53 protein-coding genes (2 of these 53 only partly in view) are annotated in these 57,671 nt (G+C 43.6%); 31 read left to right on the top strand and 22 right to left on the bottom strand.

From position 1 onward, the window contains the following. Positions 1 to 737 carry the 5' portion of a glucose-6-phosphate isomerase gene (gene pgi / locus D6V41_RS04975; RefSeq protein WP_136250377.1) on the bottom strand. Its footprint begins 904 nt before the window's first position, so 737 of the gene's 1,641 nt are visible here — the first part of the coding sequence; its start codon is at positions 735 to 737; its stop codon lies off the left edge, out of view. A gap of 48 nt (positions 738 to 785) precedes the next feature. Continuing rightward, positions 786 to 1,739, bottom strand: a complete 954-nt coding sequence (gene tal, locus D6V41_RS04970) for a transaldolase (RefSeq protein ID WP_136250376.1) — start codon at positions 1,737 to 1,739, stop codon at positions 786 to 788. A gap of 367 nt (positions 1,740 to 2,106) precedes the next feature. Between tal and yaaA the strand changes: the two genes are divergently transcribed. Further along, complete coding sequence (yaaA, locus tag D6V41_RS04965; protein WP_136250375.1) at positions 2,107 to 2,880, top strand: peroxide stress protein YaaA; 774 nt, start codon at positions 2,107 to 2,109, stop codon at positions 2,878 to 2,880. Between the two features lie 255 nt (positions 2,881 to 3,135). Then, positions 3,136 to 3,771 (top strand): glutathione S-transferase family protein, encoded by a 636-nt coding sequence (locus D6V41_RS04960; protein WP_136250374.1) that lies wholly within the window; start codon positions 3,136 to 3,138, stop codon positions 3,769 to 3,771. A 389-nt stretch (positions 3,772 to 4,160) separates the two neighbouring features. Here D6V41_RS04960 and D6V41_RS04955 read toward each other — a convergent pair whose 3' ends face one another. The 4 genes from D6V41_RS04955 to D6V41_RS04940 all read right to left on the bottom strand — a co-directional run bounded on the left by D6V41_RS04955 (position 4,161) and on the right by D6V41_RS04940 (position 6,865). Continuing rightward, complete coding sequence (locus tag D6V41_RS04955; RefSeq protein ID WP_136250373.1) at positions 4,161 to 4,601, bottom strand: DUF4426 domain-containing protein; 441 nt, start codon at positions 4,599 to 4,601, stop codon at positions 4,161 to 4,163. A gap of 111 nt (positions 4,602 to 4,712) precedes the next feature. Continuing rightward, positions 4,713 to 5,258 (bottom strand): YggT family protein, encoded by a 546-nt coding sequence (locus D6V41_RS04950; RefSeq protein ID WP_136250372.1) that lies wholly within the window; start codon positions 5,256 to 5,258, stop codon positions 4,713 to 4,715. Between the two features lie 14 nt (positions 5,259 to 5,272). Next, positions 5,273 to 6,094: a pyrroline-5-carboxylate reductase gene (gene proC, locus D6V41_RS04945; protein WP_136250371.1), complete on the bottom strand. Its 822-nt coding sequence runs from the start codon at positions 6,092 to 6,094 to the stop codon at positions 5,273 to 5,275. 60 nt (positions 6,095 to 6,154) lie between these two features. Further along, positions 6,155 to 6,865: a YggS family pyridoxal phosphate-dependent enzyme gene (locus tag D6V41_RS04940; protein WP_136250370.1), complete on the bottom strand. Its 711-nt coding sequence runs from the start codon at positions 6,863 to 6,865 to the stop codon at positions 6,155 to 6,157. Between the two features lie 39 nt (positions 6,866 to 6,904). Here D6V41_RS04940 and D6V41_RS04935 point away from each other — a divergent pair, with 39 nt between their 5' ends. From D6V41_RS04935 to D6V41_RS04925, 3 genes are all read left to right on the top strand, one after another. Continuing rightward, the gene (locus D6V41_RS04935) at positions 6,905 to 7,936 is read left to right on the top strand and encodes a type IV pilus twitching motility protein PilT (protein ID WP_136250369.1); all 1,032 of its coding nucleotides are present in this window, start codon (positions 6,905 to 6,907) and stop codon (positions 7,934 to 7,936) included. Positions 7,937 to 7,983: 47 nt separating this feature from the next. After that, positions 7,984 to 9,102, top strand: coding sequence for a PilT/PilU family type 4a pilus ATPase (locus tag D6V41_RS04930; RefSeq protein ID WP_136250368.1), 1,119 nt, complete (start codon positions 7,984 to 7,986; stop codon positions 9,100 to 9,102). A gap of 85 nt (positions 9,103 to 9,187) precedes the next feature. Then, entirely contained in the window at positions 9,188 to 9,511 is a 324-nt protein-coding gene (locus tag D6V41_RS04925; protein ID WP_136250367.1) for a putative signal transducing protein, read from the top strand. Positions 9,512 to 9,520: 9 nt separating this feature from the next. On the opposite strand, the gene ruvX is transcribed toward D6V41_RS04925, so the two are convergent. From ruvX to D6V41_RS04900, 5 genes are all read right to left on the bottom strand, one after another. Next, positions 9,521 to 9,931: a Holliday junction resolvase RuvX gene (ruvX, locus tag D6V41_RS04920; RefSeq protein WP_136250366.1), complete on the bottom strand. Its 411-nt coding sequence runs from the start codon at positions 9,929 to 9,931 to the stop codon at positions 9,521 to 9,523. Next, a complete protein-coding gene (locus tag D6V41_RS04915; RefSeq protein ID WP_136250640.1) occupies positions 9,924 to 10,490 on the bottom strand; it encodes a YqgE/AlgH family protein in 567 nt (188 codons plus the stop codon). The genes ruvX and D6V41_RS04915 overlap by 8 nt, the downstream gene beginning before the upstream one ends. Before the next feature lie 24 nt (positions 10,491 to 10,514). Further along, the gene (gene gshB / locus D6V41_RS04910; protein ID WP_136250365.1) at positions 10,515 to 11,462 is read right to left on the bottom strand and encodes a glutathione synthase; all 948 of its coding nucleotides are present in this window, start codon (positions 11,460 to 11,462) and stop codon (positions 10,515 to 10,517) included. A gap of 117 nt (positions 11,463 to 11,579) precedes the next feature. Next, entirely contained in the window at positions 11,580 to 12,308 is a 729-nt protein-coding gene (locus D6V41_RS04905; RefSeq protein ID WP_136250364.1) for a 16S rRNA (uracil(1498)-N(3))-methyltransferase, read from the bottom strand. Between the two features lie 99 nt (positions 12,309 to 12,407). Continuing rightward, positions 12,408 to 12,632 carry a hypothetical protein gene (locus D6V41_RS04900; protein ID WP_136250363.1) on the bottom strand — a complete coding sequence of 75 codons (225 nt, stop codon included), beginning with the start codon at positions 12,630 to 12,632 and terminating at the stop codon, positions 12,408 to 12,410. Positions 12,633 to 12,876: 244 nt separating this feature from the next. Between D6V41_RS04900 and D6V41_RS04895 the strand changes: the two genes are divergently transcribed. Next, positions 12,877 to 13,704 (top strand): mechanosensitive ion channel family protein, encoded by an 828-nt coding sequence (locus tag D6V41_RS04895; protein ID WP_136250362.1) that lies wholly within the window; start codon positions 12,877 to 12,879, stop codon positions 13,702 to 13,704. Positions 13,705 to 13,796: 92 nt separating this feature from the next. Here the strand turns inward: D6V41_RS04895 and D6V41_RS04890 are convergent, their stop codons facing one another. Further along, positions 13,797 to 14,597: a M48 family metallopeptidase gene (locus D6V41_RS04890; protein ID WP_136250361.1), complete on the bottom strand. Its 801-nt coding sequence runs from the start codon at positions 14,595 to 14,597 to the stop codon at positions 13,797 to 13,799. Between the two features lie 76 nt (positions 14,598 to 14,673). Continuing rightward, the gene (gene metK, locus D6V41_RS04885; protein ID WP_136250360.1) at positions 14,674 to 15,825 is read right to left on the bottom strand and encodes a methionine adenosyltransferase; all 1,152 of its coding nucleotides are present in this window, start codon (positions 15,823 to 15,825) and stop codon (positions 14,674 to 14,676) included. A 397-nt stretch (positions 15,826 to 16,222) separates the two neighbouring features. Between metK and tkt the strand changes: the two genes are divergently transcribed. From tkt to D6V41_RS04865, 4 genes are all read left to right on the top strand, one after another. Then, on the top strand, positions 16,223 to 18,214 hold the full coding sequence (gene tkt, locus D6V41_RS04880) for a transketolase (protein ID WP_136250359.1): 1,992 nt from the start codon (positions 16,223 to 16,225) through the stop codon (positions 18,212 to 18,214). Positions 18,215 to 18,282: 68 nt separating this feature from the next. Beyond that, positions 18,283 to 19,365, top strand: a complete 1,083-nt coding sequence (gene epd / locus D6V41_RS04875) for an erythrose-4-phosphate dehydrogenase (protein WP_136250358.1) — start codon at positions 18,283 to 18,285, stop codon at positions 19,363 to 19,365. Next, a complete protein-coding gene (locus D6V41_RS04870; protein WP_136250357.1) occupies positions 19,366 to 20,544 on the top strand; it encodes a phosphoglycerate kinase in 1,179 nt (392 codons plus the stop codon). It begins immediately after the preceding gene. Between the two features lie 81 nt (positions 20,545 to 20,625). After that, a complete protein-coding gene (locus D6V41_RS04865) occupies positions 20,626 to 21,525 on the top strand; it encodes a fructose bisphosphate aldolase (protein ID WP_136250356.1) in 900 nt (299 codons plus the stop codon). A gap of 77 nt (positions 21,526 to 21,602) precedes the next feature. Here the strand turns inward: D6V41_RS04865 and D6V41_RS04860 are convergent, their stop codons facing one another. Genes D6V41_RS04860 through D6V41_RS04850 form a run of 3 tightly spaced genes read right to left on the bottom strand, consistent with a single transcriptional unit; the run spans position 21,603 to position 25,715 of the window. Further along, positions 21,603 to 23,135 (bottom strand): Ppx/GppA phosphatase family protein, encoded by a 1,533-nt coding sequence (locus D6V41_RS04860; protein WP_241664426.1) that lies wholly within the window; start codon positions 23,133 to 23,135, stop codon positions 21,603 to 21,605. After that, positions 23,136 to 25,190, bottom strand: a complete 2,055-nt coding sequence (ppk1, locus tag D6V41_RS04855; RefSeq protein ID WP_179952541.1) for a polyphosphate kinase 1 — start codon at positions 25,188 to 25,190, stop codon at positions 23,136 to 23,138. A 15-nt stretch (positions 25,191 to 25,205) separates the two neighbouring features. Continuing rightward, entirely contained in the window at positions 25,206 to 25,715 is a 510-nt protein-coding gene (locus D6V41_RS04850; RefSeq protein ID WP_136250354.1) for a glycine cleavage system transcriptional repressor, read from the bottom strand. Positions 25,716 to 25,798: 83 nt separating this feature from the next. On the opposite strand from D6V41_RS04850, the gene D6V41_RS04845 reads away from it, so the two are divergent. From D6V41_RS04845 to prsR, 9 genes are all read left to right on the top strand, one after another. Next, positions 25,799 to 28,093, top strand: coding sequence for an ABC transporter permease subunit (locus D6V41_RS04845; RefSeq protein WP_136250353.1), 2,295 nt, complete (start codon positions 25,799 to 25,801; stop codon positions 28,091 to 28,093). Next, positions 28,086 to 29,630, top strand: coding sequence for a phosphate ABC transporter permease PstA (pstA, locus tag D6V41_RS04840; protein WP_136250352.1), 1,545 nt, complete (start codon positions 28,086 to 28,088; stop codon positions 29,628 to 29,630). The genes D6V41_RS04845 and pstA overlap by 8 nt, the downstream gene beginning before the upstream one ends. 42 nt (positions 29,631 to 29,672) lie before the next feature. Next, on the top strand, positions 29,673 to 30,479 hold the full coding sequence (gene pstB / locus D6V41_RS04835; protein ID WP_136250351.1) for a phosphate ABC transporter ATP-binding protein PstB: 807 nt from the start codon (positions 29,673 to 29,675) through the stop codon (positions 30,477 to 30,479). 1 nt (position 30,480) lies between these two features. Continuing rightward, positions 30,481 to 31,194, top strand: a complete 714-nt coding sequence (gene phoU, locus D6V41_RS04830) for a phosphate signaling complex protein PhoU (protein ID WP_136250350.1) — start codon at positions 30,481 to 30,483, stop codon at positions 31,192 to 31,194. Positions 31,195 to 31,335: 141 nt separating this feature from the next. Beyond that, positions 31,336 to 32,628 carry an inorganic phosphate transporter gene (locus D6V41_RS04825; protein WP_136250349.1) on the top strand — a complete coding sequence of 431 codons (1,293 nt, stop codon included), beginning with the start codon at positions 31,336 to 31,338 and terminating at the stop codon, positions 32,626 to 32,628. Between the two features lie 84 nt (positions 32,629 to 32,712). Beyond that, a complete protein-coding gene (locus D6V41_RS04820; RefSeq protein WP_136250348.1) occupies positions 32,713 to 33,624 on the top strand; it encodes a hydrogen peroxide-inducible genes activator in 912 nt (303 codons plus the stop codon). 350 nt (positions 33,625 to 33,974) lie between these two features. Further along, entirely contained in the window at positions 33,975 to 35,099 is a 1,125-nt protein-coding gene (locus D6V41_RS04815) for a beta-ketoacyl-ACP synthase III (protein WP_136250347.1), read from the top strand. Positions 35,100 to 35,105: 6 nt separating this feature from the next. Continuing rightward, the gene (prsK, locus tag D6V41_RS04810) at positions 35,106 to 37,160 is read left to right on the top strand and encodes an XrtA/PEP-CTERM system histidine kinase PrsK (RefSeq protein WP_136250346.1); all 2,055 of its coding nucleotides are present in this window, start codon (positions 35,106 to 35,108) and stop codon (positions 37,158 to 37,160) included. A 6-nt stretch (positions 37,161 to 37,166) separates the two neighbouring features. Further along, positions 37,167 to 38,570 (top strand): PEP-CTERM-box response regulator transcription factor, encoded by a 1,404-nt coding sequence (prsR, locus tag D6V41_RS04805; protein ID WP_136250345.1) that lies wholly within the window; start codon positions 37,167 to 37,169, stop codon positions 38,568 to 38,570. On the opposite strand, the gene D6V41_RS04800 is transcribed toward prsR, so the two are convergent. Both D6V41_RS04800 and D6V41_RS04795 read right to left on the bottom strand, forming a co-directional pair. Continuing rightward, positions 38,511 to 38,771, bottom strand: a complete 261-nt coding sequence (locus tag D6V41_RS04800) for a hypothetical protein (RefSeq protein WP_136250344.1) — start codon at positions 38,769 to 38,771, stop codon at positions 38,511 to 38,513. The genes prsR and D6V41_RS04800 overlap by 60 nt on opposite strands. A gap of 1 nt (position 38,772) precedes the next feature. Then, positions 38,773 to 39,468 carry an AAA family ATPase gene (locus D6V41_RS04795; RefSeq protein ID WP_136250343.1) on the bottom strand — a complete coding sequence of 232 codons (696 nt, stop codon included), beginning with the start codon at positions 39,466 to 39,468 and terminating at the stop codon, positions 38,773 to 38,775. 198 nt (positions 39,469 to 39,666) lie between these two features. Between D6V41_RS04795 and D6V41_RS04790 the strand changes: the two genes are divergently transcribed. From D6V41_RS04790 to D6V41_RS04780, 3 genes are all read left to right on the top strand, one after another. Then, complete coding sequence (locus D6V41_RS04790) at positions 39,667 to 40,419, top strand: glutathione peroxidase (RefSeq protein WP_136250342.1); 753 nt, start codon at positions 39,667 to 39,669, stop codon at positions 40,417 to 40,419. Between the two features lie 204 nt (positions 40,420 to 40,623). Next, complete coding sequence (locus tag D6V41_RS04785; RefSeq protein WP_136250341.1) at positions 40,624 to 41,850, top strand: alpha/beta hydrolase; 1,227 nt, start codon at positions 40,624 to 40,626, stop codon at positions 41,848 to 41,850. A gap of 83 nt (positions 41,851 to 41,933) precedes the next feature. Continuing rightward, entirely contained in the window at positions 41,934 to 43,841 is a 1,908-nt protein-coding gene (locus D6V41_RS04780; RefSeq protein ID WP_136250340.1) for an MFS transporter, read from the top strand. A 97-nt stretch (positions 43,842 to 43,938) separates the two neighbouring features. On the opposite strand, the gene D6V41_RS04775 is transcribed toward D6V41_RS04780, so the two are convergent. Continuing rightward, on the bottom strand, positions 43,939 to 45,300 hold the full coding sequence (locus D6V41_RS04775) for an alpha-L-fucosidase (protein ID WP_136250339.1): 1,362 nt from the start codon (positions 45,298 to 45,300) through the stop codon (positions 43,939 to 43,941). Positions 45,301 to 45,533: 233 nt separating this feature from the next. Here D6V41_RS04775 and D6V41_RS18510 point away from each other — a divergent pair, with 233 nt between their 5' ends. Continuing rightward, complete coding sequence (locus D6V41_RS18510) at positions 45,534 to 46,007, top strand: GIY-YIG nuclease family protein (RefSeq protein WP_421907553.1); 474 nt, start codon at positions 45,534 to 45,536, stop codon at positions 46,005 to 46,007. Positions 46,008 to 46,519: 512 nt separating this feature from the next. On the opposite strand, the gene D6V41_RS04765 is transcribed toward D6V41_RS18510, so the two are convergent. The 3 genes from D6V41_RS04765 to D6V41_RS04755 all read right to left on the bottom strand — a co-directional run bounded on the left by D6V41_RS04765 (position 46,520) and on the right by D6V41_RS04755 (position 48,565). After that, positions 46,520 to 46,729 (bottom strand): hypothetical protein, encoded by a 210-nt coding sequence (locus D6V41_RS04765; RefSeq protein WP_136250338.1) that lies wholly within the window; start codon positions 46,727 to 46,729, stop codon positions 46,520 to 46,522. Beyond that, entirely contained in the window at positions 46,719 to 46,901 is a 183-nt protein-coding gene (locus D6V41_RS04760) for a hypothetical protein (protein WP_136250337.1), read from the bottom strand. The genes D6V41_RS04765 and D6V41_RS04760 overlap by 11 nt, the downstream gene beginning before the upstream one ends. A gap of 443 nt (positions 46,902 to 47,344) precedes the next feature. After that, positions 47,345 to 48,565, bottom strand: coding sequence for a dipeptidase (locus D6V41_RS04755; protein ID WP_136250336.1), 1,221 nt, complete (start codon positions 48,563 to 48,565; stop codon positions 47,345 to 47,347). Positions 48,566 to 48,954: 389 nt separating this feature from the next. Between D6V41_RS04755 and D6V41_RS04750 the strand changes: the two genes are divergently transcribed. From D6V41_RS04750 to mraY, 8 genes are all read left to right on the top strand, one after another. After that, positions 48,955 to 49,734: a SapC family protein gene (locus tag D6V41_RS04750; RefSeq protein WP_136250335.1), complete on the top strand. Its 780-nt coding sequence runs from the start codon at positions 48,955 to 48,957 to the stop codon at positions 49,732 to 49,734. Positions 49,735 to 50,001: 267 nt separating this feature from the next. Next, on the top strand, positions 50,002 to 50,460 hold the full coding sequence (gene mraZ / locus D6V41_RS04745; protein ID WP_136250334.1) for a division/cell wall cluster transcriptional repressor MraZ: 459 nt from the start codon (positions 50,002 to 50,004) through the stop codon (positions 50,458 to 50,460). Continuing rightward, entirely contained in the window at positions 50,457 to 51,395 is a 939-nt protein-coding gene (gene rsmH / locus D6V41_RS04740) for a 16S rRNA (cytosine(1402)-N(4))-methyltransferase RsmH (protein WP_136250333.1), read from the top strand. Before mraZ ends, rsmH begins: the two co-directional genes overlap by 4 nt. Positions 51,396 to 51,416: 21 nt before the next feature. Then, positions 51,417 to 51,755: a cell division protein FtsL gene (ftsL, locus tag D6V41_RS04735; RefSeq protein WP_136250332.1), complete on the top strand. Its 339-nt coding sequence runs from the start codon at positions 51,417 to 51,419 to the stop codon at positions 51,753 to 51,755. After that, on the top strand, positions 51,752 to 53,578 hold the full coding sequence (locus D6V41_RS04730; RefSeq protein ID WP_136250331.1) for a penicillin-binding transpeptidase domain-containing protein: 1,827 nt from the start codon (positions 51,752 to 51,754) through the stop codon (positions 53,576 to 53,578). Before ftsL ends, D6V41_RS04730 begins: the two co-directional genes overlap by 4 nt. Continuing rightward, entirely contained in the window at positions 53,565 to 55,433 is a 1,869-nt protein-coding gene (locus D6V41_RS04725; RefSeq protein ID WP_168710967.1) for a Mur ligase family protein, read from the top strand. The genes D6V41_RS04730 and D6V41_RS04725 overlap by 14 nt, the downstream gene beginning before the upstream one ends. Further along, positions 55,426 to 56,865: a UDP-N-acetylmuramoyl-tripeptide--D-alanyl-D-alanine ligase gene (locus tag D6V41_RS04720; RefSeq protein ID WP_136250329.1), complete on the top strand. Its 1,440-nt coding sequence runs from the start codon at positions 55,426 to 55,428 to the stop codon at positions 56,863 to 56,865. Before D6V41_RS04725 ends, D6V41_RS04720 begins: the two co-directional genes overlap by 8 nt. Beyond that, positions 56,859 to 57,671 carry the 5' portion of a phospho-N-acetylmuramoyl-pentapeptide-transferase gene (gene mraY / locus D6V41_RS04715; protein ID WP_136250328.1) on the top strand. The gene runs 270 nt beyond the window's last position, so only the first 813 of its 1,083 coding nucleotides appear in the window; it begins with the start codon at positions 56,859 to 56,861; its stop codon lies off the right edge, out of view. Before D6V41_RS04720 ends, mraY begins: the two co-directional genes overlap by 7 nt.

Below are 57,671 nucleotides of genomic sequence, written 5' to 3'. Positions count from 1 at the left end.
TTTACATTAGATGAAACCGCGACGAAGTGTTTTGCAATATCTTTTTGAGTAGGGCCTTGGTCTAAAAACCAGGCTTTGGCGGTAAGCGTATTTTGCAGCGTTTCTTGTGTACTGAATGACTTGGAAGACATAACAAAGAGGGTTGTTTCAGCGTCGACCTGATTCAGCACATCCTGAATATGACAGCCATCCACGTTTGCTACAAAATAAATCTTTAACCCTTTAACCCAATACGGTTTAAGTGTTTCAGTTACAATCTTAGGACCCAGGAACGAACCCCCAATACCGATACTAACAACCGTATCAATGGCTTTCCCAGTGTAGCCTTTATGTTCGCCACTATGCACCTTTTCAGTGAATACCTGCACACTTTTGAGCGTGTTGATAACGTCTGGCATGACATTTTCGCCATCAACATACACAGGTTTGTCTGAAAAGTTTCGCAATGCAATATGCAAAACCGCGCGTTTTTCAGTGCTATTGATAGGCTGTCCAGAAAACATATCAATGATCTTCTGCTTTACTTCGCGCTGCCTGGCAAGTTCAAAAAGTTTATCAAGCACTTCCTGAGTGACGCGGTTTTTCGAATAATCGAGCATAATTCCCGCAGCATTGAGGGTATACTTTTCCGCCCGCTCTTTGTCCTTTTCGAATAAATCGCGCATATGGTGGCGTTTTATCAATGGTGCGAGCGCATCGAGTTCACCCCAAGCGGGTGCATTACGAAGCTTTTGCATGAGTGCTCCTTGAGTCTGTTTAAATGTGATCAGTCATTGAAATAACTATTAAAAACGCGCTTGGATTAGCGTTTCCAGCTTCACTTGGTCTGCTGCAAAGTTGCGAATACCCTCAGCCAGTTTTTCAGTAGCCATTGGATCTTGATTCATATCCCATCTAAATTGCGCTTCTGTAAGTTTGGCATCTACGGATTTTGACTGACCTGTGTCCTTAAGGACGGTTTCCAGTTCACCTTCGGTGTTGCCAAGTTCTTCAAGCAAGGCTGGGCTGATGGTAAGTCGGTCACAACCGGCAAGCGCCACAATTTCGCCGGTGTTTCTAAAGCTTGCGCCCATTACTACTGTTTTGTAGCCATGCTCTTTGTAGTAGTTATAAATTTTTGTTACTGACTGCACACCAGGGTCATTTTTACCTTCAAAATTCTCGCCGGTTGAATTTGCTTTATACCAGTCTAAAATACGGCCTACAAAAGGTGATATTAAAAATACACCAGCTTCGGCACATGCGCGGGCTTGCGCAAATGAGAACAGTAAGGTCAGATTACAGTTGATCCCTTCTTTTTCAAGCTGCTCGGCGGCTTTTATTCCTTCCCACGTAGATGCAATTTTTATCAAAATGCGCGACTTATCAACGCCTGCCTTATCGTATAAGGCGATAAGCTCGTGCGCTTTATCAATTGTTGCCTGCGTGTCAAAGGACAGCCTTGCGTCTACTTCAGTGGAAATTCGACCTGGAATCACGCCTACAATTTCTTTACCAATGGCTACAGCGAGATGGTCGCAAGCAGCGGCAACCTGTGCATCTTCAGAATCGCCATTTTTCTTACCGTAGGCAATGGCGTCATTGATTAAACTGTCATATTGAGGTAAGTCGGCCGCTTTAAGCAAGAGAGATGGATTGGTTGTCGCATCTACTGGCTCATACTTTTTGATCGCATCGATATCGCCTGTATCGGCAACTACCGTTGTCATTGAACGTAAATAAGCTAATTGATTGGCCATGATGTTCCTTTTAGTTATTAAGATGTAGTAATTTTACTAGGGCGTGACCTAGCATAACAAGTTAGTTGGGGTAATGACTAGAGACTAGCACCGATAAAGCGATTTTTCATAATTCGTTCATGAATTTTGTATAGCTCAACGCGACATTAACAAAGATAAACACGCTATGGTTATCTGAAATTTACTCTGCTCGTTACCCAATTCAAGATGATGTTTTAGGTATCTATTAAACGACTCGTGACCTCTCAAGTGAGCGCGCTTAAAGAGCGAAAATATGATAAACTTTTGTACATGTTTGAGCGCATTTGTTTGCCCGTTCGTAAGCAAAAGCTAAATATAGAACAAAAATTACAGAGAATGAGCCCACATGTTAATAGTTGTATCTCCCGCTAAAAATTTAGACTATCAATCCGACATTCCCAGCGTTGACGCGACACAACCGCGATTAATGACGCAAACCCAAGCCTTGGTTAAAAAATGCAAGCAGCTATCACCGGCTGAGCTGTCTTCGCTAATGAAAATAAGCGACAAGTTAGCCACGTTAAACGCTGAGCGTTTTGACAGCTTTACCACACCTTTTACCGACGAGAATGCACGCCCTGCCGTGTTTGCGTTTAATGGTGATGTGTATTCTGGCTTGCAAGCGTCAAGCCTGGATGCGGAATCACTTGAATTTGCACAGTCTCACTTGCGTATATTGTCTGGCCTTTACGGCATTTTAAGACCATTGGATTTGATGCAGCCCTATCGACTCGAAATGGGAACGAAGCTTAAAAACGATAAAGGCAATTCGCTTTATGACTTTTGGGACATGCAGATCACCGAATTGTTAAACAAAGATATCAAGGCTCAGGGCGATAACGTTTTAGTGAATTTGGCATCGAATGAATATTTTTCATCTGTAAAAACCAAGCAATTAGACGCGATGGTGATAACACCGCATTTTAAAGATGAAAAAAATGGCAAATTGAAAATCATCAGCTTTTATGCAAAAAAAGCCCGCGGCCTGATGGCCCGTTACATTATTGAAAATAAGTTAAGCAAGGCTTCGCAATTAAAAGAATTCGACACCGCGGGCTATTATTTTGACGATGCAGAAAGCACTGAAACAGATTACGTATTTAAGCGCAATGAACAATAGCGTTCACACAATCCACCGTTAAATTTTGATGAAATTACGTCTGGTATGGAGCTAGCAAAATCGCATAAGCAAAAAAGGACAGAGCAGGGGCCTGTGGTCAGGTTTCAATGGGCAGGACGCCCATTGTAAAGCGACCATGGATGGGCCAGCGTCCTGAACACAGGCCCCTGCTATCTCCCTAGCGGCATGCAACTTTGTCAGCTTCGTATCAGGCGTTGTTCAAGATTTAAATGGCTATATTTTAAAGGATTTACAATGATTAAAATTTTTAGTTATCCTGCCACCAGAGGCGTGAGAGTAACCTGGGCATGTGAAGAGCTCGGTATAGATTACGACTATAAGATTGTGAACTTATATGCAGGTGAACATCGCGGTCCTGACTACTTAGCCGTCGCACCTACCGGCAAAGTACCCGCCATTCAGGATGGCGAGATTACACTGGTTGAATCTGGTGCCATTTTGACCTATTTAGCTGATAAATTCGGCAAGCTCATTCCCAAAGTTGGCAGTGCTGAGCGAGCATATTATGAGCAAGCCATGTACTTTGTACTTACTGAATTAGAGCAGCCGCTTTGGACAATGGCTAAACACAAATTTGCCTTCCCTGAAGATAAACGAATCCCTCAGGCTATAGAAGTCGGTCAATGGGAATTTAGCAAAGCACTGGAGGTATTCAGCAAGATGCTCGGTAACAACACCTTTATTGCAGGTGATGATTTCACCATGGCTGATATCATTGCCGGCCACACGCTCTCGTGGGCACAGGGCTTTAAACAAGACTTAACTTACGACAATGTAAGGGCGTATGCGGAGCGCGTCTTGGGTCGAGATGCATTAAAACGCGCCAGAGCGTTTGAAAAACAGCAGAAAGATGCATTGGAAAAAGTATAGTTCTCTTTAAAATTAAGCGAAGAAGAGGGCGCCAGCTCTTGGGTTGCAGAATTGCGCTTGGAAGAGGGGAGTGCTATCTCGGTTCAGAATGAGCAAAAGAGAAAGCCCGCTATCGGGGTTTAGAATAAGCGAGTAAGAAGAGGGGACTAGCTTATGGTCAGGTTTCAATGGGCAGGACGCCCATTGTAAAGCGACCATGGATGGGCCAGCGTCCTGAACATAAGCTAGTCCCCTCTTCCCAGCGCAATTCTGAACCCCGATACCTGGCTTTCTCTTTCACGCGCAAATTCTTAACCCCGATAGCGGGCTCTCTATTACAAGCGCAATTCTGCAACCGAGATAGCTATCCCACTCCTCCAAAAGCAACTCGATGTTAAAGTTGGCTCACACTAATCTTCATACATTTTTTGTTGAAACTTGAGTTGTTGAGAGACATTGCCCTGTTTCATATCAATAGTAAAACGTAGCACTTCTTTATCATCAAAATTCACTGTAGCCAGATGATAAATGGCATCGCCTTCTTTTACAGTTGTGAATTCCAAGGGCTTATTTGTACCCAGCAAATTTCTTGCGTTGCCACTTACCTCAACTTCTAAGGCCGCTTTACTCTTCGAGTCAAGCACGGATATATTAATTACCGCCCGTGTACTGGAACGAGTGATATTGTTTGCCTTGGCAACTTCAGGCTCTAAAAAAGTGCTTGGAAAGGCGATGTAGTGCACATCCCAGTCGCCCAAGGTTTTCTTTTGCTCTGCCAACAAGTCCGAACTTACTATTACAAAGCTTAACAATATGAATATTTTAAACATGTTCAGTTTTAAAATTTGCATCGCTTTTTCCTTTATGCCTTGTTTGTTTGCGCATGTGTGAATGCATTCAGCTACCTTCAATCATGCGCAAGCGAGTTGCCTGCCTTATCTTAAACCCCGCCAGCAGACTTATTAGATACGAATACCCGTCAAATCGCCGATCAAAATGCGAATAAACTGTATGGCTAAGATGGCAATCAATATAGACAAATCCAAACCTCCCATTGGAGGGATGATGCGCCTTATTGGAGCGAGTAATGGTTCTGTTAGCTGATACATTACCATTTCAATAGGGTTGCCGCCTTGACTGACCCAGCTCAAAATCGCTCTGATAATTAAAATATAAAAAACTACGTCAAATATATGCCCAATGAGCACAATTACGCCCGGTACCAGCAAACTTAAAAATCCGGGAATGCCGCCAGTGATCATAAAACTAAGGGTGATAATTTTTAGCACTGCCATCACATAGGCAAATAGCAAAGTAGCCGTATCCAATTGCCCCAGCGCAGGAATAAAGCGCCTGAGCGGGCCAACCACAGGTTGAGTCGCCTTTACAACGAATTGGCTCGCCGGGTTATAAAAATCGGCGCGAGCAAGTTGCAACCACATTCTCACCAAAATAATCGAAATATATGCGCCAAAGGCAAACCGTACCAAAAATTCAATCGCATTCATCTTTTTTTATTCCACTAAAATTCTTTTGCCATTTGTTGAGCGCGCGCTACAGCAGCTTGCATTGCTTCGCTGAGTATGTGGGCGATATCGTGTTTTTGCAAGGTAGTCACCGCTTCGTGTGTGGTGCCACCTTTTGATGTTACATTTGTTCGCAATGTTTCAATTGAAGTATCCGGGTTTTGAATAATCATTTGGGCGCTTCCCAGCATCGCTTGCTGTACCAGCTTTCGTGCGTCCTTTTCAGCTAAACCCATGCGCATGGCTTCCTCAGTCATTGATTGCGCAATTAAAAAGAAATAAGCAGGCGAACTTCCGGCCGCTGCAATCACAGTATCAATATCACTTTCTTTATCAACAATCAGCGTATCGCCTACGTGCTTCATCATAAATGAGGCAAACTCGGCATCTTGTTCACTGACTTCATCTGACGCGTAAATGCCACTCATGCCAGCACCAAGAGAAGAGGGCGTATTTGGCATAACGCGAATGACCTGTTTATGACCACCTAGCATTTCAATTAAACGTTTGCAGGGGATACCAGCTGCAATTGAAATCACTAATTTATTGCTTAAATCGCAGTCTTTTAAAAAATCCTCGCAGACCTTACTCATTAACAGTGGTTTAACTGACAGAACAACAACCTCTGCAAAATCAATGGCCTCTGTGTTGCTTTGACTCACGCGAATATTCAGCTTCTTTTGCAAATTATCCAATTTCGGAAAGCTTGGATTACTTGCCATAATATTTTCGGGTGGATAGCCTTTTGCCACAAGGCCTTCAACAATAGATTGGGTCATATTGCCTGCGCCGATAAAGCTGATATTTTTTACTGTCATGAGACTCCTTAGTGTTTGAGAAAACGTATTTGCTAATAAGCTCTGCTAATAAAGCGTTGTTTAAGTTCTGGAACCGAAAACACCCGTTCCAACTCTTAGCATGGTGCTTGAATACTCAATTGCAAGTGCCATGTCTGCGCTCATTCCCATTGAAAGCGTATCAAAATCCGGATAAATTTGCTTAAAGTCTTCCTGACATTTAACAAAAAGCGACTGCATCCTCTCGAAGGATGCACGTTGTTGATTAATATCTTTTGTGGCAGAGGGGATCGTCATTAAACCTCTACACGAAAGTCGGGAAAACTCACGCATCTGTTCTAAAAAATCTTTGGTTTCGCTTGCCTGAATGCCCGATTTACTGCTTTCATCATCAATGTTTATTTGGATGCACACGTTAAGGGGGGCAAGCTCGCTTGGCCGCTGATCGTTGAGGCGTTTTGCAATTTTAATTCTGTCTAGCGAATGCATCCAATCAAAGTTTTCAGCAATAATTTTACTCTTGTTTGATTGCAAGGGGCCGATATAGTGCCAAACGATATCAGAAAACTGGCTGAGGGCCTGAATTTTTTCCAGCCCTTCTTGCACGTAATTTTCACCAAAATGGCGTTGTCCGTTTTCATACGCTTGCAAGATATCGGATACCGGTTTGGTTTTACTTACCGCCAGTAAATGAATATCGTTAGGATTGCGACCGCATGACACAGCTGCTTGCTGCATTTGCGCGCGGATCCTGGATAAATTTTCAGCAATGGGGGCAGATGATGCTGTCATTGTAAACTAGAATGCCTCTTGTTCCTTGGAGAAATAGTTTTGGATATTAACGAATTACTCGCTTTTAGTGTACAAAATGGTGCATCTGATTTGCACCTTACATCAGGGCTTCCCCCGATTATCCGTGTTGATGGCGAAATGCGTCGTTTAAACATAGATTCTTTAGATCATAAAGCTGTACACAGCCTGATTTACGACATCATGAATGACCGTCAGCGTAAAGAATACGAAGAAAACCTGGAAGTGGACTTTTCATTCGAAATTCCAGAACTCTCACGTTTCCGTGTCAACGCCTTTAATCAGAACAGAGGTGCGGCAGCTGTTCTAAGAACCATCCCAAGTAAAGTACTCACCCTTGATGAGTTAGGTGCGCCTGAGATCTTCAAAAAAATCATCAATCAGCCAACCGGCATTATTCTTGTTACAGGTGCAACTGGCTCGGGTAAAAGTACCACTCTGGCGGCGATGATTGATTATATTAACACACACAAACGCGAGCATATTCTCACCATTGAAGACCCCATTGAATTTGTGCATAACAACAAATTAAGCGTATTGAATCAGCGAGAGGTACACCGCGATACACACAGTTTTAATAATGCACTTAGAAGCGCACTTCGTGAAGATCCCGATGTAATACTGGTAGGTGAGCTGCGTGACCTTGAAACGATACGACTTGCCATTTCCGCGGCAGAAACCGGTCACTTGGTTTTTGGTACGCTACACACAAACTCGGCACCTAAAACCATCGACCGTATCATCGACGTGTTCCCCGCTGCTGAAAAGTCCATGATTCGCTCAATGCTTTCTGAGTCATTGCGCGCTGTTATATCGCAAACGCTTCTTAAAAAGGTTGGAGGTGGCCGTGTGGCAGCGCATGAAATCATGCTGGGTATTCCTGCCATTCGTAACTTGATCCGTGAAGATAAAGTACCGCAAATGTATTCGGTAATCCAAACCGGTCAGGCACATGGCATGCAAACGATGGATCAGTGTTTACAAAAGTTAGTCGCGCAGGGCATTATCACGCAGCAAGATGCGGCGGCTCGCTCCATTGATAAAAACCATTAAGCTATGCCCCATAAATTAAAAACGATTGCAAAACAGAGACGTAAGTTATGATTACCTTAGATGAATGTTTAAAAAAAATGGTGACAATGGGCGCATCTGACCTTTTTGTTACTGCCGGGATGCCAGTGAGTGTCAAAGTGAATGGTCAACTGCAACCCATTGCTGAACAAAAGCTCTCAAAAGAAGATGCGCTTTCACTGGTTCATCAGGCAATGAACGAAGAGCAAAAAGAAGACTTTAAACACGAAAAAGAATGTAATTTTGCCGTCTCATTATTTGATGTAGGTCGATTCAGATGTTCCGCATTTTGGCAACGAGACGCGGCAGGTATGGTAGTGCGTCGTATTGTCATGGAAATTCCAAAAGCCAGTAATTTAGGGCTTCCACCGATACTTAACGACATCATCATGGCAAAAAAAGGCCTGGTGTTGTTTGTGGGCGGCACAGGTACAGGTAAGTCGACCTCACTGGCTGCATTGATAGGGCACCGAAATGAGAATTCGCGTGGACACATTCTGACGATTGAAGATCCAATCGAGTTTTTGCACTCTCACCGTAACTGTATTGTAACCCAGCGGGAAGTCGGTATTGATACTTTGTCGTTTGACGATGCGCTCAAAAGCTCTTTGCGACAAGCGCCTGATGTGATTCTTATTGGTGAAATCCGGTCGATGGAAACCATGGAATATGCCATGTCCTTTGCCGATACCGGTCATTTATGTGTTGCAACGCTTCACGCTAATAACGCTAACCAGGCGATTGAGCGGATTATGCACCTAGCACCAAAGGAACTGCACGATAAGCTGCGTTATGATTTATCGCAAAACATTCGTGCTATTGTAGCTCAGCAGCTCGTGCCTACCATCGATAACAAGGGCCGGGTCGCGGCAATAGAGATTTTGCTAAATTCACCTCTGGTTTCAGATCTCATTCAGCGAAATGAAATGGGCGCTTTGAAAGAAGCCATGATGAAGGGCCGAGAGTTGGGAATGCAGACTTTCGATATGGCGCTATATGATTTGTACAAGCAAGGTAAAATTAATGAAGAGCAAGCCTTGCATCATGCAGATTCGCCAAATGATCTTCGTCTGATGATTAAACTTGATAGCAAATCGTTTGGAAGCCCCTTAGGCTCTTTGAGTAATGTCTCGATTGACCTTGACTAAGCGCGTGTAATTGCTTTTACATTGTGTTTTTATCCTAAAGGGCTGACAATGGTGTCAGCCTTTTTTCTTTGCATACAGGTAGCAGATGAAGCGATTTTACAAGGATTTTGATCAGTTTCGCGTGCGTCAAATATTCGAACTATTGGAAGATGCGGGTATTCCATGCACCATCAAAAATGAATTTATTCAAGGCGCCAGCGGCGAGATTCCGCATCATGAGGCTTTGCCAGAAGTCTGGTTAATTGATGCCCAATGGGAAACAAAAGCGACTAAGCTATTGCGCGAGTTTGAATCAGATCTTCAGTCACATGATGCTCCCGCATCAGATTGGGCCTGTCGCTGTTGTCACGAAGTAAACGAACCGCAATTTCGTATTTGCTGGAAATGCGAGGCGCCCCGACCAATCTAAAACGACTACCTAGGCACTTACAAAACTTTCATAAATTAAACATGCCGATACGCTATCAACTTTCTCTTTACCCAGCTTTTTAAAGCCTCCAAGCTCAAATAAACGGGCTTTGGCCTCAACTGTACTTAAACGCTCGTCGTGATAATGCACCGGCAAATTATATTTATGCGCCAGTCTTCGTCCAAATTTTTTGGCATTGCTGGTAATGTCTTGTTCGCTGCCGTCCATATTAAGGGGGAGACCAACAACGATAATATCTGGTTGCCAGTCTTTAACCAGGTTATCTATAGTGTGCCAATCTGGAATGCCATCTTTCGCTTTAAGCGCTGGCAGGGGAGAGGCTGTATGCGTGACAACCTGGCCTAAGGCAACGCCAATGCTCTTCATGCCAAAATCAAAGGCAAGTGCAGATTTATGCATGCCCGGATTGCTGAGTAAGTTGCCACACATCAACGCCAAGTTTATTGACAGCAGCTTGCCATTTACGGTGAATAGGCGTATGGAAAAGAATATCCGTATCTGCTTCCAGTAATAACCAGGCATTATCAGCAATCTCTTGCTCAAGTTGGCCCGCTTCCCAACCCGCATAGCCTAAAGCAACAAGTGAATCGCTTGGGCCTTCGGCGTTGCCGAGCACGCTTAAAATGTCTCTTGAGGTGGTTAACATAATATCCGAACTTAATTCCAGGCTCGATTTCCAGCCGGGCTGTGTTGAATGCAGTACAAAGCCTCTATCTTGATGCACTGGTCCACCGCATACCACAATCTGTTCACTTTTATCGTCATCTACCAGTGCCTTGTCGTCCGCCTGTTTAATGAGCTCGCGAAAAGTCATGGTGGAGGGCTGATTAATAACAATACCCATTGCTCCCTGATCATTATGCTCAAGAATGTAGGTAACCGAGCGCGAGAAATAAGCATCATCCAGCGCGGGCATGGCGACTAAAAAATGATTTTGAAAACTGGTTGTTTGAGGAATTTTTGCCACTTGACGAAGTGCCTCCTATAAACGTTTCTCTATTGCATCAAATAATTTACTGCATATATTTATAGAATATGCGGCTTCTATTTCTCTTACGCAAGTGGGAGACGTGATATTTATTTCCGTCACCTTATTTCCAATCATATCAAGCCCAACAAACAGAATCCCTAAACCGGGCATATCTTTGGCAATAGCGGTGGCAACTTTCATATCCTCTTCGCTGACTTGTTGGGCTCGACCTTGTCCACCTGCTGCTAAATTGCCGCGTGTTTCATTTTTAGCAGGCAGTCTCGCCAGGCAGTAGGGAATGACTTCGCCATCGACGAGTAAAATACGCTTGTCGCCATCTTTTATTTCTGGCATGTAACGCTGCACCATTGCATGCCTGGTGCCATTGGCAGTGAGCACTTCACTTACTACCCCTAAGTTGTTCCCGTCTTCCTTGATTCGAAAAATCGAGGTTCCACCCATTCCATCCAGTGGCTTGCAAATAATATCTTTATGTTGCTCATGAAAGGCTCGAAAATCGGATTTTTTCGTCGTTACCATGGTGTCGGGGATAAAGTCAGGGTAGAGCGACGTAAACAGTTTTTCATTAAAGTCGCGCAGCGCACGAGGTTTGTTTACCACAAGAACACCTGCATTTTCAGCTAATTCTAGAATGTGCGTTGCGTATAAAAACTCACTGTCAAACGGTGGGTCTTTGCGCATCAGGATTACGTCCATTGCGCTTAATTCTATTTCAAGCTCTTCAATGACCGAAAAATAATCCTCTAGCCTATCGTTTACCTGAATAATCTTTGCATTTGCCTGCGGTTTGCCATTGTCAATCTTTAAGTCATTTTGCCTGATGTAATAAAGCTCAAAACCGCGTTTTTGCGCCTCTAGCAGCATCGCAAAGCTCGTATCTTTTTTTGTATTAATGTTTTCAATTGGGTCCATGACCATGGCAAGCTTTAGTGCAGGCATATGTTAAATCTCTTGTTTAATAATCCGACGGCTTACACCCTGTTTTAAACAGGGCGCTGGTATTGTTGATGTTTTTAATGTTGCTTCAAGTGTGATGGCAATTCGCAAAATTACAAGTCAAAGATCACCATGCAAGGCTTGCAATACTGAAATGCTGGTGGCTGCTGCTGTTTCTGTTCGCAGTATCCTGGGGCCCATATTAACGGGCGTAAAGCCTATTTGTTCTGCGGTGTAGACTTCTTGTTCCGAAAATCCGCCCTCGGGACCAATCAAAAGTAAAAAACCGGATTGGCTTCGCGGGAGTCCACTTAGATAGGTTTGGCTACCGGGCGCTAAAATTAGCTTGCGCATATCTGTTTTAGAAGCAATCAGTTTAGAAAAGCTTATCCGCGGATTTAATTTAGGAAGAACGTTGCGCTGAGATTGTTCACAGGCGCTTATAATAGACTTTTCCCACTGTTCTTGTTTTTTTAGCCAGCGATCATCACTTAGTTTCACATTGCAATGCTCTGTTACAACAGGGCTTATCTCGCTTACGCCAAGCTCAACTGCTTTTTGCAGTGCGTAATCCATTCTGTCCCCTTTTGAAATACCCTGAGCCAGATGTATGCGCAAAGGTGATTCAACATTCAAACTAATTTGCGCATTTACATAAACTTGCGTTTTCTTTTTATGCGAAAAAATGATTTCAGCTGGATAGTCAGCGCCGTTTCCGTTAAACAAGATGATTGGCGCTTCCGTTTTCAGGCGCAAAACGGTATTGATATAGTGTGACACAGACTCTTCTAACTCAAGCTCGATGTCTGCCTGAAGTTCTTGACGAGTAAAAAAACGTGGAATTCTCATTAATTTTGATTGAGGACAACTTTATTTGAAGTGGAGTATGGCAAATAAAGCGGTAACTTGTCGAACTCAAAAAGCGGTCTTAAACAAAAAAACGGAGGCTTAAGCCGCCTCCGTTTCGTTATTTCTAACGTTGTATCGTTGATTGTAAGACTTTGAAATGCTGTCTTTGCTTCCTTCTGCCTTAACCTGCTTAGCAGCGTTCTTTTTTTCATTTTCCCTACGAGCGTGCGCGGTGTTTTTTCCGTGAGATTCAGTTAAACAAAATACAAACAGCGCAAGCACTAAAGAAAACAAAATGGCTAAAATAAGCATTGAAGATTCCATACCCTGTTTTCTCCTTGTCTTTGATGACTAAAATTTATACATCCATTAGTCTAACTTTGCAATAAAAACTGTAGCTAATTTGCAACACTTTTCGTAAGTGTGTGTAATTTTTGAAAAAATAAATTGATTTACTTTTATCAGCCTTGCTAATGTAGCAACGTCCATTCGGTGTTGTGCAAACTCACATACAATATGAAGCACAGATGGAATTATAAACAATTTTCAAACAAAGGAAATGTCAAACATGTTCAATTTTACAACAGATGACGCATCTAAATATTTAGATGAGTACATCATTCCATTTGCGATTGACTTGGCAGTTGCAATTGTCATTTTTATCATCGGTAAGATTGTAGTTAATATCTTAGTGAATCTGGTTGGCAAGCTGCTTGGGCGTGCGAATTACGATTCAATGCTGGTTGATTTTGTGAAGGCCATCGTAAAAGCCATCTTGATGCTATTTGTGATTGTCGCAGCACTCGACCAACTCGGTGTTGATACTACCTCACTTGTGGCCATTTTAGGTGCGGCAGGTTTAGCCATTGGTTTATCGTTGCAAGGCTCCTTACAAAACTTTGCTTCAGGCGTGATGCTATTGGTGTTCAAGCCGTTCAAAGCGGGTGATTTTGTCGATGCAGGCGGTGCGATGGGCACGGTGAAAAGCATTGGTATATTTACAACCATCATGAATACGCCAGATAATAAAGAAATAATCGTACCTAATGGCAGTATTTATGGTGGCAATATAACTAACTTCTCTGCTAAAGATACTCGCCGAGTAGATATGGTATTTGGAATTGGTTATGGCGATGATTTGAAAAAAGCAAAATCCATACTTGAAGAGATGGTAAAAGCAGACGATCGAATACTACAAGACCCAGCGCCACAGGTCGCAGTTTCTGAGCTTGGTGATAGCAGCGTTAATTTCGTCGTCAGACCTTGGGTGAACTCGGGCGATTACTGGGGAGTCATGTTCGATTTTACCGAAGCTGTAAAACTTCGTTTCGACGAAGAAGGCATTTCTATTCCTTTCCCTCAAATGGATGTACACCTTCACAAAGAAAGCGATTAAACAGCAATCGCTTTGTATTTAAAAACCCGCTTCACAGCGGGTTTTTATTTTAGGCTTTCATATTATTCTTAGATGGCATTTGTGAACAGCACTTAAGGGCGGCAGTTTGGTTTGTTTGAAACTTGATTATACTGAGCGAGCGCTGGCCCCATATTCGCCTGTAAATCTTTAATTCGCGTTTCTGGCGCTGGGTGAGTGGAAAGCATTTCAAGCTGACGTTGACCACCGCTGGCGGCGTTCATGTTCTGCCATAAATTTACAGATTGTCTGGGATCAAAGCCCGCTTTTGACATTAAATCCAAACCAATCAAGTCAGCTTCGCTTTCGTGTGCGCGGCTAAATGGAAGCGCAACGCCCAATTGTGCACCTAAACCAAGCGCCGCCATAATCGGGCCGCTTTGCGCTACATCGTTAGTTTGAAGTGCGACGTTCACCGCTTCTTGCGTAATACCAATCAATGTTGACTGACTCATGCGCTCATTTCCATGTTGTGCAAGTACATGGCCCACTTCGTGTCCAATGACAGTCGCTACCTGATCTTGATTTTCAGCCACGTTCAACAAACCTGTGTAAACACCAATTTTTTTGCCGGGAAGAGCAAAGGCATTTACCTGGTCAGACTCAAACACCACAAGCTCCCACTCGTCAGTATCTGCATTTGGACCTAACTGCGCAATAATCTTATCTGCAATGCACTGGACATATTGATTGGTGACAGGTTTTTTTGAAATAGGCGTTTCTTGCTTCATCGCGCTAAAAGCTTGTGCGCCTGACTGAGCAAGCTGGGCGTCTGAATATAGCAGTACTTGTTTTCGACCCGTTGGAGAGGTGGCACAGGCCGTAATTAAAATGGCAGCACCAGCTGCCATCATAAACGATTTAAAACGTAGCATTTATCATCCTTTTATGTTGCGCGTATTCACTGTTCTAATTCATCAGTATAAACGAGCGCAAGAAAAAGTTGGATGATTAATTTGTAGCATCGGCTTTTAAATCAGCCGCTTTGTCAGTTGCTTCCCAAGGAAACTCTTCGCGACCAAAATGACCATATGCGGCCGTTGGCTTATAAATTGGGCGCTCTAAATCCAGCATCTTAATTAAACCATAAGGACGCAAATCAAAATGCTTTTTCACTAATTCGGTGAGTGCTTCTTCACTTACAGTACCTGTTCCAAAGGTGTCAATGCTGATGGAGGTTGGTTCGGCAACGCCAATCGCGTATGAAATTTGAATTTCGCAGCGTTTGGCAAGCCCGGCAGCAACAATGTTTTTTGCCACATAACGACCGGCATATGCTGCGCTTCTGTCGACTTTTGAAGGATCTTTTCCTGAAAATGCACCACCGCCATGACGAGCCATACCGCCATAGGTATCTACGATAATCTTGCGTCCTGTTAAACCGCAATCGCCCATAGGTCCGCCAATTACAAAGCGTCCGGTAGGATTGATGTGATATTTTGTATTGGGTGTTAACCACTGCGCAGGTAATACAGGTTTGATGATTTCTTCCATCACCGCTTCTCGAATGGTGGTGTTATCCACTGAATCACAATGCTGGGTTGACAGTACGACCGCATCAATGGCAATGGGTTTGCCATTCTCATACACAAAGGTTACCTGGCTTTTTGCATCGGGGCGAAGCCAGTCAAGTTTTTTGCTTTTTCGCATTAGCGCTTGCTGTTGCACTAATCTGTGTGCGTAGGTGATAGGCGCCGGCATTAGTACATCGGTCTCATCACTGGCATAACCAAACATCAAGCCCTGATCTCCCGCGCCTTGCTCTTCAGGTGCATCGCGATCAACCCCTTGGTTGATATCAGAAGACTGCTTACCTATTGCATTTAACACCGCACAAGATTCGCCATCAAAGCCCATATCAGAATGCGTGTATCCAATTTCTTTCACGGTTTTTCGTGTGAGCTCTTCAATATCGACCCATGCTGTGGTGTTGATTTCGCCACCCACAAGCACCATGCCTGTTTTAACAAATGTTTCGCAGGCGACGCGAGCTTTAGGATCTTCTTTCAAGATTGCGTCAAGTACGGCGTCTGAAATTTGATCAGCAATTTTATCCGGATGTCCCTCAGATACCGATTCTGAGGTAAATAAACGTGAAGTCATTAGGTGTCCTGTTACTTAAAAGGATTATCAAGATTGTAAAACGCGTGAAGTATAGTATATTTCCGTCTAGACGTCTAAAAGTCTATTTGGATTTTCATACTGATTCGTAACATCTTATAAAAAAGATCAAAAATAAATGGAAAGACATCAATCAAGGCACTGATTTTTATATATAAAATATAAAATGGATTACAATGGGTTAGTTAAAAAACACAAAACTATTGTGTTAATTAATTATTGAAGTGCGCATGTTGCTGCGCCACAATGTCTTTCCTCGTTTTGGTGCGCGTCTACATTTTATTATCTAGTGTTTTGTCTTAGACTCTACACATAAAAATATGCGCCTAATTTGATTTACTAATTCTGGATTACAGCTCTAGAGAGAAAAGGAGAATACATGTCATCACGCCGCGAACTTGCCAATGCTATCAGAGCGCTCAGCATGGATGCCGTACAACAAGCAAAATCGGGCCATCCTGGCGCACCCATGGGCATGGCAGATATTGCACAGGTCCTTTGGTGTGATTACCTTTCGCACAACCCTCAAAATCCACAGTGGGCGAACCGAGACCGCTTTGTGCTCTCCAATGGGCATGGCTCAATGTTACTCTATTCACTGCTTCATTTAACGGGCTATGGGCTTCCAATTGAGGAGTTAAAGCAATTTAGACAATTGCATTCAAAAACACCTGGTCACCCTGAGTATGGTTATGCGCCAGGCGTTGAAACTACAACCGGTCCATTAGGGCAGGGCATATCAAATGCAGTTGGAATGGCGCTTGCTGAAAAAGTGCTTGCAGCGCAATTTAATCGCGATGATTTTGACATTGTCAATCACTATACCTATGCATTTTTAGGTGACGGCTGCTTGATGGAAGGGATTTCTCATGAAACCTGTTCGCTGGCCGGCACGCTTGGGCTTGGCAAATTAATCGCCTTTTATGATGATAATGGCATTTCTATTGATGGTGAAGTTGAAGGCTGGTTCAGTGACGATACGCCAAAACGTTTTGAAGCTTACGGTTGGCATGTTATTGCAGACGTTGATGGTCACGATGCAAGCGCAGTGGCAAAAGCGATTGAACAAGCGCAGGCTGAAACCAGTAAGCCCACCTTAATATGCTGCAAAACCACAATTGGTTTTGGTTCACCAAATAAGCAAGGTAAAGAGGAATGTCACGGTGCACCTTTGGGTGACGATGAGATTGCCTTAACCCGTAAAGCGCTAGACTGGAAATATGGCCCATTTGAAGTGCCTCAGGATATTTATGCGGCATGGGATGGTAAAGAGAAAGGCAAGCAACTTGAGCAGGCGTGGAATGAAAAGTTTGCTGCTTATCAGCAAGCGCATCCCGAACTTGCCAAAGAGTTTATTCGTCGCAAAACCAATGTGTTGCCTGACGACTGGCATAAACATGTGACTAAATACATCCATGCTTTACAAGATAATCCTCAGAACATCGCGACTCGAAAAGCATCGCAAAACACCTTGAACGTCTATGGTGAGTTGCTACCAGAGCTTTTGGGTGGGTCGGCTGATTTGGCTGGATCTAACCTGACAATCCACAAAAGCAGTAAAGGCATAAGCGCTGATGATGCAAGCGGAAACTACATTTACTATGGCGTTCGTGAATTTGGCATGTCGGCCATGATAAACGGCTTGACGCTCTACGGCGGCTTTAAAGTTTACGGCGCTACCTTTTTAATGTTTATGGAATACGCGCGTAATGCGGTTCGCATGGCCGCTATCATGAAGCAGCCAGCCATATTTGTTTATACCCATGATTCTATCGGTTTAGGAGAAGATGGACCAACTCACCAGCCGGTTGAGCAACTTGTTGCGCTGCGTTCAACGCCAAACCTTGATAATTGGCGTCCTTGTGATCAGGTAGAGTCTGCCATTGCATGGAAAGCAGCCATTGAGCGAACAGATGGTCCCACAACACTCATCTTTACCCGTCAGGGTTTACCACAGCAAAGCCGAAATGCACAGCAATTAAGTGATGCTGAGCGAGGTGGCTATGTGCTGGTAGACTGTGAAGGTGAAGCGGAAATCATTTTAATTGCCACCGGTTCAGAAGTGCAGCTTGCCGTTGAAGCCGCTGAACAACTCAGTTCGCAAGGTAAAGCGGTGCGCGTTGTGTCAATGCCTAGCACTGATGTCTTTGATAGACAATCTTCAAGCTATAAAGAACAAGTGTTACCTGCTAAAATTACAAAACGTGTTGCGGTAGAAGCATTAGCAAAAGACACTTGGTATAAATATGTCGGTTTAAACGGCGCCGTTGTGGGTATGGACACCTTTGGTGAATCTGCACCCGCGAGCGATTTGTTTAAACACTTTAATATCACGACTGAAGCTGTTGTAGACGCCGCACTGAGTTTATAATTTGTCGTTTCGAGTTTGTCACGTAATCTGCGTGTGGGCTCGAGCGCAGTGCATTAAAAGGTGAGCGTGTGCTTCGTGTAGGCATTAACGGGTTTGGACGAATAGGGCGCAGTGTTTTGCGAGCGCTTTATGAAAATGGCTATCGTGACAAGGTGCACGTTGTAGCAATCAACGAAATTGCCGAACCTGAAGCAATGGCACATTTACTGAAATACGATAGCACGCACGGCCGCTTTCGTTATCCAGTGACGCACCACCATATTCAGCAAAACCACCAAGCGCAGTCTTATTTGGATGTCAACCAGGATGAGATTGCGCTTTTTCATTTTAAAGATATCAATCGTATTGATTGGCAAGCCCATAAAGTGGATATTGTGCTTGAATGTACCGGTATTTATGTAAGTGAAGCCGATGCGAAAGTACACATAAAAAATGGTGCAAAAAAAGTGCTGTTTTCTCAGCCTTGCGGGCAGGATATGCACGCAACCATTATTTATGGCGTTAACCATCAGGAGTTGATGCCTGAGCACACTGTAGTGTCGAATGGGTCGTGTACTACAAATTGTATTGTGCCGGTAATTCGCGCCTTGGATAATGCTTATGGCGTAGAAAGCGGCACAATTACCACCATTCATGCCTCCATGCACGATCAGCAGGTGATAGACTCCTACCATCCTGACTTACGACGCACGAGGGCGGCGAGTCAATCAATTATTCCCGTTGATACTAAATTAGCGCGCGGCATTGAGCGCATCATGCCTAAATTTGCCGGCAAGTTTGAAGCCATAGCGGTGCGAGTACCTACTATCAACGTCACCGCAATGGATTTAAGCGTTACCTTGCGCGATAAAGTAAGCGTAAAGGAAGTGAATGCCGTATTAGCGAATGCATCATCCGACTTTCCGCCAAACATTATCGATTACACTGAACAACCGCTTGTATCTGTAGACTTCAACCATGATCCACACTCTTGTATTGTTGATGGCACGCAGACCCGAGTCAGTCACAAACAGCTTGTGAAAACGCTGGTTTGGTGTGATAACGAGTGGGGCTTTGCCAACCGTATGCTCGACACAGCGCTGCATATGCATCAAGTCGGTTATGAATTAAAACCCAACAACGCCATTGAATATAATCTTCAGGAGAAATAGATGCCCATCAAGACCATGTCTGAACTTGATTTACAAAATAAACGCGTGTTGATTCGCCAAGACTTAAATGTTCCTGTCAAACATGGCTCAATTAGTTCTGATGCACGTTTGAAGGCCTCTATTCCGACCATCAAACAAGCCTTATCACAAGGTGCGGCTGTGCTGGTCATGTCGCATCTTGGCAGACCAACAGAAGGGCAGGAAGATGCGGAGTTTTCGTTAAAGCCAATAGCCGATTATCTGGAAGAACACCTTGACGTGAAGGTAAATTTTATTACCCGTTACCTTGATACTACTGAAGTACCTGCGCCCGTTGGTGAACTTACGTTGCTTGAAAATGTGCGCTATAACCGGGGTGAAAAATCTAATGATGATGCCCTTGCCAGACAATATGCTTCGCTATGCGATGTATTTGTAATGGATGCATTTGGAACGGCACATCGCGCGCAAGCAAGCACTCACGGTGTTGCGAAATATGCTAATGAAGTATGTGCAGGCCCCTTATTGGACGCAGAATTAAAAGCGCTGTCTAAGGCCTTGGACAATCCTAAGCGCCCTATGGTGGCAATAGTTGGTGGCTCGAAGGTTTCTACAAAGCTGACGGTTTTGTCTGCCTTGGCGGATAAAGTCGATCAGCTCATTGTAGGAGGTGGTATTGCGAACACCTTTATTGCCGCGCAAGGACATAAGGTGGGTAAATCACTGGTAGAAGAAAGTCTGCAAGATGAAGCCAAACGTTTGACTCAGTTGGCAAAAGACAACGGTGGCGAAATCCCTATTCCAAGTGATGTAGTGGTGGGTAAGGAATTTTCAGAATCTGCCGAGGCCACAACAAAAGCCGTTGAAGATGTGGCGGATGATGACATGATTTTTGATATTGGGCCAAAAACTGCTGAGTACTTATCTGATATTTTGAAAAAAGCAGGAACGATTGTATGGAATGGCCCTGTCGGCGTGTTTGAATTTGATCAATTTGGCGAGGGAACCAAGGCCATAGGCGAAGCGATTGCGCAAAGCGAAGCGTTTTCAATTGCCGGAGGCGGAGACACCTTAGCCGCTGTAGATAAATATGGCATTGCAGATAAGATTTCCTATATTTCAACAGGTGGTGGCGCATTTTTGGAATTTTTAGAAGGCAAAGAGCTTCCCGCGGTTGCAATTTTAGACAGAGATGGATGATCCTTTTTGCATTCTCCGCTAAGATGCAATGATAGATTAAAGTCGAAATGTAAATAAAAGAACGTAGAAAAAGGACATACCATGACAACGCAGGCTCAAAAAGACATGTTACAAAAAGTGCAGCAAGAAGTAGGCTTTATAGCTGCACTTGATCAAAGTGGTGGAAGTACACCAAAAGCGCTTAAGCTATATGGTGTGGATGAAAGCGAATACAGCAACGATGAAGAAATGTTTGCTTGTGTACATGCGATGCGCACGCGCATTATCACCAACCCGGCATTTGATGGAAAGCGCGTACTTGGCGCCATTTTATTTGAAAATACGCTTGATAGAGATATCGAAGGTAAATCGAGCGCACGCTATTTATGGGAAGAAAAGCATGTTGTGCCGTTTTTGAAAGTGGACAAAGGTCTTGCTGATGAACAAAACGGTGCGCAAACCATGAAGCCTATGCCTGATCTTGATGCGCTTTTAGCTAAGGCAAATGAACAAAACGTATTTGGTACAAAAATGCGTTCTGTGATTAAAATGGCAAATGAGGCAGGCGTAAAGGCGGTGGTTAAGCAGCAGTTTGAAGTGGGCAAGCAAATTATTGACGCAGGTTTAGTACCTATTATCGAACCAGAAGTAGATATCCATAGCCCAGAGAAGGCAGAAGCTGAAGCATTATTAAAAGCGGAGTTATTGGCTCACCTCGATACCTTGGCAGATGATGAGTTGGTTATGCTGAAGCTAACCTTGCCTGAGCAAGCGAATTTCTACAAAGAATGTATTGAGCATAAAAACGTGTTAAAAGTGGTCGCGCTCTCTGGCGGTTATGATCGCGATGAAGCCAATCAGCGCTTAAGTGAAAACAAAGGCATGATCGCCAGTTTCTCAAGAGCCCTTACCCAAGATTTAAGCGCGCAGCAGTCGGACGATGATTTTACCGCAGTGCTTGATTCGACCATCCAGGGAATTTACGATGCGTCTGCCACCTAAACACTAAGTATTCACTGTTTAAAAAAAACCACCTAAGCTATGGGTGGTTTTCTGCTGTTATTGCGAATCTAAGTTTCTTATTCAACTTCCAGTTGAACACCACTGGCTTTTAAGTAGCGTCTTTCTTTATCTAAATCTGCCTGAAGAAGCGCATTATTGCTTAAAAAACCATCGGCAAATCTTATGTAAAGCGCGGCATCTCTTACTTTACACTCAACTTGAATTTCGTTACTTAACTGACGGTTAATATTTAGCAAAATGCCCAAACGTAAAATCGCTAACATGCGACTAATGCATTCTTCTGAATATTCTAAACTTATTGGAAACATATCCTTTTGGATTTTTTTTCTATGAAAGCGTACCAAGGTGCTCATTACCTTTTGCTGGTCTTGGTTAAAACCGGGTAAATCTGAATTGGAAAGTATATAGGCAGAATGTTTCTGAATGCCTCTTGAGTTTACCTGCAAGCCAATTTCATGAAGCAGCGCCGACCAGCCCAGCATAAACCGATACTTTGCATCTTCTAATTGCCAGTCTGCTTTTACCTGATTGTATATTTGCATACAGCTTTTTAGCACTTTGTGCGCGTATTGTGTATCCACATCATAACGGGTTGCTAAACTTTGCGCGGTGCGAACTCGCACATTCTGAGAGGTTTGCTTACCTTGAAGTTCGCTCAGCACACCTTCTCGCAGCGCTTCGTTTGAAATTTCAATTTGTTTTAAATTAAGCGACTGGCAAATTGCTAACATAATACAAAGCCCGGGAACAAATACCGGCTTTCTGTCTTCAGTTAGTCCATCAAAATCCAGGTTTTCATCCCGGCCCTTTTCAATGCACCGGGCAACCAATAATTGTAAATCATGCTGATTAAAAGGTTTTGCTATCCCTTCTTCATTAGGGTGAGCCACTAAAGCCAAGGCTTTTGCAGTGCCTGAACTTGCAATGCTGTGCTGCCAATGAAATTCGCGCAAATTAGCACAGGCTAACTCCAGGTCTTGTTGAGCTGCTGTAATTGCTGACTCTACCGCATTACGGTTGATGACGCCGTCAGGGAAAAACCGTTTTTGATAACTGACACAGCCCATTTGGACGCTTTTGCAAAGCTGCGGAGAGCTACTTTTGCCAACCGCAAATTCGGTCGAGCCGCCACCAATATCAATAATAAGGCGACTGCCCTCGATATTCGAGTAATTGGCAATTCCAACGTAGATTAAACGTGCCTCTTCTGCACCTGAAATGACTTCAATCGGATATGGAAAAATTTTGCGTGCGCGGCGAATAAAGGTTTGGGCATTTTTAGCGCGCCTTAAAGTATGCGTTGCCACTATCCTCACAGAATCTGCGCTTACACCCTGAATGCTCTCTGCCATGCTCTCAAGAGCAGTGAGGCCACGTTCCATTGCTTCTTCTGAAAGCACGTTTTTTTCGTCAAGTCCTTCTGCCAAGCGCACTTTATGTTTAATACGGTTGATTACTTGTACTGCATCTGCTACTACTCGCGCCACTACTAAGTGAAAGCTGTTTGACCCAATATCAAGGGCGGCTATAACTTCTGTATTACGTTGTTCTGTATTGTCGAATATTTGGTACAGGTTTTGACCTTGCAATTATTTCGCCTCGCGCTTTGAAAGGTATTGATGCGTTTCAATTTGCGAACGCAGCTTTTTGCGGTTTCCTCGTTTCACATAATGATTAGACTGCTCAGCGTCTACCACTCTGGCTTTGAGCGTATCTTGAAATTGAAGCTCAAGCAAATCGAGGATCATTTGGCGTGCATCCGGGTCGTTTACCGGGCAGCCCACTTCAATCCGGTAATCCATATTTCGCGTCATCCAGTCGGCGGATGAGATGTAGATTTTACGGTCGCCTCCGTTCTCAAACACCATGATGCGTGGATGTTCCAAAAATCTGTCTACGATACTAATAATTTCAATGTTCTCGCTTAAACCCTCTACGCCGGGGACAAGCGAGCACATGCCGCGAATAATCGCGCGGATTTTTACCCCCGCCTGTGAGGCGCGATAAAGATCATCAATAAGCTCGGCATCAACCAGATTATTTATCTTAAACGTGATTTGCCCAAAATGCCCTTCGGTAACGCGCTGAATCTCCTGACGTATCAAAGACTGGATCTTGCTTCGTGCATTGACTGGAGACACCTGCAATTGATTAAAGCGCACTTTTTTGTATGGGTTTTGAATCATTTCAAATACTTGAATGCCCTCAAGTGCCAGTTCATCATCACAGGTAAAAAGGGATAGGTCGGTATAGATTTTGGCGGTTTTTTCATTGAAATTACCGGTACCAAAATGCGCATAGTGCTTTAGCTTACCGCGTTCTTCACGGGTAACGATGCACAATTTACTGTGTATTTTTACACTCGGGTTACCCAATACAACTTTAATTCCGGCATCTGTCATACGTTTTGACCAGGCGATATTGTTTTCTTCATCAAAACGCGCCCTTAACTCAACCACCACGGTCACTTTTTTCCCATTATCTACTGCATCCACAAGCGAACTAATAATGCGAGACTGGGATGCTACCCGATAAATATTTAAGCGAATGTGTTTAACTTGCGGGTCAAATGCCGCCTGACGTACAAATTCGGTAAAATGCAAAAAGTCGTGATACGGGTAATAAAGCAGTATGTCCTGTTTGGCAATAGCTTCAAAAACCGTATCGTGCTCTACAAATGCTTTGTTGCGAAGGCGAGGTAAGGGGGTATGTTCCAAATAGGCTCTGCCAACATTTGGAAAGCTGATAAAGTCTTTAAAATTGCGATAATGTCCGGCGCTTTGAATAGTATCAATGTTTGAAATACGCAAGCGCTTGCGCAAATCGTTGATCATCTCGTTAGGCATGCCTTTATCGTGAATAATGCGCACCGGCTCGGCAATTAAGCGCTGTTTCATGCTTTCTGACATCTTCTCAACGTAGCTTTCGTCTATTTCATCATTAATAGAATATTCAGCATCGCGAGTAATTTTAAATGAATAGGCCTCGGCTTTTTCAAAACGCACAAAGCCTTTAAAAATTTCGTCTACACAGAGTTTGATGACATCATCGAGCAGGATAATCTGCTTTTTCTTTTTACTGGTCTCAGGCGGCAGCACCACAAAGCGAGTGGTTTGATTGGTTGGAATTTCGACGACCGCATACTTAGTGTTCCGGCCTGGTCGATAAAGCGCTACATCCAGATACACAGAACTGTCGTTTAAGCGCTGTATCAGCTGTACTTTGTTGTCTAACAGGATAGGCGCGATATGCAATAATACGTGATTTCTAAAGTAGTGTCTGACCCAGTCGATTTGTTTTTCATTCAGTTGGGTGTGGCCAAGTATGTGAATGTTATAGCGCTTTAGCTCTTTAGTAACCTCTTTATGGATACTATCAAACTGAGATGATAAGCCCTTTACGCGTTTTTGAATTTCGTGCAGCAGCTCAATTAACTGGTCAGCGGCGCTTAAATCCCCTTCATTTTGCGAAATCGTGATAAGGCGCTTCACATCAGCGACTCTCACCCGATAAAACTCATCGAGATTGTTACTGTAAATGCCCAAAAATCGTATACGCTCAATCAAAGGCGTGTTTTTGTCTGCGGCTTCTTGTAACACTCTTTCGTTGAAGGACAGCCAGCTCAGCTCCTTCGGAAAATACATTTTACTCGTAGACACTTAGTCGTTTCCCTCGTTTAATTCGACTACCAGATCATCGGTAATTTGTTCTATGGTTTCTCTTATGTCATCGGCGTCTATATCTTGCCCGCAAGCTAAAACCAAATCAGCCGTAAATATCGGGCTTCCCCAGTTTGGTGCGCTATCGCAGTTGGTTTCCATTTCCTGAATGCTGATGTTGAGTCTGGCAAGATGTTGACTGATTTCACTCACAATCCCTTTTCGATCGTTACCGGTTACGCTCATTCTGATTAATTTATCGTTACTTGAGTCATCAATACTGGCTGGCACAAGGGTTATCTGTAAATTTGATAAGGCATGGCAAGCCTGAATAAGCTGATTGTGATTTTCTTTTGGGAGCATCACTTCAACAAAGCCGGCAAAGTGACCGGCAAGGTGACAAAAGCTGCTTTTAAGCCAGTTTCCGTCAGCGTCACTAATGCATTTGGATATTTGCTCTACCAAGCCTGGCTTATCTTTTCCAATTACACTTAATACCATTGCCTGCATTTAAGTCACCTTTTTGATTGATTCGTTTGCTATTATCGCCAACAATATTGCAACTTTATGAATCATAAATCAAAAACGGGCCTATGCAACACAATCTGCAAGAAAGCATAGATATTAAGCGATTTCGTAAAGATGCTGTGGCAAGGCATGTTTTTCGCTTTTTTGGATTGTTAGTCCTTGCCTTATTTTTGCTGTTAATCATTCATATTTTTTCTAATGCTTTTCCGCTTTTGAAAACGCCAGAATTAGAACTAAAACAATCGCTCGATACTATTTCTTTTGAAGATATCGACCATCAGGCGCAAATGGGCGACGGATTGCTTTTATTTAACTATCGCAGGCAAGCATTACAAACGGTTTCCGCCACAAACTCAGGCGATGCACAACAAGCTTTACAGTGTTCAGTGACTGTTTATGAAATCTCAGAGCAAACAGTGAGTTCAGCGCAAAATGCCGAGTTGAGCCATGTAAAAAATGCACAGTTTTTTCATCCCTGCTCACAGCAATTTATCGGGGTAGATGTCAATGAGGGTTATCTTGCGTATTACGCCATGCTTCACAGTAACGGCATGCTGGAGCTATTTTCTCTCAGTAATTTAAATGCAAAGATAGAGCGGGAGCTGGTCGCTTCTTTTACTTTTAACAATGAGATGCAAGGACAAGTACAGCGTGAGGGCTCAGCTCAAAATGCTTTGCAGGCTATGGCCGTTAACCCGCTGTTAGACAAGGCTGACTGGCACATGATCAAGGCCGGTGACCATATTGCGATGTATCAAAAATTATCTTCTTCATCTATTGCTTTGTTTTTTCATCATTTAGCTTCGATTGAAGCACCTTCTATTCAAGTAATAAGGGATGTGGAGGAATTTAAATTGCTGCCTCGTATGCAATTAATTGCAGCGATTCAAAATGAGCAAGCCCTAATACTTAGTCCAAAGGGAGAAATAAAGCAGACCTTATCTGAAAATCTGGACAACGCATTGCCAAAGCACATTCTTGCATCGCCAAGTGAGCGCAGTCTTTATCTTTCAGTCGGTAATGAGGTTTATGTCTATCGAAACGCCAATATAGACGGTGCGTTTTTGTATACAAGTGCCGGAACGCTTAGTCTTGATAAAAGTGATGCCTTTAAGCAGATTAAGTTTGACAGGCAAACTCTGGCTGCATTTGCTTTAGACCGACAGGGCATTATCAGCATCATTAACTCAGCGAGTAATGAGGAAGTCTCTTATCTACAAGTAGACGAACCGGTGCTCGACATGCTTTGGCATAACAGACATTTGTATTTGTTTTCAGCCGACAAAATTTTTATTTATCAGTTAAATAATAGGGTTGGCATAACAACTTTCGCATCTTTGTTTGAACCACTTCAATATGAGGGCTACAGTGCGCCTAATTACATCTGGCAGACTAGCCAGTCGGCTGAATTTGCAGAGGCAAAATTTTCATTAATTCCGCTAATTATTGGCAGTTTGAAAGCCTCTTTCCTGGCTTTGATTGTGGCTATTCCGCTTGCTTTAGGAGCCGCTATTTATACGGCGTATTTTGCGCCAGAGCGCATTCGTAATATTGTAAAACCGAGCATCGAAATGATTGAGGCGATCCCATCGGTCATTATCGGCTTTGTGGCTGCGGTGTGGCTTGCTCCTTTTGCCGAAAGGTCGCTCCTTTCCATATTAATTGTGATTATTTGCACCCCATTTATCGTTCTTTTGCTTGCTATCTTGAGTAACTGGATGAGACAGCAAGATAAATATGCCAATTTTGAAGTTTATCATTTATTGAGTATGTCGATTTTGTTCATACTGTCTTTATTAATCGTATTTCATAGCTCGCAGTATATTCAGCTTTTAATCATGGACCAAACTTCGGACTCACTCGGCGGTTTTAGCTCTGTTATATCGAACCTTGTGATCACAAAAACCACAGTAGTTGTTGCATTGGCCCTTGGTATAGCGGTAGCACCGACCATTTATTCTCTCGTGGACGATGCGCTTTTTGATGTGCCAGAGGGCGTAAAACAAGCCTCATTTGCTTTAGGCGCATCTCAAATGCAGACCTTAACTAAAGTGGTACTGGTTGTTGCTTCACCCAGTATTATTTCTGCAATCATGCTCGGCCTTGGGCGAGCCTTTGGCGAAACCATGATTGTATTGATGGTAACCGGTAATACCCCTATCGCGGACTGGGATCTTTTAAGTGGCTTGCGCTCGTTAACCTCCAATTTAACCATAGAGCTTCAAGAAGCCAGCAGAGGTACTAGTCAATATCATATATTATTCCTTACTGCCGCCATTCTTTTTGCGTTTACCTTTGTGGTAAATACGGTTGCTGCCTTGCTTAAAAAACGTTACCAAACTGGTGAAAGCAATGCTTAAAAAGTATCTGAATCATTTTAAGCATTCACTTGCAGAAACTTCTGCAATGCTTTGTGTGTCAAGCCTGATTATTTTTTTGATTGCCATGGTGCTGTTCATCGGTTTTAAAGGGGGGCAGTATTTTGTTCCCCAGTCTATTTATAAGGTGGTCGTATCGTTTAACGATGGTCCGGCTAGCGATGAAGCGTTTTATCAAGCCAGTTCACTTAGTGCTGAAGCTTTGCAAACCCAATATTTGGAGCGTTATCAAGGTCAGTTTCTCTCTCAGCCAGAACTAAGACCAGGCGTAAGTGTTACGCCTGCAGAACAGGTGTATCAAATCAATACGCGTTCAGGACCAGTTTATTTTGGTGAGTTTTATGCGCTGTCGTCTCCCGAGCAAGAGCTTCATCCATTGACAGAACTTGAAAATCTCAAGCAGGCCGTTGACTTGCTTGAACGTTCTCTTAACGAAGTGCAAGGTAACAAATTAAGTGATTTGCATTCTCGTATCGCAGCGCTAAACAATAGCGATGTAGCAAAAGAAGCGCCGGCTCGACAGGACTTAATGGATGAGTTTAGCAAGTGGCAATTACAGGCTAGTGCATTGAAAACGCAAATTCAGCAATTCCAAATGCGTTTTAAAGAAGCCGATGGAAGCCTTGTGAGTGTGCCTTTAATTGAAATTGATGAGTTATTTCAGGCGAATCAGCTCACTCAGATAGAGCGGATAGGCTTTACTCTTAATAAATTATGGCAATTCATTGCTGATAAACCCAAGCAAGCTGCCACAACCGGAGGCGTGTTTCCTGCCATTTTTGGTACCGTATTGATGGTCTTGTTAATGGCCGTTGTGGTCGCACCTTTTGGCATTATTGCGGCGATTTACCTTCATGAATACGCACCAGATAATAAAATTACCGGTTTGATCCGCATTGGCATAAGCAATATGGCGGCTGTGCCCTCTATTGTATATGGCGTATTTGGGCTTGGTTTTTTTGTTTATGTACTAGGCGGTTCGCTTGATGCCTTATTTTATTCGAACACTCTCCCTTCTCCTACATTTGGCACACCCGGATTGTTATGGGCCAGCCTGACCATGGGTTTACTCACCCTGCCAGTAGTTATCGTTTCAGCAGAAGAAGGACTTAAGCGCGTGCCTGAAGGTCTCAGGGCTGGCAGCTATGCGCTCGGCGCAACTAAATATGAAACTGTTTTAAAAGTAGTGGTGCCGATGGCAAGCCCGGGTATGTTAACTGGCGTTATTCTGGCTATCGCGCGCGCAGCAGGGGAGGTTGCGCCATTGATTTTAGTGGGAGCGGTCAAGTTTGCTCCCAATCTTCCCATTGATGCAGAGTTTCCTTTTGTTCATCTGGAGCGACAGTTTATGCATCTGGGGGTTTTTATTTATGACGGCGCTTTTCACAATCAAACACAAACGCAATCTGCATCTTTAATGTTTGCTACCTGTATGCTGCTACTAATAATCGTGTTTTTACTGAACATATCGGCTATCATGTTTCGCCATCGCTTAAAGACCAGATATGAACGACATTAGAATGAAGCAATCAACAACCAAAGTGCATTTTTGAGGCTGCTGATGTTAAAACTATTTGAACGTGACATCCTGTCTGTGGATGAAATATCAAAAGCGCAAACCGGGATTGACGTTCGCGATTTGTGCGTGCACTTAAACCACAAACCAGTGTTGAACAATATCAATATCCGCATCCCGAAAAATAAAATTACGGCATTAATAGGGCAGAGTGGATGTGGCAAAACGACGCTACTAAATAGCTTCAACCGCATGAATGAATTAAATAAAAATCACGCGTGTTCAGGCGAGGTCTGGATCAAGGACCGAAATATATATGACCGAAAAGAGAAAGTTGCAAAGCTGCGCACGCAAATCGGTATGGTTTTTCAACGTCCCAATCCTTTTCCGATGAGTATTTACGAAAACGTGGTATTTGGTCTTAAGATTCAAGGTGAAAATAACCGGCGAAAGCTCGACGACAGCGTTGAGCGAGCATTGAGAAACGCTGCGCTGTGGGAAGAAGTTAAAGACCGCTTGTTCGATTCAGCGCTTATGCTATCAGGCGGGCAGCAGCAACGATTAATGATCGCCCGCGCACTGGCACTTGAGCCAGAGATCCTGCTGCTTGATGAGCCAACATCAGCGCTTGACCCACTTACTACGTTATATATTGAAGAACTCATCAATGAACTTAAAAAACAGTGCACCTTAGTAATAGTCACCCACAATATGCAGCAAGCCGCTCGCGTCTCTGACTATGCCGCATTCATGCATAAAGGAGAGCTGATAGAATTTTCTGACAGTGATTCTCTTTTTACAATGCCTGCAAAGCAACAAACCGAAGATTATATAACAGGGCGCTACGGTTAATATGCGCAGACAAATTCAACTTAACACGCATATTTCAGCTAAATTTAATCAAGAGCTAGAAGGCTTAAAACACTCTGTTCTAACCATGGGAGGTGTGCTTGAGCAGCAGCTCGTGAACACATTGGTGGCACTGCAGGAAAAAGCGCCCAGTTTGGCTGAGCGAGTGGCTTTAAATGACAGCAAAGTTGATCTCATGGAAAGTCAGGTTGAGCAGGAGTGCATGCGGATTATTGCGAAACGCAACCCAACCGCAGGAGATTTGCGATTGGTAATGACAGTGTCAAAAACAGCAACCGATCTTGAGCGTATTGGCGATGAAATCGCGCGGGTTGCGAGACTGGTTACCTTAAACAAAATTCCGGATTCAGACTTGGTGTTTTCAGGTATGTTAGACATTGGCAATCGGAATGTGTCGATGATGCGCGCTACCTTCGATGCCTTTGCCAGACAAGACGACAAAGCCGCGATATTGGCGCATCAGCAAGATCACGATATCGACAGAGTATATAAAAAAGTTTTAGAGCAAACCGCTGCTGAAATTCAGGCAAATCCCAAAGAAATCAGCCAATGGCTAGATGTGCTTTGGGCCATTCGCGCCTTTGAACGAATAGGCGACCGCTGCAAAAATATCTGCGAATATGTTATTTATTTAACCTATGGACGGGATATGAACAGCGCTTCAATGAAAAAGACCGTTAAAAAATTATTGAAATAATAAGAGCTTAAGCTTTTCACTTTGATAATAACGACTTAATTTAGGAGCGACGGTTGCGCGAATATACAAATACGTTTATATTTTTGCCCAGCTTGTTACCCACAAATATTTCTACTCGACTAGATAGGCATTTATTTTTCCATGGATATCTTACAAAGCTATAGCCTGATACTGGTTATACTCGCGGCTACCTTCGGTTTCTTCATGGCATGGGGTATCGGCGCAAACGATGTTGCCAATGCAATGGGGACCTCGGTAGGCTCTAAAGCAATCACCCTTAAGCAAGCCATCATCATCGCAATGATTTTTGAGTTTGCCGGTGCTTATCTAGCCGGTGGTGAAGTGACCTCGACTATCCGCAAGGGCATAATCGACGCAGGTTATTTCTCAAACGTCCCGGAATATCTTGTTCTTGGGATGATAGCATCACTCTTGGCCGCTGGTTTATGGCTACTTATTGCTTCATATTATGGCTGGCCAGTATCAACAACCCACTCAATTATTGGCGCTATCGTTGGCTTTACTGCGGTGGGCGTGAGTACTGAAGCGGTTGAATGGGTAAAAATTGGTGGTATTGTGGGGAGCTGGGTCGTTACCCCCGCTATTTCCGGTTTGGTAGCCGTTTTGATCTTTTTAAGTGCGAAACGCCTCATATTCGACAAAGAACATCCTTTATCAGCCGCTATCCGCTATGTACCTATCTATATGGGTATGGCGGGCTTTATTATGTCGTTGGTTACCATTAAAAAAGGCTTAAAACACGTGGGTTTGGGTATGCCACCAGAGCAAGGCTATGCACTTGCAATTGCAATTGGTGTTGGCGTGGCAATCATCGGAGCGCTCGTGATTCGAAAGGTCAATAAGGGCGTAGACGACCATGATCCAAAATTCAGTAAGTTGAGCAATGAGCAGCAGCACCTCAAGGTGGAAAAAGTGTTTGCTGTACTGATGGTACTCACTGCCTGCTGTATGGCCTTTGCGCATGGGTCTAACGATGTAGCAAACGCAATAGGTCCCTTAGCGGCTGTGGTAAGCGTAGTATCTAATGATGGACAAATTCTTGATAGCTCACCCTTAGCCTGGTGGATATTACCACTAGGTGGCTTCGGCATCGTGATGGGTTTGGCTATTTTCGGCCACCGGGTGATGAAAACCATAGGCTCTGGTATTACGCATCTCACTCCAAGCAGAGGATTTGCTGCAGAATTGGCAGCGGCAACGACGGTATTGATTGCATCGGGCACCGGTTTACCCATCTCGACCACACAAACATTGGTGGGCGCAGTATTGGGTGTTGGAATTGTGCAAGGTGTGGCGGCACTTAATGGTAAAGTCGTTAGAAATATTGTTGTGTCGTGGGTAGTTACTCTGCCTGCGGGTGCTGGCTTTTCAATCATTATATTTTTTGCACTTAAAGCGATATTTGGCGTTTAGTTTTGCCCTTAAGTTCAGTTTTTAGTAAAAACGTCGGCTAAGCTTTTCGCCAATGGTTTAATTCATTATACTTGCGACTAACTTATGCGCTTTCCTAATCTCAAGCACCTTTTTTATCTGACGGTTTTGCACAAAGAGCAGCATTTTGCGAAGGCTGCGCAAAAGTGTAATGTGAGTCAATCGACCTTGAGTACCGCCATTCAGAACCTGGAGGACGGTTTGGGACAACAACTGCTTGAGCGCGAGCATAAAACCTTTGTTTTTACTGATTTTGGTGAGGCGCTGGTTGAAAAATCCAAGCAGCTTCTTGCACATGCGCAAGAATGGACAAGCTTTGCCGAGTCTAGCGGTGACTGGCAGTCAGGCATATTAAAGCTGGGCGTAATTCCAACCATTGCGCCCTTTATGTTTGAGTCGGTTATTACGACGGTGCACCAGGCTTTGCCAAAATTACAATTGCAACTGGTAGAGGATACAACAGATAACCTTCTGGATAGACTAAGCGACGGTGAACTGGATTTGCTATTGCTAGCGCTTCCAATGAAAACGCCCGGTTGCAAGCAGCTTTTACTGGGAAAGGACCCGTTTCATTTGGTTGCACATAAAGCGCGAGCGGCAGAACTATCCACTTCGTTCAGCATCGACGATTTGCCCAACGACAGCATTTTCCTTCTTCAAAAAGAGCATTGTTTGACCGAGCATGCAGTAAGTGCCTGCGGTCTTGCTCACAAAGCGCAGGTAAGTAGCCTAACGGCCAGTAGCTTGCATACCTTGGTAGCGCTTGTGAACAGTAAAATGGGCTTTTCATTTATGCCTGAAATGGCACTCGACCAAGGAATATTAAACGGCACTCAAGTTGTCGCAATGCCTCCCGAGGAAGATGCCTTTAGAGAAATTGGCCTGGTATGGCGGGTGGGTACAACCCGAATGCAACTTTTTCGAAAAATCGCATCGCTCGTCGCATCCCTTTTACCTGAACCAAGACAAGATATTTAAAGCACGTTTTTACGCCATCACACTTAATCGGAATTGCATCTGGAGCTTTAAGTTGCGTTGCTTTTATTCGCAGCGGCATACACCAAAATAAAGACGCTGCAAGCTCGTCCATGAGGCGCTTGACGAAAAACATCCATGTTTTTCGACACTTTATTTTGGTGTATGCCGCTGCAAATAAGACTACTTAACACGGTCCTCTAGACGCAATCCCGCCGTGCTATCAATATAAGATATTGAACAAAAGCTTGCTTCACTCTACTATTAACGCATTCCGCTCGGGCAATCCTTTATGAATGTGAGAATATTCTTTTACAAACGGAAGATGCCGGGCAAAAAAATCAGGATACAGCATGCACAACAACGTAATTTTAAGTGGCGTGGGTTTATGGACACCCGAGCATACCATTAGCAATGAAGAGTTGATATCTGCATACAACGCCTATGCCGATCATTTCAATGAAGTTAACAAAGCAGACATCGAAGCTGGAAAAATTGCGCCAAAACCGCACTCATCTGCCGAGTTTGTAGAAAAAGCGTCTGGCATCAAATCACGCTATATTTACGAGAAAGAGGGTGTGCTTGATATACATCGAATGCGCCCAGTTATTCAGGAGCGATCAGACGATGAGATATCGCAGCAAGCTGAAATTGCTATTGAAGCTGCTAAAAAAGCTTTGGCAGATGCTAATAAGCAAGCAAGTGATATCGATGCTGTGATTGTATCATGCGCATACACTCAAAGGTCATATCCGGCAATTGCAATAGAAGTGCAGGAAGCTCTAGGTATTGAAGGCTTTGGATTTGATATGCTCGTGGCGTGCAGTGCAGCCACTTTTGGCATGCACCGGGCTTATGAAATGGTTAGCGCGAAAACAGCCCGCGCCGTATTGGTTATCAATCCGGAGTTGGTGTCGCCGCAAATTAATTATACAGACCGCGATTCCCATTTTATTTTTGGTGATGTCGCAACTGCCACTGTTATTGAATCAAGCGAAACTGCAGAGCCGGGTAAAGGATTTGATTTACTTAGTACAAAAGCGCTTACAAAGTTCTCTAACAACATCCGTTCGAATTTTGGTTACATGACCCACGCGACAGATGCTGATCCATTTGGCCCTGACAAGCTGTTTCACCAGGAAGGTCGCAAGGTATTTAAAGAGGTATGTCCCTTAGCCGCTGCTCACATTACTGAACATTTACAACAGCACGATTTAGTTCCTGAAAATCTAAAGCGCTGGTGGCTGCATCAAGCTAATATCAACATGAACAGCTTGATCAGTAAAAAATTATTAGGGCGCGAGGCGACTGCCGAAGAGGCGCCGATTGTGCTTGATACCTATGCAAATACCGCTTCGGCAGGGTCTGTGATTGCATTTGCGCTTCACCATCAAGATTTGCAAAAAGGCGATTACGGCTTACTGTGTAGCTTTGGAGCAGGGTATTCCATAGGAAGTTTGTTGGTTCAAAAAAGGTAAGCACATTTGATTTTTGACCTTGGCTATGGATTAAGCGCAGCAGCATATTCACTTTTAGTGTTAATGCTGCTTACCGTCAGAAATGCGGGATTGGCAAGACACTTACTTTTGTTTGCAACGCTTTCCACTGTGGTTTGGTCTCTTATTCATGTTAGCTATGTTCAAGTTGAGTTAGGACAGGAAAACCTATTAAAATTTGACGCTGCGCGACAATGGGTATGGATGCTTTTTATTGCCGCCTGTCTTCGCAATCAATTTTCGAGCTTCACAACTTTTATATCGCGTCCCATCACGCTTGCTATCATGTTGCTACCAAGTGCCGCGCTCATTTTTGCTGCTCTAGAGCTTTTGCCTGCTACCTGGCAGTTCAGTTTGCTCACTGTCAATGCGCTTCAGTCACTGGTGCTATTGGAAGTTGTATATCGACAGGCTGATAAAGAAAAGTGGGCGTTTAAGCCACTTGTGCTGTTTTTAGGTGCGATCAATTTATTTGATTTTGTCACCTATGCCAATGCGACGATGGTCAATCAGCTAAGCTGGAACTTCTTTGCTGCCCGAGGCTATATTTTTGTTGCCCTGATGCCGTTTTTGGTACTGGCTATCAGACGCATCAAGCATTGGGGAATCGATATTTTCGTAAGCAGAGAGGTAGTATTACATAGCACCTTGCTGCTAGTTGCCGGCGTCTATCTGATGATTATGGCAACGCTTGGCTACGTTGTGAAATATTTAGGGGGCAGTTGGAGCCTGCCACTTCAGATGGCATTGGGCTTAGTGTCACTTGCCCTGCTTCTCAGCCTGTTTATGTCTCACCAGTTTAGAAACACAATTAAAGTGTTCATTACCAAGCACTTTTACGCCAATCAGTATGATTATCGTGTAGAGTGGGTGAAGTTAACCAAACGTCTGAGCAAAGGTGAGCAGGACTTACCTCATGTGTATGAAACCGCCTTAGACGCATATTTGCAGGGCGTCGGTTATGCGCAGGGTTGTTTGTATAAAATTAACAGTAACCGACGAGACGCGAGTTTGGTCGCCAGGGTCGACGGTGATGTTGAAGTGGATCATCAGGCACTCCAGGAGAAATTAAGTTATATTATTGAATTCTGTAAAGAAAGTGCTTGGGTGGTTGATTTTGATGAGTTAAAGACCAAGCCGGATCTTTATGAAAGCTTGCCCAAACGAGAATTGTTCATGCGCGGCTTTAGCTATCAGCTCGCGGTTCCAATATTTCAACACGATGCCCTTTGGGGGATCGTGTTTATGAAAGCATTGGAGCCTGATAAGCGCTCATTAAACTGGGAATTGCGCGATTATTTAAGTGCATTGACTGACCAAATAGCAAACTATATTTTTCATGCAGAGAGCTCGCAAGCTTTGGCAGAAAATGCACAATTTGCTGCATTTAATCGCATGTCGGCTTTTGTGGTACACGATTTAAAAAATGTTTTGGCGCAGATCAATCTTATACTGTCGAATGCGCAGCAGCATAAAGACAATCCTGAGTTTATTGCAGATACCTTCGAAACGCTCGAGTACACCAAAGAGCGAATGGATAAAATGCTTAAACAGCTAACCAACAAAAAAGTTGAAGCTAAACAAGGCTTGAAATTTACCGATATAACCTTAGAGCTTGAGAAAGTGATCAAGCAAAAGTGTGCGGGGCTTAAACCAATTCCAGAGTTAGAAGTAGATGAAAGCGTAAGTGAAGCGATTGGACTGAAAATTGATGCCGAAAAATTCAGCAATGTCATGTATCATCTAATCAGCAATGCCCAACAAGCCACTAACGAATCGGGTTCTGTCAAAGTTCTGGTTGGAATGGAAAACGAATTCGCCCTCATTCGAATTATTGATGATGGTGAAGGCATGACTGAAGAATTTGTCAATCATCGTTTGTTTAAACCCTTTGATACAACAAAAGGTAACGCTGGTATGGGCATTGGTGCGTACGATGCCAAGCAGTTTGTGCAAGAGTGTGGCGGAAGCATTCAGGTGAATAGTGAAGTAGGTAGCGGTAGCGAATTTATTGTACGCTTGCCCGTAGAAGCAAAGGAATAAATTTACATGGATAAGATACTTGTTGTTGATGATGATTTAGGTATCCAAAAGCAATTGAAGTGGGCCTTAAGTGGCTTGGATGTTGTATTTGCCGAAGATAGAAATTCTGCAATCGTGCAATTGCGCCGTTTTGAACCAAAAGTAGTCACCCTGGATTTAGGCTTGCCACCCGATCCCGCGAACGCATCTGAGGGATTGGCTGCACTCAAAGAGATTTTAACCTTATCTCCCAGTACAAAAGTCATCGTTGTAACAGGTAACGATGATAAAGAAAATGCCCTAAGAGCAATTGCTCTGGGCGCCTATGATTATTATCAAAAACCCATCGATACTGACACCATTAATTTGATCATTCAGCGAGCAATGAACTTGGCCAACCTGGAGCATGAGAATTTGATGCTATCGCGTGCCAATACCGCTATGGGACGAATTATTGGTAATAGCAGTGCCATTCAGGGAGCAAGTCGAAAAGCCGAAAAAATAGCGCAAACGGATATTAGCGCATTGCTATTGGGAGAAAGCGGCACCGGTAAAGAAGTTTTTGCTCGCAGTATTCATGAACATAGCGCGCGAAAAGATAAGCCCTTTGTGGCAATCAACTGTGCTTCCATCCCTGAGAACCTATTGGAAAGCGAACTTTTTGGTTATGAAAAAGGTGCCTTTACTGGCGCCAATAAAACCACGCTTGGAAAAATAGAAACCGCACAGGGCGGCACGCTATTTTTAGATGAGATTGGCGATATGCCGCTTGGCTTGCAAGCAAAGATGCTTCGCTTTTTACAAGAGCGTGTTATCGAACGAGTGGGCGGGCGAAACGAAATTGCGGTTGATGTTCGTGTGGTCTGTGCAACGCATCGCGATTTAAATAACATGGTGAGTGAAGAAACGTTTCGCGAGGATTTATATTATCGAATTGGCGAAATCAGCATTTTGATTCCCCCATTACGCGATAGAGACGACGATGTTGTGCTTTTGGCTAAAACCTTTTTGAATCAGTATCGCGAAGAATATTCAGCCAAAGTAAAAGGCTTTAGTGAAGATGCAATTCAGGCCATGCTTTCGCATAAATGGCCAGGCAACATTCGCGAACTGCAGAATAAATTAAAATCAGCGGTTGTGCTGGCAGAAGGCCAGTTGATTCAGGCGGATGATTTAGGCTTAATGGTGAAAGATACCGACAGCGAAGAACGCATATTTAATTTAAGAGAAGTGCGAGAGATTGCCGAGAGTAAGGCGATACGACGCGCCTATCATCAGGCCGAACAAAATATTTCAAAAGCCGCAGAGCTGCTTGGCGTAACTCGGCCAACGCTTTACTCACTTATTGATAAATATCGTTTAGATGATTTTTTATTTAAGGGACTGATTAAACAGCCATTGGTCGTCACTGTAATACTGGTCGTGGACTAAAATCCGCAGTAATCGTGATTTACAAATGCCGGTGCGCTTTGAAATACTTTGCAACTCGCTCTGGCTTTGTGGGGTGAGTGAAAACGTCGCATTTTTCGTTTTTCCACCGTCTTCTAAAGGGGCTGCTTCTCGGGTGAGCCCATATGCATAAGTTTGTGCACCATCAATAAAGCTATCAATATCAAGCGCGGTCAGATTCATGCTACTTGATTGCGTAGACTTTTTGAGGTCGCGTAGGCTCATTGGCTTTTGCTCCAGCTGATACAATTAATTCGTTAAAAACACTTCGTAGCTCGTGTGCGGCTTTACCATTCGGATCGCGTTCGATAACCGATAGTCCATCCTCTTCACTATCATCGTATATGTTTCTTGCGTAGGTAACTGCATCTAATGTGTGGATACCAAAAGAGTTACAGACTTCTTTTGCTTCTAAAATACGGTTGGCCTGATTTGGCAACGAGGGACACTGCGTGATGACAAAACTCGCATGCATCTTGGGGTTAACCATGCGACATGTGCTTAGCAAGTCTTCCATATGCACCACGGTTTTTAAATCGCGACGCTTTGGTCGAAGCGGGAGCAAAGCAAGGTCGGCGACAGATAATGACGAACGTAACGCCAGATTATCTTGTCCACCGCAATCGATTATTACATAGTCATAATGCTGCTCGAAGCTAAGCAGTTCGTTTCTAATCTTTCCATACAGCTGCACACAATTAATGCTGGCTAACTGCGGCTGGCTGTTGCGTTCCTGTATCCAATCAGACGTTGTACGCTGAGGGTCACAATCAATCATCAAGAGAGAGGCTTTTTGCTCCACAACTAAATGGACGGCTAAGTTTTGGGCAAGGCAGCTTTTACCGCTTCCCCCTTTTTCACCACCAACTAAAATAATCATACATACTCCTGAAGGCTCTGAGTGTTTAAAACACCCGCAACATGGTAGAAAGAGCCTCAATGTTGCTTATTGAATCAATTGGGTATGTGTGCAACAGTAGCAAATTATTTGGATCTGACTAGCGTATATATCCATACCTATTAATATGAAGGTATACATACTTACACCTTCACATTTCGCTTAATAAAAGGAGAACAAATGAGTCAACAACATGAACTACCCAATAAAGAAGGCCAGAAAGTCCCCGAAGTTTCATGGCCAATACGTGACGGAGATGATTGGAAGACGCTGAATAGTAAAGATATTTTTTCAGGTCGAAAAGTCGTTGTGTTCTCTTTGCCGGGAGCGTTTACACCTACCTGTTCCTCTACTCACTTGCCCAGATTTAATCAACTGGCAAATGTATTTAAATCCAAAGGCATTGATGAGATATGCTGTGTATCGGTAAACGATACCTTTGTAATGAATGCATGGTTAGCTGATCAAGAAGCCGGTAATATAACCGTTATCCCTGACGGTAACGGCGAATTTACTGAAAAAATGGGTTTATTGGTTGATAAAAACGACCTTGGCTTTGGTAAACGCTCATGGCGATATTCCATGCTGGTCAACGATGGCGTTATCGAAAAAATGTTTATTGAACCTGACGTACCTGGCGACCCTTTTGAGGTATCGGATGCGGATACTATGCTTGCCTATCTTGACCCGGAAGCAAGTGCACCACAGGAAGTCTCAATTTTTACTAAACCTGGCTGTCCATTTTGTGCCAAGGCAAAAAGCCTGCTAACTGAAAAAGGCTATGACTATGAAGAGATTGTTTTAGGTAAAGACGCAAGTCTTACCTCGCTAAAAGCGGTCAGTGGTCGAGAGCTAGTGCCGCAGGTATTTATTGGCGGCAAGCATATCGGTGGAAGCGACGATTTAGAAGCTTATTTCAAGCAACTGGCATAAGTTGACCTCATTTGGCTAATGCCCATAGCCAATGTTCATCATTAAATGAGGAGAACCATGCATCAGAATAAGCAACTGCGGCCTTTTAAAGTCGCGCTTAACGAAAATTGCTCTTAATTTTTGTTACTTTATTTTGATTCGCAATTCTCCTCATTTATTATTCGGGCACATTTAAGCAACTCAGACGTTTATGGAGCGATTTACATGCGCAGTTCTGTTGCCGCTGGTTTTTGGCAATTTATGATCTTTTTATTGTTTGCAGGCCTAAGCTACGATACAAAAGCAAATAGCTTTGATAACGCCAGGCACAATGCTACTGAAAATGCGATTTTGGATCTCTACAAAAAAGAGTGGGGCGCTGCAAATTTTTGTTCCAATGCCGAATCTCACTTTTACGAAACACGTATTTGCTCACCACTTTTAAGAAACGAGGGCAACGGTCCTTTTATCTTGTCACCGATTGCTCCTAAGGCCACAGTTGTGCTGTTCCACGGCTTAAGTGACTCACCTTTTTACGTTCGCGCCATTGCCGAATATTTGTATCAGCAAGATTACGAGGTGATTGCGCCGCTGTTACCCGGTCACGGCATTAAAGCGCCTGATGCTGATATGCAGGACCCCAATTTACGCATTCGCTGGTATCAGCATGTGGATGAGATAATGCAAATTGCTCATACCTCACACAACAATGTGTTTATTGGTGGCTATTCAACAGGTGGAACCTTGTCGACTCGATATGCAATTAAGCACGCTCAAAAAGTTCGAGGTCTTCTCTTATTTTCGGGTGCGATGGCACTGCCAGGCACGGCAGAAACGCTTGCTAAAGTATGGGGAATGAAAACAATTGCCAAGTGGGTAGATGGCGACTATCTAAGTGACGGTCCACATCCTTTTAAATATCCTAAAATTGGTGTTTACTCTGCTCTGGTACTGCTTGATGTGATTAACGAAATAAGAGATGAGCTCGACAGCGCTGAAAAGGCGGGGCCACTTGCAATTTTTGCCGCACACTCACTTGCGGACCGCGTGACCATGTATGATGGCATTGCGGACTTACTTACTAAAGTAGAGGGAAATCATATGCAGTTTAAAGTTGATAAGGAGTTTGATGTTTGCCATGCCGACCTTGTAATGAATACGACTATTTTAATTGGCCTTAAATTTGACCGGTCTCGCGTCAACACAGCAGAGCGATGTAAAGTGCCTAAAGCGAATCCGCAGTTTAATAATATGATGATGGTGCTTTCACTATTTATGTCGCAGCAGCTCGTTGCACAGGCATCTGACGAAAACGTTGACTCAGATTCCGACACTCAAAACCAGGGTGTGGTGTCAAAAGAGGCGTTTTTAAAGGAAGTGCACAAAAACAATAATAAAGACATAAACAAAGATATAACCAAAGACACAAACAAAAACGACCTAAGAAATTAAAAGCCAAAAGCATCACATTAAATTGAAATAAGCAAGACAAAAAGTATCTGAACAAGCGCGTAAACATTTTAGAAGGACGTTGTATGAACTTACCTCACGAGCAAGGCGGCTTATTTACCAGCAAGCGCTTTTTACCTTTATTTATCACGCAGTTTTTGTCTGCATTAAACGATAATGTATATAAGCAAGCCGTATTATTACTCTTGGTGTTTTCTGCCGTATCAGAGGCGCAGGGGGCCCTATATGCCAACTTGGCGGCAGGCCTCTTTATTTTGCCTTTCTTTTTACTTTCGGGCACTGCCGGTCAACTAGCCGAGAAAACCGAAAAATCGAAGCTTATTTCCATCATCAAGTTTTGTGAAATTCCTATTATGATAGTAGGGGCTATCTCCATCTATACCTCTACCGTTTGGCTGATGCTAACTACCGTATTTTTTATGGGCATGCAAAGCACCTTTTTTGGTCCGCTTAAATACTCGATATTACCCCAGCATATTGGTCCGCTAGAACTGACTAAAGCAAACGGTTTTGTGGAGTCGGGGACCTTTGTTGCGATATTGATGGGAACCATTTTTGGCACCTATTACATTACGCAAGAATACGGTGAACTTTACGTAATAACAGCGATTATCCTGCTGGCGGTCTTGGGGTTTATCAGCTCTCGGTTTATTCCCCATAGCCCAGCCAACAACCCAAAAGGTGAATTTAGCTTTAACATCCTTCGTGCAACAAAAGATGTGTTTAAAGCCTTAAATGCACAAACCGAATCAGTAGGAAAAAGCGTCATAGGCATTTCCTGGTTTTGGCTAATAGGCGCGGTGATATTAACCGCGCTCCCGTCTTACGTTAAATATGAGATGGGTGGCAATGAGTTAGTTGTAACTTCAGCACTGGTTGTGTTTTCTTTAAGTATTGCCATTGGTTCACTGTTGTGCGAAAAGCTCTCGCGTTCCCGCATAGAGCTGGGTATTGTGCCTTTCGGTGCGCTTTTGATTACCATTTTTATGTACTTGCTAAGCCAAACTTCAAGCATCGATATTCATCTTCCAAACATGGAAAAAACACCTGAAAATTTAATGACTCTTACAGAGGTCATGGCATACGAGGGAATGATTTATCATTTTGTCTGGATGGGTGCAATTGGCATTGCAGCCGGTTTTTATACGGTGCCGCTTTATGCGTTGATTCAGCAGCGCACAAAAGAAGACAGCCGTTCGCGCATCATTGCAGCAAACAATGTGTTAAATGCGCTATTTATGGTAGGTAGTGCAGTTCTCAGTATTGTTACCTTGTCGTTATTATCATGGTCTATTCCCGAATTACTGCTGCTATTGGCGGGCTTGAATCTGTTGATTAGCATTTACATTTATACAAAAGTGCCAGAGTTTTTCTTACGCTTCGTGGTGTATTTGATTGCTATATGCATGTATCGCGTCAAGATAAAAGGCGAAAAGCATATTCCTGAAGAGGGAGCGGCGGTCATTGCTGCAAATCACATCAGTTTTGTAGACTGGATGTTTATTCTTGCCGCGTCTCCAAGACCAATACGTTTTGTAATTTTTGCTCCTATTTACCATTCTCCTGTGCTTAACTGGCTGTTTAAAATGGCAAAAGCCATTCCCATTGATGGTGAGCGAAGTAATCCGAAAGTGTTTAAAGAAGCTTTTGAGAAAATTGCAGATACCTTGGAGGAGGGTGAGCTAATTGGCATTTTTCCTGAAGGTAAGCTCACTAGCGATGGCAATATTGACGAATTTAAAAAAGGCATTGAGAAAATCATTGAACGAAGCAGTGTACCTGTAATTCCTGTGCATTTAGACGGCTTGTGGGGAAGCATGTTTAGCCGAAAGCGAAAGCTACGCTTACCACGACTAAAATGGTCACTTGTAGATATTCGCATTGGTGAAGCCATTGCCCCTGAAAAGGTCAATGCGAAACTGGTTCGCGACGCCGTAATTAGCCTGCAAGCAAGTGATTCAGAAAAAGCTTAACTAGAGCGTGTCCTAGTTCGGTGAATGCGAATGGTGGGCACAAACCCCAAATTGAAGAATTCTGCCCACTTTAGTTTTTGCTTTACTCAATCTCGAATTAGTCGAGCTTTATTTTTACCATAGTAACAAGCGAATCTGTATCATCGAGTGACAGCGTCATGACATCATTTTGTATGTCAAACTCCAGCTCATCACCATTAACCAAAGTTAATCGCTCAATTTGCTTGTCATTTAACTTGAGTTTTATGGTATTGGGCCCGTCTTTAAATACGTACAGGTAAATAGCATCGCCTTTTTGTGTACTGGTGTAAACGCCTTCTTCAACAAAAGGACCCGCACGAGTGCCATAAACTCCCTCTGCATGAATTTCAACCCAGTCACCCATTTTGCGAATAATATCAGCTTGCGTTTTATCAAAAGTACCATCAGGTTTAGGACCCAGATTAATCAGATAGTTTCCACCGTCGCCGATGGTTTTTACCAGATCCACAATGACCTCATCACTTGATAGAAGACGAGGTGTCTCGTTGTAAGACCACTGCGCCTGGTCGATGGTCACCCAAGCTTGCCAAGGGTTAACCGAACGTCCAAAGACCTTGCTCTCTTTTTGCACCCAGTCCACCATACGCTCACGTTCATCAAAATCGCCGGCGTACCGGGTCCAATCCCACATGCCTGATTCAGGTAAATGTTCGCGACCTACGTCAACGCGATTATTAATAATGATGCTTGGGTCTAAAAAGCGGAGATACATATACAGATGACTACCAATATCATGGTTAAATGTGGGATCCCATTCGCCGTCTAGCTGAATAATCTTAGCTCCATAGTCCACAATCAGTTCATGAAGCTGTTTTTTCATAAACATTCGATAGCGCTCAAAATCAGGTGTGCGTTCATCGGTTTCATATAATTCGCCGGGGCCGCCGTGATCATAGGGTTGATAATCAGGGTGATACCAGTCAATGATCGAAAAATATGTGCCAAAAACAATATCGTTGGCTTTTGCAGCATCAACAATTTCTTGCACTATATTGCGTTTGAACGGTGTGTTGGCAATGTCATATTCAGAATATGCAGAATCCCAAAGTGCAAAGCCATCATGATGTTTAGACGTTAACATGATGTATTTCATGCCACCTTCTTTCATCAAGTCCATCCAATTTTGCGCATCAAACTTGGTTGGATTGAATTGCTTGTAATAACTATCGTATTCCGCTTTTGGAATTTGTTCACCCCGTGACCAGCTGATTTCCCTACCACCAAGCGAGCTAGGCCCCCAATGAACGCTTAAGCCAATTTTCATATCCTGAAAGGCATCCATCGTCTCTTGATTGTAGTAAACGCCAGGATTCAGATCGCCACCACCTGGCCGCTTAACTTCATCTAATGGGCCTTTTGCATGGCTAACTAAGCTCGCGCTTATACTCAATATGAATGCCAGATAGTATCTTTTCATAACACCTTCTCATCGATAACGTCGGTTTATTGCAGTTGTGCTTACAAAAAATCCGTTTCTTATTTTGCTGAAGTTCTTAATAGTAAAAGCAGACAATTGAATCGATGTTATTTATAACAGGGCTTCTTCGCTTTTTCTTGGTGCAGGGCCTTATTTTATTTTGTTTAGCTTTTGTACAATTTTGTATTTGATATTTACGTTCGAAGAAACGTCATCGTGGAAGAAACGTCATCGTGGAAGAAACGTCATCGTGGAAGAAACGTCATCGTGGCGAAAGCCATCTATACCGTCGTCATCGTGGCAAACGCCACGACCTCCTTAAATTTCTACCTATGTCAAAAAAACAGACACTTAGGACGGCTACGCGGTCAAACTTAAAGCACTACAATAGTGAATCATTGTTGAAATGGAATTTTTTAATGAAACAGCCCTGCGTTTATATTATTACCAATAAACACAATACAACACTTTATATCGGTGTAACGAGTAATCTTCCTCAACGAATCTATCAACATAAGGCTAAGCTAGTTGCAGGCTTCAGCAAAAGATACAATTTGCAAAAATTAGTTTATTTTGAACAGTTTTCTACGATGGAGGATGCAATTCTTAGAGAAAAGAGACTAAAGAATTGGCGAAGAGCATGGAAGGACGATTTGATTTCCGCTGAAAATCCAAACTGGAAGGACCTGTACGAAAATTGCCTTTGATTAAAGATTGTTAGGTTCCAAGGGGGTCGCGGCTTTCGCCACGATGACGATCCTTTCGCCACGATGACGATGCTTTCGCCACGATGACGTTTCTTTCGCCACGATGACGTTTCTTTCGCCACGATGACGTTTCTTTCGCCACGATGACGTTTCTTTCGCCACGATGACGTTTCTTTCGCCACGATGACGGCTCTTCGATTTTACTTTGCTAAAACTGAATTAGTCTTTATCAACTATACGAACTAGCGCAGGTCTTTGATTGAAGGTTGCGTTTCTTCTTCTTTTTTAATTAAAAAGTTATAACAGCCAAGTAAAAGGAAAAAGGGAAATAAATCCAATTCAAATATTATTTTGAACGCTCCATTGTTGATGACATAAACCACATTCAGATAAGCAAGATAAAGGCCGAAAAAAGATAATGAATCTAAAACAATTTTTTTAAGTGTTCTCATAATCTAAATCGGAAAATTAAAACTTCATTTTCCGATGTCTCCTTAAATTTATGTAAAAGGTTATAACAATGGGTCGTTTTGTGAGTCTAAGAAGCCCTGTAATCGCCCCTCTCTATTCATCGAATGTAAATCGCGAGAATTTTTGCTATACGCCGACTCAGCAAGTTGACTTCCGATAGCACGACCAATGTAAGACCAAGTGCTCGACCAACCGCCGACTATTTGCAAAGTATCTTCAAAATCTAATTCATTTCTATCCTTACCAACCATTTTGTTCCCTCAATTTTGCTTTTGTTTCATTAAACCCGCTTTGAAAGCCTTCTTTAGCATGCATGCTTGCATCCGTAGTAGCGACTGCTGCCAATACAACGCGCCCCAAAGTTACCCATAAAATGCCTCCAGAGACACTTTGCAAATCGTTTTTATTTGAAAGTTCAACCATTTTAACTCCATTTAATATTTAGTTTGTCTTATCAGCAAGACGTTTTTAATAATAATGCTTAAAATTTGAATCTAAACTGTATTGACGGACTGATTAAAAAAAGCTTTCTTTGCCGACGATTTGATTTCCGCTGAAAATCCAAATTGGAAGGGCCTGTACGAAAATTGTCTTTGATTAAAGATTGTTAGGTTCCAAGGGGGTCGCGGCTTTCGCCACGATGACGCGGCTTTCGCCACTATGACGATGCGTTCGCTACGATGACGAATTTTTGGATGATGTGTTCCAAGGAGGTCGTGGCTTTCGCCACGATGACGATGCTTTCGCCACGATGACGATGCTTTGGCCACGATGACGATGCTTTGGCCACGATGACGATGCTTTTGCCACGATGACGATGCTTTTGCCACGATGACGTTTCTTCTGTCACGACTGTCTTTAAATATTCAAGACTCAGCTGCGACTCGCTCTACCTCCCGCCACACGCGAAGCACGTTCTCATTTAGGATCTTTTTAATATCTTCTTCGCTGTAACCGCGATCAAGCAAACCTTCTACTAAATTAGGGAAGGTGGATACATCCTTTAAACCTGTCGGAAGTGAGTCACCTACGCCGTCGTAATCAGAGCCAATACCAATGTAATCAATGCCTACTAAATCACGGACATAATCAATATGGTCCAACACGATGTTTAAATCAGCAAAAGGATACGGGTTGTCTTGCATGTATTTGCGATTAAATTCTGCGACCTCTGGACTATCTTCACCATGCTCATCAATAAGAGCCTGACGTTTTTCCCCTAAGGTATCTCGCCATGCTCTGGCAACGGGGCTGACAAATCCGGAGCCAAAGTTAATCATGATCACGCCGCCCTTTTCTGCGAGCTTTTTGACCATGTCATCACTCATGTTCCTTTCAAAACCCGGTGTAAATCGGCGCAAAGAAGAGTGTGAAGCAATAACAGGTGCTTTGCTTAAATCCACCGCTTGATAAAAAGCGGCATCTGATACATGAGAAATATCCACAATAATGCCCAGCTTGTTCATTTCAGCAACCATTTCTTTACCAAATGGACTCAGACCGTTCCACTGTCGGCGCAAATCGTAAGATGAATCGCTGATATGATTTGACTGTGAATGGGCAAGGGTAATGTATCGAATGCCCCGTTCGTAAAAATGTTTTAAGGTGTCGAGACTGCCTTGCACAGGTGAGCCATTCTCCATGCCCATGGGAAGTGAAATCAGCCCTTTTTCAAAATTTTCCTCAACATCGCTGACGCTGTAAGCCAGCGCAAATTTATCTGGCGCGCGGCCAACGATGGCCTCAACGGAGTCAATCAGGCGATGCGCTAATTTTGTTGAGGCAGATGAGTTGTCCAGACTAGCAGGCACGTAAATTGACATAAAAGGCGCATCTAAACCGCCGGCAACTGCACGAGGATAATCAAAATCACCGCCTTCGGTAGCCTGGGTTACATCTACCCACTGCTTTTCAACCCGATAGGGTACATCTATATGCCCGTCAACGATGATATTTTGCTGTACAATTCGCTTGGCCGCTTGCGCATTTGTTTCATTGTTGCTTGCAAGTTTGGATGAATTTGCACATGCGCTGATTTGAAGGGCGAAAGCTAAACCTAAACAGATTTTTATTTTTGATGAGGGCATATAAAAGAACACTCCAATTTTTTATTCCTGTACGCCAACACTATACGCAAAGTTTTACTCAATGTCTTTGCCGGATGTTAGCATTTGGGATTTCCAGAGCAGTCTCTACTTCCGAGGTGAAAAGAGAGGCTCATAATAGCAATTAAGAATAGTAAATCAGTTACTTAGCCGCTAGCTCGTTAAATTCCTGTTAACGGGTGACATCTAATTCGCTTTACGCCATAATATGCGTCGTCCGATTAGGCAGGTAAGCCTTGAGCGAATCTATCCTATCAGCCCTTAACGATAATCTCGTCTATCTAAGACAGACAGCGTAATTAATTGACTAACTACAAGTTACTAACTACAAGCGACTAACTACAACAATTACATTCAAGAGAAGTAAGCAAATGGCTATGAATTATATTCCGCTTGATAAAGACAAGCACGGTGATTTGAAAATCGCCAAAAAAACTGATTTTTCATATGCGGCAAAAACGCATCTAGCAGCAGCTACAATTAGAGAATACGCACAACTGGCGGGCTCTATACCATTGGTATTTATCGAAGATCCTAATACTAAAAACATCCATTCAGTTGCCATGCTTGGCCTTGAGCAAGGCAGCAACCTGTATTATGCAGCAGAAAGATGGCAAGGTCCTCACGTACCTTTAAATATCCAGCGCTATCCATTTGACATCCGTCCTGACGGAGACAAGCTAGGCGTATTCATCGATGAAAACAGCGAAATGTTTGCTGATGAAGGTATTGCCTTGTTCACTGAATCTGGTGAAGCAACCGATTTTCTGAAAAATCGCCAGCAGTTTTTGGCAGATCTTGCCAATAGTGAAGTGCAGAACCAACGCTTTATTAAACAACTGACAGAGCTTGATTTGCTTGAAGAAATTCAACTGCGCGTTAACTACCAGTCTGGTCAGTCGCGAAATGTCACCGGTATAATGACAGTAAATGAAAAGCGTTTACTTGATTTAGACGATGATAAAGTCTTGGCAATGCATAAAGCGGGTTATTTAGGTGCTGCATATTCGATGATGTTATCCCTGAGCCAGCTCAATCGTTTAGTAGAGTTATCAAACAAAACAGATAACCCGATCCAATCGCTGCAGATATCGCCTAAAAACGCTGAAAATGCACAGGGAGCGCAAACAGCAGCGCAGCCTAACGCTTAAGCAACTGTTTTATATATTAAAAAGCAGTGCCTTGATAAGGTGCTGCTTTTTTTTATCTAAATTCAAACAGCTGTATGGGCGTACAGGCCTTGAATTTATTGAGCAAAAAGCGGTTTTTTATTGCGTAATAGCTTGACAGGTGGGGAGCATTATACATAAACTGTCAAAAAGTGGGGAAAAGTGGCGAAAAAGGGTTTTTAATATCAGGTGTAACCAGCTAATAAAAAAAACAACAAGCTACTAACAAGAACAATAGGCTAGGGGAAAATGTTCCGCGGCGCTAACGCAATCAATCTTGACAGTAAAGGCAGACTAACGATACCGACGAAGTATCGAGCCTCATTGATGGATGATTGTCAGGGACAACTGGTCTGCACCATTGATATTTCACAAAACTGTTTGCTGCTTTACCCCCTTCCCGAATGGGAAGAAATCGAACTTAAACTCCGCAAACTTTCTTCTACGAATCCTCATGAACGTCGTCTTTTACGCCTGCTTCTAGGGTATGCCTGCGAAGGTGAGATGGATAAGAGTGGTCGCATATTAATCGCACCTACGCTAAGGCAACACGCCGCGCTGGAAAAGCAAGTCATGTTGGTCGGTCAGTTGAACAAATTCGAAATTTGGAGCGATGATGCGTGGAGTCAACAAATTTCTGAAGATATCGCTATTGAACAACAAGGTGAGTTTGAACTTACTGAGCGTCTTCAGGAATTTTCTTTATGACCACCTTTGAGTCCGCCCATACTTCCGTTTTACTCAAAGAAAGCATTGATTCTCTGAATATCAATCCCGATGGCATTTATATTGACGCAACCTTCGGGCGCGGTGGTCATTCGCGAGCCATTTTACAGCGACTCTCTGATAAAGGGCGATTGATTGCCTTCGACAGAGATGTGTCTGCTATTAAAGCGGCTGAGTTTTTACAAAGCGATAAGCGTTTCAGTATTCATCACCGTCCTTTTGCTGAAATTGAAGAGCTAATTACCCGTCTTGGGCTTAAAGGATTCATCGATGGGGTGCTCATGGATATTGGCGTGTCCTCTCCTCAGCTTGATGAAGCAGCGCGCGGGTTTAGTTTTATGCATGATGGTCCGCTAGACATGCGAATGGATACTACACAGGGGCAGACCGCCGCCCAGTGGTTAAACAGTGCTTCGCTTGAAGACATTACCTTCGTATTAAAAGAATATGGAGAAGAAAAGTTTGGAAAGCGCATTGCGCATGCAGTGGTGGAGCAACGGGAAATAAAGCCGCTTGAAAGTACAAAAGAGTTCGCCAAGCTAATAGATAAAGCGGTTCCAGTTAAAGACAAACACAAACATCCAGCGACACGCGCATTTCAAGGCGTTCGTATTTTCATAAATGCAGAGCTTGATCAACTCGAGCAAGGTCTGGAAGGCGCGACTGAGGTGTTAAAGAGCCAAGGGCGACTATCAGTAATCAGTTTTCATTCGCTGGAAGACAGAATGGTAAAGCGCTTTATTAAAACAAAGAGCCAAGGCAAGCAAGCGCCAAAGCATTTACCCCTTACACAAACTGAACTCGACGAGGGCAAAGTACTTAAAGCAATAGGCAAGGCAATAAAGCCCAGCGCGCAAGAAATAGAGCAGAATAAGCGTGCACGCAGTTCAGTATTAAGGGTAGCGCAAAAGTTATGATGATTTTAAACGGCATATGTTATGACGACTGCAAGCTCTAAAAAAGGCGCCAACTTTAATCTGCTTCTAATAATTGCGACCGACTTAGGTCGTCATTTGTTTTTGTTTGCCTTATTTTTAGCCGTTTTAGCCAGTGCTCTCGCTGTAGTCGTGACTACGCATCAAAACCGTCAGTTAATCATTACGCAAGAACAACTCATTCAGGAAAAAGACGCTCTGGATATTGAATGGCGTCATCTCATCATAGAAGAAACCGCGCTGACTGAACATAATCGAATCGAACGTTTAGTGGAAGAAAAACTAAATATGCGTCGCCCTACTCAAGCCGATGAGAAACTTGTAAGGGTGAAGCCGCAATGACAATTTCCGCGATTTTACAAAAGCCAAAACAGCCTAAACGGGGACGCGCTTCACAAGGACAAAACAAGCGTAAAAAACAGGCCAAGCAAAACGTTGCCCCCGCGCTGGTGCAGTGGCGCTTTTACGTAGTGTTAGTTTGCGTAATTTTGGTGTTTGTTTGTTTAGCCGTTAGAGCGGCATTTATTCAGGTTATTCAGCCAGATCTACTGATTGAACGCGGGGATGATCGCACCATTCGAGTGAGAGACAACGCAAGTTATCGAGGCCTTATCACCGACAGGCACGGTCAGCAACTGGCAGTTTCTGTTCCTGCGCAAGCCATTTATGCCGACCCTAAAATTATCAACGAAAGGGGTGCATTGGATGATTATCGTCGCTGGCAAGCCCTTGCTGATGTGCTTGAAATTGATACCGACAAACTAATTGAACGAGTAGACAACCCAAAGCAACGCTTCGTTTACTTGCAGCGCCAAATCACGCCTGCAATGGCAAGATTCGTTGAAAAGTTAGCTATTCCGGGCGTTTATCTTCGCGAGGAATCAAAGCGCTACTACCCATCAGGCGAAGTTTCAGCTCATGTAATTGGCTTTACTGATGTGGACGATAAAGGGCTTGAGGGCATTGAACGTCTTTATAACGAGTGGTTAACCGGTACGCCAGATAAACGAAAAATCCGTCGTGATGCAAAAGGGCGGCAAATTGAAATTATTGAGCAGGAAGAAGGTAAAAAAGCGCAAGATCTCAAACTAACTATCGATCAGCGTATCCAGGCTCTTGCGTATCGTGAAATTAAAGAAGCAACCTTGCTATATCAGGCAACCTCGGCTTCTGTTGTAATTGTTGATGTGCATACTGGTGAGATTTTAGCGCTTGCCAACACACCTTCTTACAATCCTAATAATCGTGAGACGGTGAAGAGTTTTCGCGTGCGCAATCGCGCAATTACCGATGCCTTTGAGCCGGGTTCGTCATTAAAGCCCTTAGCAGTCCTTGCGGCGCTTGAGTTTGGTACAGCAGACAAAGACAGCATTATTGATACATCACCCGGTTGGATGCGAATGGGCGGAAGTCGTATTCAGGACCCGCGTAATTTTGGCGAAATCTCGCTTACTGAAATCATCAAACGCTCTTCAAATATGGGAACGTCCAAGTTGGCGCTGTCAGTAAGAAAAGAGTTTTTGATGGATTTGTATTACAACATGGGCTTAATGTCGGATACCGGTACGAACATGATTGGCGAATCAAGCGGTATTTTTCATGAGCGTAATCGCTGGTCAAAATTTGAATTGTCAACGCTTTCATTTGGATACGGTATTTCTGTAACGGCGGCGCAGCTTGCGCGCATGTATGCAACCATTGGCAATGGCGGGATGAAAATGCCGCTTAAAATTATCAAGGATATGCAAGAGACAGAAATGCCCGAGCGCGTGTTGAGTCAGGAAAACGCATATGCAGTGCTTGAAATGATGGAAACGGTGACGCAAACAGGTGGCTCTGGTGTAAAAGCGGCAGTGCCTGGCTATCGCATTGCGGGTAAAACCGGTACGAGTCGAAAGGCCGTAGCAGGTGGCTATGGTGAGGAATATGTCAATATCTTTGCTGGCATTGCCCCGGTATCCAATCCGCAAATTGCTGTAGTGGTGCTAATTAATGAGCCAGGCGGTGATAAATACTACGCTGGTGATACCGCCGCACCTACTTTTTCGGCAATAGTTTCGGGTGCATTACACATGCTGAATATTCCACCCGATGCAAAAAGTGCACTTGAAAAAGCGCAAAGTACTGAAAACACTGATGAAGGAGAATTGCATGCCGCTCGCTGAAACAATTGATGCATCTCCCTTAAATCAGCCGATGTTTTCTGGCACTGTGCTTATGTCTTTGCTTAATAAGTACGTACAGCAAAATATAGTTATGGCGTGCATTTCAGGCCCTGACGCTGAGACACAATTGGCAAAGGTTTCTCGTTTGAGCCTTGACAGCAGAACGGCAAACGCCAACACCGCCTTTGTTGCAATGAAAGGGCTTCAAACTGACGGCCATTTATTTATCGAAAGCGCAATTGCCAATGGCTGCAAACTGGTTTTGTGTGAAAAAAGCCCAAGTTTAGCAATTCAAGCGCTTGTCGTACGGGAAAACGCGAGCGTCTTTGTCTTCGAGGATTTAAAATCCAGCCTGCCGCATATTCTTCAAGATTTGTTTATCCAGGAAAGGGCAAATAACGCTAAGGCAGAACAGACTTTGATCACCGCCGTAACGGGTACAAACGGAAAAACGTCAGTGGCCTGGTTTTATGCACAGCTGCAGGCGCTTTTGACTGGTAAGTCGGCAAGCCTTGGCACCTTGGGTCTAAGTGTTTTTTCCTTAGACACAACTTTCAAGGCAGAAACTGCAGAAAACAATGCCAGCGAAGCGATTCAAACACATCAGCGCTCAGATGCGCAGATTTTATCGGAAAAAACAACGCCGCTCGGTGTCAATACGTCTCCTGATTTGATTAGCCAATTTGCTTGCCTGTCGTTTTTGCAAAAACAAAATGTTAAACGGTATTGTATCGAAGCTTCTTCACACGGCATCGATCAAGGCCGTCTATCGTGTTTACCCATTGATACGGCGATTTTCACCAACTTAACGCAGGATCATCTGGATTATCATAAAGATATGCAGCGATACGCTGCAGCAAAACGCGCCTTGCTTACTATTCACAGTCGTGGTTTTAGTCGTCCACTTGAAATAAACAAGGTGGTATTAAACGCTGATGACCCAGAGTCGCTTAACTGGGCAGGGCAAGTCAGTGCAAATCAGCAGCTTGTTTGGTATGGACTTCAGCTAGAGGCGATACCCGATAATGCGGAAAGATATTGCGTTGCAATGAATATTCAATATTTGAGCACTGGCTTAAGTTTTGATGTTAAATCAAGCTGGGGAGACAGCCATGTTTCACTTGTCCTTTACGGAAAGTTCAATGTATCCAACTTACTGGCTGCGATGAGTGCATTGCTGATGCAGGGCGCTGATTTTGCAAGGCTCAGCCAACTGGTTGAAAGACTGAAAGGTGTCCCCGGCAGAATGGAGATTTTCGCGCCTGTTTTGAGTAAGCCTGACTTTGAGCAAGAAAGCTCAAGCCCAGCAAAGGACAAACAGGCAGGTGAGGCTATTCAAACCTTTAACACTCGGAATAAAGGTACTTTGATTGTTGATTATGCGCACACCCCCGATGCCTTGTCTCAGGCTTTAAAGGCGGCTCGTCAACATGCTAAAGGTAAGCTTTTTTGTGTGTTTGGTTGCGGCGGCGACCGTGATAGAAGCAAGCGTCCCATTATGGGTAAAGTAGCCAGCAAATTGGCTGACATGCTTGTGATTACTGAAGATAATTCAAGAAATGAAGCCCCTGAAGACATTATCAAAGACATATTATCTGGAATAGAATTTAACTGCCCTCACCACATAGAAGTAACCCGAGAGAAGGCGGTACGGTGGGCATTTGAGCAAAGCAAGAAAGATGATTTAATCTTGCTTGCGGGCAAGGGGCATGAGGATTATCTGGAAATTAATAATAAGCGTATTGCCTATAGCGAGCGTGCATTAGCGAGGCAACTGACAGATCAATTTTCCACTCAAAGCCTCAAAGATAATAAACAAAAGCGCATTCAACCTGAGGAGCAGCAGTATGATTGAAATAAGCTTGGGTTGGTTCACTAAAGCCATAAGCGGTGAGTTGAGTACTAACAGTGTAATTGATATGCGTATATCTTCAGTGAGTACCGACACGCGAAACCTGCAAAAAGGCGATGTTTTCATTGCACTGGTAGGCAACAATTTCAACGGTCACGATTACATTCCTAAAGCCCTTGAAAAGGGTGCAAGCGCGGTTGTCGTAAGTCAGGTTGTAGATTGTCCATTACCGTTGATCCGCGTTAAAGATACACGCATTGCCTTGGGCGAGCTTGCTGCCGCTGTAAGAAATGTGGTCAATCCGAAAGTAGTGGGTATTACAGGAAGCAGTGGTAAAACAACAGTAAAAGAAATGGCCTCAGCAATCCTGGCTCAGCGAGGCAAAGTGTTGGCAACAAAAGGGAATTTTAACAATGACATTGGCGTGCCGCTTACTTTGCTAAATCTCGAAAAACAGCACGAATATGCCGTGGTGGAAATGGGCGCAAATCATCAGGGTGAAATTGACTATACCACTATGCTTGTGCGTCCTGATGCAGCCACTATCATTAATGCAGCACCTTCACATTTGCAGGGATTTGGGAGTTTATTCGGCGTAGCTCGCGCAAAAAGTGAAATTTTCCGTGGCTTAGGTGAAGACGGGGTGGCGGTGGTCAATACCGATAGTCAGTTTTATGAGTTTTGGCAGGGCAAAAACGAGCATCACCGTATGGTGACCTTTTCGCCAACAAGCGAAAGTGGCCATTATCATGCTATCAACCGCTTTATAAATAACGATGGTTGCGGCGAATTTGAGCTTGTTACACCTCAAGGTAAAGTCGCGATCCGCTTGCGTGTGCCCGGTCAACACAATATCGGTAATGCAGTGGTAGCGGCTGCATTATCAATGGAAGTAGGCGCCAGTTTGGAAAATGTGCAAAAAGGCTTATTTGACATGCGCGGCGTAAGCGGACGACTGAACGTGAAAAGCCTCGGTTCCTACATACGAGTAATCGATGATTCTTATAATGCGAATGTTGCTTCAACAAAAGCTGCAATCGATTTGTTAGTTAATTATCAAGGCCCGAGAGTGCTGGTGTTCGGCGATATGGGAGAGCTTGGCGATCAGAGTCAAAACTACCATATCCAGATTGGCGAATATGCAAAAGAGAAGGGTGTAGATGCACTTATTACCATTGGCCAGTTGAGTGAGCATACAAGTCGCGTATTTAGCGAGACAGGTACGCATTGCGCAGATGTCGATGCCATCATAACTCAGCTAAATTTATTAATTGATGCGGCAATCAACGCCAATAAAACACCAATCAACATATTAGTCAAAGGGTCTCGAAGCGCCAAAATGGAGCGTGTCGTCGAAGCCTTAAATCAATCGTATGCGCAAAGTGCTCAACACCCTGGCGTAACGCAAAATGAAAAGGAGTCTGGCTCATGTTAATTTGGTTGGCCGACTGGCTTACGCAGTTTGAAAGCGCTTTTAATGTCTTTTCATATCTGACCTTACGTGCAATTTTAAGTACGCTCACCGCTTTATTGATTGCCATAATGATTGGGCCAAAAATGATTTTGTGGCTTCAACGTATGCAAATCGGTCAAACTGTTCGCAACGATGGCCCGCAAAGCCATTTGTCTAAATCGGGCACACCTACCATGGGTGGAGTACTGATACTTGCCGCTATTCTTACGAGTTGTTTATTGTGGGCAGATTTGTCGAATCGCTATGTACTGGTTACGCTGTTTGTGGTGGTGAGCTTTGGAATTTTGGGTTTTGTAGATGATTATCGCAAAGTTGTAAGAAAAGATCCGAAAGGCTTAATCGCAAAATGGAAATACTTTTGGCAGTCGATTATCGCTATTGTGGTCGCTTATTTTTTATATAGTTCAGCGACACTTCCGCAAGAAACTTCGCTCATTGTGCCCTTTTTCAAAGATATTTTGCCTCAGCTAGGCATGTTTTACATGGTGGTGGCTTACTTTGCAATTGTGGGAACAAGTAATGCTGTAAATCTCACCGATGGTCTTGACGGGCTGGCAATAGTACCGACTATTTTGGTGGCTGGGGCCTTTGCGATTTTTGCCTATGTGACCGGCAATGCTAACTTTTCAGACTACCTGAACATTCCGTTTATCCCCTTAACAGGCGAATTGGTAATTGTGTGCACAGCAATAGTCGGCGCAGGCTTGGGCTTTTTGTGGTTCAACACCTATCCGGCACAAGTGTTCATGGGTGATGTGGGGTCTTTG

It is taken from the genome of Ningiella ruwaisensis (assembly GCF_004798935.1).
Lineage (GTDB): Bacteria > Pseudomonadota > Gammaproteobacteria > Enterobacterales > Alteromonadaceae > Glaciecola > Glaciecola ruwaisensis.
Note: the sequence above shows the minus strand (reverse complement) of the source record. Positions and strands in the feature narration are given on the sequence as shown.

Excerpts from the sequence above, each read along its gene's own strand:
- D6V41_RS04825 (WP_136250349.1), top strand. The coding sequence starts at position 31,336 with ATGGATATCTTACAAAGCTATAGCCTGATACTGGTTATACTCGCGGCT.
- D6V41_RS04790 (WP_136250342.1), top strand. The coding sequence starts at position 39,667 with ATGAGTCAACAACATGAACTACCCAATAAAGAAGGCCAGAAAGTCCCC.
- tal (WP_136250376.1), bottom strand. The coding sequence starts at position 1,739 with ATGGCCAATCAATTAGCTTATTTACGTTCAATGACAACGGTAGTTGCC.
- yaaA (WP_136250375.1), top strand. The coding sequence starts at position 2,107 with ATGTTAATAGTTGTATCTCCCGCTAAAAATTTAGACTATCAATCCGAC.
- D6V41_RS04845 (WP_136250353.1), top strand. The coding sequence starts at position 25,799 with ATGCAACACAATCTGCAAGAAAGCATAGATATTAAGCGATTTCGTAAA.
- ppk1 (WP_179952541.1), bottom strand. The coding sequence starts at position 25,190 with ATGTATTTTCCGAAGGAGCTGAGCTGGCTGTCCTTCAACGAAAGAGTG.
- phoU (WP_136250350.1), top strand. The coding sequence starts at position 30,481 with ATGCGCAGACAAATTCAACTTAACACGCATATTTCAGCTAAATTTAAT.
- D6V41_RS04750 (WP_136250335.1), top strand. The coding sequence starts at position 48,955 with ATGGCTATGAATTATATTCCGCTTGATAAAGACAAGCACGGTGATTTG.
- D6V41_RS04940 (WP_136250370.1), bottom strand. The coding sequence starts at position 6,865 with ATGACAGCATCATCTGCCCCCATTGCTGAAAATTTATCCAGGATCCGC.
- metK (WP_136250360.1), bottom strand. The coding sequence starts at position 15,825 with ATGACTTCACGTTTATTTACCTCAGAATCGGTATCTGAGGGACATCCG.
- D6V41_RS04725 (WP_168710967.1), top strand. The coding sequence starts at position 53,565 with ATGCCGCTCGCTGAAACAATTGATGCATCTCCCTTAAATCAGCCGATG.
- D6V41_RS04930 (WP_136250368.1), top strand. The coding sequence starts at position 7,984 with ATGATTACCTTAGATGAATGTTTAAAAAAAATGGTGACAATGGGCGCA.
- prsR (WP_136250345.1), top strand. The coding sequence starts at position 37,167 with ATGGATAAGATACTTGTTGTTGATGATGATTTAGGTATCCAAAAGCAA.
- D6V41_RS04720 (WP_136250329.1), top strand. The coding sequence starts at position 55,426 with ATGATTGAAATAAGCTTGGGTTGGTTCACTAAAGCCATAAGCGGTGAG.
- D6V41_RS04755 (WP_136250336.1), bottom strand. The coding sequence starts at position 48,565 with ATGCCCTCATCAAAAATAAAAATCTGTTTAGGTTTAGCTTTCGCCCTT.
- mraZ (WP_136250334.1), top strand. The coding sequence starts at position 50,002 with ATGTTCCGCGGCGCTAACGCAATCAATCTTGACAGTAAAGGCAGACTA.
- D6V41_RS04730 (WP_136250331.1), top strand. The coding sequence starts at position 51,752 with ATGACAATTTCCGCGATTTTACAAAAGCCAAAACAGCCTAAACGGGGA.
- gshB (WP_136250365.1), bottom strand. The coding sequence starts at position 11,462 with ATGCCTGCACTAAAGCTTGCCATGGTCATGGACCCAATTGAAAACATT.
- D6V41_RS04955 (WP_136250373.1), bottom strand. The coding sequence starts at position 4,601 with ATGCAAATTTTAAAACTGAACATGTTTAAAATATTCATATTGTTAAGC.
- D6V41_RS04780 (WP_136250340.1), top strand. The coding sequence starts at position 41,934 with ATGAACTTACCTCACGAGCAAGGCGGCTTATTTACCAGCAAGCGCTTT.
- D6V41_RS04820 (WP_136250348.1), top strand. The coding sequence starts at position 32,713 with ATGCGCTTTCCTAATCTCAAGCACCTTTTTTATCTGACGGTTTTGCAC.
- rsmH (WP_136250333.1), top strand. The coding sequence starts at position 50,457 with ATGACCACCTTTGAGTCCGCCCATACTTCCGTTTTACTCAAAGAAAGC.
- D6V41_RS04850 (WP_136250354.1), bottom strand. The coding sequence starts at position 25,715 with ATGCAGGCAATGGTATTAAGTGTAATTGGAAAAGATAAGCCAGGCTTG.
- D6V41_RS04890 (WP_136250361.1), bottom strand. The coding sequence starts at position 14,597 with ATGCTACGTTTTAAATCGTTTATGATGGCAGCTGGTGCTGCCATTTTA.
- D6V41_RS04765 (WP_136250338.1), bottom strand. The coding sequence starts at position 46,729 with ATGGTTGGTAAGGATAGAAATGAATTAGATTTTGAAGATACTTTGCAA.
- D6V41_RS04815 (WP_136250347.1), top strand. The coding sequence starts at position 33,975 with ATGCACAACAACGTAATTTTAAGTGGCGTGGGTTTATGGACACCCGAG.
- D6V41_RS04900 (WP_136250363.1), bottom strand. The coding sequence starts at position 12,632 with ATGGAATCTTCAATGCTTATTTTAGCCATTTTGTTTTCTTTAGTGCTT.
- D6V41_RS04925 (WP_136250367.1), top strand. The coding sequence starts at position 9,188 with ATGAAGCGATTTTACAAGGATTTTGATCAGTTTCGCGTGCGTCAAATA.
- pstB (WP_136250351.1), top strand. The coding sequence starts at position 29,673 with ATGTTAAAACTATTTGAACGTGACATCCTGTCTGTGGATGAAATATCA.
- ruvX (WP_136250366.1), bottom strand. The coding sequence starts at position 9,931 with ATGCATAAATCTGCACTTGCCTTTGATTTTGGCATGAAGAGCATTGGC.
- D6V41_RS04865 (WP_136250356.1), top strand. The coding sequence starts at position 20,626 with ATGACAACGCAGGCTCAAAAAGACATGTTACAAAAAGTGCAGCAAGAA.
- D6V41_RS04960 (WP_136250374.1), top strand. The coding sequence starts at position 3,136 with ATGATTAAAATTTTTAGTTATCCTGCCACCAGAGGCGTGAGAGTAACC.
- D6V41_RS04785 (WP_136250341.1), top strand. The coding sequence starts at position 40,624 with ATGCGCAGTTCTGTTGCCGCTGGTTTTTGGCAATTTATGATCTTTTTA.
- D6V41_RS04950 (WP_136250372.1), bottom strand. The coding sequence starts at position 5,258 with ATGAATGCGATTGAATTTTTGGTACGGTTTGCCTTTGGCGCATATATT.
- D6V41_RS04895 (WP_136250362.1), top strand. The coding sequence starts at position 12,877 with ATGTTCAATTTTACAACAGATGACGCATCTAAATATTTAGATGAGTAC.
- D6V41_RS04800 (WP_136250344.1), bottom strand. The coding sequence starts at position 38,771 with ATGAATCTGACCGCGCTTGATATTGATAGCTTTATTGATGGTGCACAA.
- D6V41_RS04760 (WP_136250337.1), bottom strand. The coding sequence starts at position 46,901 with ATGGTTGAACTTTCAAATAAAAACGATTTGCAAAGTGTCTCTGGAGGC.
- D6V41_RS04870 (WP_136250357.1), top strand. The coding sequence starts at position 19,366 with ATGCCCATCAAGACCATGTCTGAACTTGATTTACAAAATAAACGCGTG.
- D6V41_RS04905 (WP_136250364.1), bottom strand. The coding sequence starts at position 12,308 with ATGAGAATTCCACGTTTTTTTACTCGTCAAGAACTTCAGGCAGACATC.
- ftsL (WP_136250332.1), top strand. The coding sequence starts at position 51,417 with ATGACGACTGCAAGCTCTAAAAAAGGCGCCAACTTTAATCTGCTTCTA.
- D6V41_RS04775 (WP_136250339.1), bottom strand. The coding sequence starts at position 45,300 with ATGAAAAGATACTATCTGGCATTCATATTGAGTATAAGCGCGAGCTTA.
- pstA (WP_136250352.1), top strand. The coding sequence starts at position 28,086 with ATGCTTAAAAAGTATCTGAATCATTTTAAGCATTCACTTGCAGAAACT.
- proC (WP_136250371.1), bottom strand. The coding sequence starts at position 6,094 with ATGACAGTAAAAAATATCAGCTTTATCGGCGCAGGCAATATGACCCAA.
- D6V41_RS04795 (WP_136250343.1), bottom strand. The coding sequence starts at position 39,468 with ATGATTATTTTAGTTGGTGGTGAAAAAGGGGGAAGCGGTAAAAGCTGC.
- tkt (WP_136250359.1), top strand. The coding sequence starts at position 16,223 with ATGTCATCACGCCGCGAACTTGCCAATGCTATCAGAGCGCTCAGCATG.